This is a genomic window from Alteromonas sp. 4NS20-0143, from assembly GCF_057542855.1.
On record NZ_BAAJLR010000002.1, the window covers coordinates 403,701 to 461,371 of the forward strand.

General features: G+C 44.4%; 50 protein-coding genes and 1 tRNA gene (1 of these 51 only partly in view). 20 read left to right on the forward strand and 31 right to left on the reverse strand.

Going from position 1 to position 57,671, the window contains the following annotated elements:
- Window positions 1–19: 19 nt before the first annotated feature.
- Together AC27HD_RS05530 and smrA are read left to right on the forward strand one after the other, a co-directional pair.
- Window positions 20–95, forward strand: a tRNA-Arg gene (locus AC27HD_RS05530).
- A 356-nt stretch (window positions 96–451) separates the two neighbouring features.
- Window positions 452–1,039: a DNA endonuclease SmrA gene (gene smrA / locus AC27HD_RS05535; RefSeq protein ID WP_487104332.1), complete on the forward strand. Its 588-nt coding sequence runs from the start codon at window positions 452–454 to the stop codon at window positions 1,037–1,039.
- A 119-nt stretch (window positions 1,040–1,158) separates the two neighbouring features.
- On the opposite strand, the gene AC27HD_RS05540 is transcribed toward smrA, so the two are convergent.
- Window positions 1,159–1,299, reverse strand: coding sequence for a hypothetical protein (locus AC27HD_RS05540; RefSeq protein WP_200883139.1), 141 nt, complete (start codon window positions 1,297–1,299; stop codon window positions 1,159–1,161).
- 242 nt (window positions 1,300–1,541) lie between these two features.
- Window positions 1,542–5,429, reverse strand: coding sequence for a phosphoribosylformylglycinamidine synthase (purL, locus tag AC27HD_RS05545; protein WP_487104334.1), 3,888 nt, complete (start codon window positions 5,427–5,429; stop codon window positions 1,542–1,544).
- Window positions 5,430–5,603: 174 nt separating this feature from the next.
- Here purL and mltF point away from each other — a divergent pair, with 174 nt between their 5' ends.
- On the forward strand, window positions 5,604–6,986 hold the full coding sequence (mltF, locus tag AC27HD_RS05550) for a membrane-bound lytic murein transglycosylase MltF (protein WP_032094363.1): 1,383 nt from the start codon (window positions 5,604–5,606) through the stop codon (window positions 6,984–6,986).
- Window positions 6,987–7,398: 412 nt separating this feature from the next.
- Here mltF and tadA read toward each other — a convergent pair whose 3' ends face one another.
- Complete coding sequence (tadA, locus tag AC27HD_RS05555; RefSeq protein WP_487104336.1) at window positions 7,399–7,956, reverse strand: tRNA adenosine(34) deaminase TadA; 558 nt, start codon at window positions 7,954–7,956, stop codon at window positions 7,399–7,401.
- A gap of 288 nt (window positions 7,957–8,244) precedes the next feature.
- On the opposite strand from tadA, the gene AC27HD_RS05560 reads away from it, so the two are divergent.
- Window positions 8,245–8,478 (forward strand): hypothetical protein, encoded by a 234-nt coding sequence (locus tag AC27HD_RS05560; RefSeq protein ID WP_032094361.1) that lies wholly within the window; start codon window positions 8,245–8,247, stop codon window positions 8,476–8,478.
- Between the two features lie 22 nt (window positions 8,479–8,500).
- Here AC27HD_RS05560 and AC27HD_RS05565 read toward each other — a convergent pair whose 3' ends face one another.
- The gene (locus AC27HD_RS05565) at window positions 8,501–10,432 is read right to left on the reverse strand and encodes a monovalent cation:proton antiporter family protein (RefSeq protein WP_487104338.1); all 1,932 of its coding nucleotides are present in this window, start codon (window positions 10,430–10,432) and stop codon (window positions 8,501–8,503) included.
- A 410-nt stretch (window positions 10,433–10,842) separates the two neighbouring features.
- Between AC27HD_RS05565 and AC27HD_RS05570 the strand changes: the two genes are divergently transcribed.
- Window positions 10,843–11,742 (forward strand): GGDEF domain-containing protein, encoded by a 900-nt coding sequence (locus AC27HD_RS05570; protein WP_032094360.1) that lies wholly within the window; start codon window positions 10,843–10,845, stop codon window positions 11,740–11,742.
- A gap of 115 nt (window positions 11,743–11,857) precedes the next feature.
- Here AC27HD_RS05570 and tilS read toward each other — a convergent pair whose 3' ends face one another.
- The 17 genes from tilS to rpsB all read right to left on the reverse strand — a co-directional run bounded on the left by tilS (window position 11,858) and on the right by rpsB (window position 31,627).
- A complete protein-coding gene (tilS, locus tag AC27HD_RS05575) occupies window positions 11,858–13,192 on the reverse strand; it encodes a tRNA lysidine(34) synthetase TilS (RefSeq protein WP_032094359.1) in 1,335 nt (444 codons plus the stop codon).
- Window positions 13,193–13,210: 18 nt separating this feature from the next.
- The gene (gene accA, locus AC27HD_RS05580; RefSeq protein WP_032094358.1) at window positions 13,211–14,167 is read right to left on the reverse strand and encodes an acetyl-CoA carboxylase carboxyl transferase subunit alpha; all 957 of its coding nucleotides are present in this window, start codon (window positions 14,165–14,167) and stop codon (window positions 13,211–13,213) included.
- A gap of 68 nt (window positions 14,168–14,235) precedes the next feature.
- Window positions 14,236–17,700 carry a DNA polymerase III subunit alpha gene (gene dnaE / locus AC27HD_RS05585; RefSeq protein WP_081926581.1) on the reverse strand — a complete coding sequence of 1,155 codons (3,465 nt, stop codon included), beginning with the start codon at window positions 17,698–17,700 and terminating at the stop codon, window positions 14,236–14,238.
- Window positions 17,701–17,803: 103 nt separating this feature from the next.
- Window positions 17,804–18,379 carry a ribonuclease HII gene (gene rnhB / locus AC27HD_RS05590; RefSeq protein ID WP_032094357.1) on the reverse strand — a complete coding sequence of 192 codons (576 nt, stop codon included), beginning with the start codon at window positions 18,377–18,379 and terminating at the stop codon, window positions 17,804–17,806.
- Entirely contained in the window at window positions 18,372–19,520 is a 1,149-nt protein-coding gene (gene lpxB, locus AC27HD_RS05595) for a lipid-A-disaccharide synthase (RefSeq protein WP_487104342.1), read from the reverse strand. Before lpxB ends, rnhB begins: the two co-directional genes overlap by 8 nt.
- Window positions 19,521–19,522: 2 nt before the next feature.
- Entirely contained in the window at window positions 19,523–20,293 is a 771-nt protein-coding gene (gene lpxA, locus AC27HD_RS05600; protein ID WP_032094355.1) for an acyl-ACP--UDP-N-acetylglucosamine O-acyltransferase, read from the reverse strand.
- Window position 20,294: 1 nt separating this feature from the next.
- Window positions 20,295–20,744, reverse strand: a complete 450-nt coding sequence (gene fabZ, locus AC27HD_RS05605) for a 3-hydroxyacyl-ACP dehydratase FabZ (protein ID WP_032094354.1) — start codon at window positions 20,742–20,744, stop codon at window positions 20,295–20,297.
- A 172-nt stretch (window positions 20,745–20,916) separates the two neighbouring features.
- The gene (locus tag AC27HD_RS05610) at window positions 20,917–21,432 is read right to left on the reverse strand and encodes an OmpH family outer membrane protein (RefSeq protein WP_032094353.1); all 516 of its coding nucleotides are present in this window, start codon (window positions 21,430–21,432) and stop codon (window positions 20,917–20,919) included.
- A gap of 73 nt (window positions 21,433–21,505) precedes the next feature.
- Window positions 21,506–23,983 (reverse strand): outer membrane protein assembly factor BamA, encoded by a 2,478-nt coding sequence (gene bamA / locus AC27HD_RS05615; RefSeq protein WP_032094352.1) that lies wholly within the window; start codon window positions 23,981–23,983, stop codon window positions 21,506–21,508.
- 58 nt (window positions 23,984–24,041) lie between these two features.
- On the reverse strand, window positions 24,042–25,394 hold the full coding sequence (gene rseP, locus AC27HD_RS05620) for a sigma E protease regulator RseP (RefSeq protein ID WP_487104345.1): 1,353 nt from the start codon (window positions 25,392–25,394) through the stop codon (window positions 24,042–24,044).
- Window positions 25,388–26,575 carry a 1-deoxy-D-xylulose-5-phosphate reductoisomerase gene (ispC, locus tag AC27HD_RS05625; protein WP_487104347.1) on the reverse strand — a complete coding sequence of 396 codons (1,188 nt, stop codon included), beginning with the start codon at window positions 26,573–26,575 and terminating at the stop codon, window positions 25,388–25,390. The genes rseP and ispC overlap by 7 nt, the downstream gene beginning before the upstream one ends.
- Window positions 26,575–27,438 carry a phosphatidate cytidylyltransferase gene (locus AC27HD_RS05630; protein ID WP_487104349.1) on the reverse strand — a complete coding sequence of 288 codons (864 nt, stop codon included), beginning with the start codon at window positions 27,436–27,438 and terminating at the stop codon, window positions 26,575–26,577. The genes ispC and AC27HD_RS05630 overlap by 1 nt, the downstream gene beginning before the upstream one ends.
- 54 nt (window positions 27,439–27,492) lie before the next feature.
- Entirely contained in the window at window positions 27,493–28,275 is a 783-nt protein-coding gene (gene uppS / locus AC27HD_RS05635) for a polyprenyl diphosphate synthase (protein ID WP_487104351.1), read from the reverse strand.
- A 9-nt stretch (window positions 28,276–28,284) separates the two neighbouring features.
- Window positions 28,285–28,842: a ribosome recycling factor gene (gene frr / locus AC27HD_RS05640; RefSeq protein ID WP_032094348.1), complete on the reverse strand. Its 558-nt coding sequence runs from the start codon at window positions 28,840–28,842 to the stop codon at window positions 28,285–28,287.
- A 21-nt stretch (window positions 28,843–28,863) separates the two neighbouring features.
- Complete coding sequence (pyrH, locus tag AC27HD_RS05645; RefSeq protein WP_032094347.1) at window positions 28,864–29,604, reverse strand: UMP kinase; 741 nt, start codon at window positions 29,602–29,604, stop codon at window positions 28,864–28,866.
- Window positions 29,605–29,909: 305 nt separating this feature from the next.
- The gene (gene tsf / locus AC27HD_RS05650; RefSeq protein WP_269517598.1) at window positions 29,910–30,782 is read right to left on the reverse strand and encodes a translation elongation factor Ts; all 873 of its coding nucleotides are present in this window, start codon (window positions 30,780–30,782) and stop codon (window positions 29,910–29,912) included.
- A gap of 113 nt (window positions 30,783–30,895) precedes the next feature.
- The gene (rpsB, locus tag AC27HD_RS05655) at window positions 30,896–31,627 is read right to left on the reverse strand and encodes a 30S ribosomal protein S2 (protein WP_032094345.1); all 732 of its coding nucleotides are present in this window, start codon (window positions 31,625–31,627) and stop codon (window positions 30,896–30,898) included.
- A gap of 359 nt (window positions 31,628–31,986) precedes the next feature.
- On the opposite strand from rpsB, the gene map reads away from it, so the two are divergent.
- The 3 genes from map (at window position 31,987) to dapD (ending at window position 36,546) form a co-directional block, all read left to right on the forward strand.
- On the forward strand, window positions 31,987–32,781 hold the full coding sequence (gene map, locus AC27HD_RS05660; RefSeq protein WP_163105209.1) for a type I methionyl aminopeptidase: 795 nt from the start codon (window positions 31,987–31,989) through the stop codon (window positions 32,779–32,781).
- A gap of 292 nt (window positions 32,782–33,073) precedes the next feature.
- Entirely contained in the window at window positions 33,074–35,725 is a 2,652-nt protein-coding gene (gene glnD / locus AC27HD_RS05665) for a [protein-PII] uridylyltransferase (RefSeq protein WP_487104355.1), read from the forward strand.
- Window positions 35,722–36,546 (forward strand): 2,3,4,5-tetrahydropyridine-2,6-dicarboxylate N-succinyltransferase, encoded by an 825-nt coding sequence (gene dapD, locus AC27HD_RS05670; protein WP_032094342.1) that lies wholly within the window; start codon window positions 35,722–35,724, stop codon window positions 36,544–36,546. The genes glnD and dapD overlap by 4 nt, the downstream gene beginning before the upstream one ends.
- Before the next feature lie 155 nt (window positions 36,547–36,701).
- Here the strand turns inward: dapD and AC27HD_RS05675 are convergent, their stop codons facing one another.
- The 3 genes from AC27HD_RS05675 to AC27HD_RS05685 are packed head-to-tail and all read right to left on the reverse strand — an operon-like array spanning window position 36,702 to window position 38,359.
- Window positions 36,702–37,151, reverse strand: coding sequence for a flavodoxin domain-containing protein (locus AC27HD_RS05675; protein ID WP_032094341.1), 450 nt, complete (start codon window positions 37,149–37,151; stop codon window positions 36,702–36,704).
- A 40-nt stretch (window positions 37,152–37,191) separates the two neighbouring features.
- Window positions 37,192–37,989, reverse strand: coding sequence for a pseudouridine synthase (locus AC27HD_RS05680; protein WP_487104358.1), 798 nt, complete (start codon window positions 37,987–37,989; stop codon window positions 37,192–37,194).
- Between the two features lie 52 nt (window positions 37,990–38,041).
- The gene (locus AC27HD_RS05685; protein ID WP_487104360.1) at window positions 38,042–38,359 is read right to left on the reverse strand and encodes a YqcC family protein; all 318 of its coding nucleotides are present in this window, start codon (window positions 38,357–38,359) and stop codon (window positions 38,042–38,044) included.
- A gap of 350 nt (window positions 38,360–38,709) precedes the next feature.
- Here AC27HD_RS05685 and AC27HD_RS05690 point away from each other — a divergent pair, with 350 nt between their 5' ends.
- The 3 genes from AC27HD_RS05690 (at window position 38,710) to AC27HD_RS05700 (ending at window position 41,609) form a co-directional block, all read left to right on the forward strand.
- Window positions 38,710–39,768 carry a DUF3549 family protein gene (locus tag AC27HD_RS05690; RefSeq protein ID WP_487104362.1) on the forward strand — a complete coding sequence of 353 codons (1,059 nt, stop codon included), beginning with the start codon at window positions 38,710–38,712 and terminating at the stop codon, window positions 39,766–39,768.
- A gap of 1 nt (window position 39,769) precedes the next feature.
- Complete coding sequence (locus AC27HD_RS05695; RefSeq protein WP_487104364.1) at window positions 39,770–40,072, forward strand: DUF3301 domain-containing protein; 303 nt, start codon at window positions 39,770–39,772, stop codon at window positions 40,070–40,072.
- Between the two features lie 979 nt (window positions 40,073–41,051).
- The gene (locus AC27HD_RS05700; protein ID WP_487104366.1) at window positions 41,052–41,609 is read left to right on the forward strand and encodes a hypothetical protein; all 558 of its coding nucleotides are present in this window, start codon (window positions 41,052–41,054) and stop codon (window positions 41,607–41,609) included.
- 146 nt (window positions 41,610–41,755) lie between these two features.
- On the opposite strand, the gene AC27HD_RS05705 is transcribed toward AC27HD_RS05700, so the two are convergent.
- Together AC27HD_RS05705 and AC27HD_RS05710 are read right to left on the reverse strand one after the other, a co-directional pair.
- Window positions 41,756–42,403, reverse strand: a complete 648-nt coding sequence (locus tag AC27HD_RS05705; protein WP_487104368.1) for a GNAT family N-acetyltransferase — start codon at window positions 42,401–42,403, stop codon at window positions 41,756–41,758.
- Between the two features lie 165 nt (window positions 42,404–42,568).
- Complete coding sequence (locus AC27HD_RS05710) at window positions 42,569–42,934, reverse strand: DUF3192 domain-containing protein (protein WP_487104370.1); 366 nt, start codon at window positions 42,932–42,934, stop codon at window positions 42,569–42,571.
- Window positions 42,935–43,450: 516 nt separating this feature from the next.
- On the opposite strand from AC27HD_RS05710, the gene AC27HD_RS05715 reads away from it, so the two are divergent.
- Window positions 43,451–43,744, forward strand: a complete 294-nt coding sequence (locus AC27HD_RS05715) for a hypothetical protein (protein ID WP_487104371.1) — start codon at window positions 43,451–43,453, stop codon at window positions 43,742–43,744.
- A 54-nt stretch (window positions 43,745–43,798) separates the two neighbouring features.
- Here the strand turns inward: AC27HD_RS05715 and syd are convergent, their stop codons facing one another.
- Complete coding sequence (gene syd, locus AC27HD_RS05720; RefSeq protein ID WP_487104373.1) at window positions 43,799–44,377, reverse strand: SecY-interacting protein; 579 nt, start codon at window positions 44,375–44,377, stop codon at window positions 43,799–43,801.
- Window positions 44,378–44,473: 96 nt separating this feature from the next.
- On the opposite strand from syd, the gene queF reads away from it, so the two are divergent.
- The 7 genes from queF to AC27HD_RS05755 all read left to right on the forward strand — a co-directional run bounded on the left by queF (window position 44,474) and on the right by AC27HD_RS05755 (window position 52,610).
- Window positions 44,474–45,355, forward strand: a complete 882-nt coding sequence (gene queF, locus AC27HD_RS05725; RefSeq protein ID WP_487104375.1) for an NADPH-dependent 7-cyano-7-deazaguanine reductase QueF — start codon at window positions 44,474–44,476, stop codon at window positions 45,353–45,355.
- 55 nt (window positions 45,356–45,410) lie between these two features.
- On the forward strand, window positions 45,411–46,979 hold the full coding sequence (locus AC27HD_RS05730) for a diguanylate cyclase domain-containing protein (protein ID WP_487104377.1): 1,569 nt from the start codon (window positions 45,411–45,413) through the stop codon (window positions 46,977–46,979).
- An 11-nt stretch (window positions 46,980–46,990) separates the two neighbouring features.
- Window positions 46,991–48,346: a nucleotide 5'-monophosphate nucleosidase PpnN gene (gene ppnN / locus AC27HD_RS05735; RefSeq protein ID WP_487104696.1), complete on the forward strand. Its 1,356-nt coding sequence runs from the start codon at window positions 46,991–46,993 to the stop codon at window positions 48,344–48,346.
- Between the two features lie 356 nt (window positions 48,347–48,702).
- Window positions 48,703–49,077 (forward strand): DUF3192 domain-containing protein, encoded by a 375-nt coding sequence (locus AC27HD_RS05740; RefSeq protein WP_032094325.1) that lies wholly within the window; start codon window positions 48,703–48,705, stop codon window positions 49,075–49,077.
- A gap of 6 nt (window positions 49,078–49,083) precedes the next feature.
- Window positions 49,084–50,751: a histidine kinase gene (locus AC27HD_RS05745; RefSeq protein ID WP_487104379.1), complete on the forward strand. Its 1,668-nt coding sequence runs from the start codon at window positions 49,084–49,086 to the stop codon at window positions 50,749–50,751.
- A 347-nt stretch (window positions 50,752–51,098) separates the two neighbouring features.
- The gene (locus AC27HD_RS05750; protein WP_163105195.1) at window positions 51,099–52,106 is read left to right on the forward strand and encodes an isocitrate dehydrogenase; all 1,008 of its coding nucleotides are present in this window, start codon (window positions 51,099–51,101) and stop codon (window positions 52,104–52,106) included.
- Between the two features lie 189 nt (window positions 52,107–52,295).
- The gene (locus AC27HD_RS05755; protein ID WP_032094322.1) at window positions 52,296–52,610 is read left to right on the forward strand and encodes a ComEA family DNA-binding protein; all 315 of its coding nucleotides are present in this window, start codon (window positions 52,296–52,298) and stop codon (window positions 52,608–52,610) included.
- A 63-nt stretch (window positions 52,611–52,673) separates the two neighbouring features.
- Here the strand turns inward: AC27HD_RS05755 and galU are convergent, their stop codons facing one another.
- From galU to wecA, 4 genes are all read right to left on the reverse strand, one after another.
- Complete coding sequence (galU, locus tag AC27HD_RS05760; RefSeq protein WP_032094321.1) at window positions 52,674–53,567, reverse strand: UTP--glucose-1-phosphate uridylyltransferase GalU; 894 nt, start codon at window positions 53,565–53,567, stop codon at window positions 52,674–52,676.
- 277 nt (window positions 53,568–53,844) lie between these two features.
- On the reverse strand, window positions 53,845–54,699 hold the full coding sequence (locus tag AC27HD_RS05765) for a glycosyltransferase family 2 protein (protein ID WP_487104382.1): 855 nt from the start codon (window positions 54,697–54,699) through the stop codon (window positions 53,845–53,847).
- Complete coding sequence (locus tag AC27HD_RS05770) at window positions 54,696–55,583, reverse strand: glycosyltransferase (RefSeq protein WP_487104384.1); 888 nt, start codon at window positions 55,581–55,583, stop codon at window positions 54,696–54,698. The genes AC27HD_RS05765 and AC27HD_RS05770 overlap by 4 nt, the downstream gene beginning before the upstream one ends.
- Before the next feature lie 150 nt (window positions 55,584–55,733).
- Window positions 55,734–56,795: a UDP-N-acetylglucosamine--undecaprenyl-phosphate N-acetylglucosaminephosphotransferase gene (gene wecA, locus AC27HD_RS05775; protein WP_487104386.1), complete on the reverse strand. Its 1,062-nt coding sequence runs from the start codon at window positions 56,793–56,795 to the stop codon at window positions 55,734–55,736.
- Window positions 56,796–57,577: 782 nt separating this feature from the next.
- On the opposite strand from wecA, the gene AC27HD_RS05780 reads away from it, so the two are divergent.
- Window positions 57,578–57,671, forward strand: partial view of a hypothetical protein gene (locus tag AC27HD_RS05780; RefSeq protein ID WP_487104388.1) — the beginning only. 311 nt of this gene lie beyond the right edge of the window; only the first 94 of its 405 coding nucleotides appear in the window; it begins with the start codon at window positions 57,578–57,580; its stop codon lies beyond the right edge, outside the window.

The following is a 57,671-nucleotide window of genomic DNA, read 5'->3' on the forward strand; positions in this document are numbered from 1 at the left end:
GGGTATAATAATATGCTACGTCCCCATAGTTTAACTGGATAAAACAAGAGCCTCCTAAGCTTTAGATCTGCGTTCGAGTCGCGGTGGGGACGCCATAATCTGACAATTTCCTAACTTTATCTTGTAAATTTTCACATACAGACTGCGTTGTTTATGTTCTGTAGATTTTGCTTTTAAACATATCCACGCAATACTATGTAGAGACTAGTTGACGTATTTAGAGAAAATAGAATGGAAAATGACACAGAACGCGACTGTGCAAATGAGCAGAGCAGCCCAAAGGACATATGGGACGTGATCGAGATGTTAAACGAGCCCGGCGCTATTTTCTAACCCCAGTGAAATTTACAACTTAATCCCCATATCCTGTTTTAGTGTACAAAACACTTGTCGTTACTTAAGCCATTAAGTAACGTGCTATTGAAGCTAGTTATAACCTCGGGGAGCCGTAATGAGCCATTTCGAACACGATGAATTGGATTCTTTTTTTGCTGAGATGCAAGACGTAAAACCCATTATTTCTGACGATAAAGCACAGTTGCACGACCCAGCAGCAGCCTTAGCAGAAAAACAGAAACGCGCTTCCTTGCAAGCCTCCATTCGAGATAAATTAAAAAATCCATTGAGTATGGAAGGTGTGAAACCTGTGCCGCCCGATGACTTTATACAATTTCAGCAGCCAGGTATTCAAGATGGCGTATTTAAAAAGCTAAGGCTAGGAAAGTACCCGCTAGAGGTGGTGATATCTATGGCGGGAAAAACCCTCGATGAAAGCAGAGATTTACTGTATCAGAACGTGCTTTCGGGGCATGAAAAAGGCGTAAGAGCATTTTTGATCAAGCATGGAACTGGTGAAAACTCTAAGCCTTTTCCGGCTTTAAAAAAGAGTTACGTTAATCATTGGTTGCGCGAACTTGAGGAAGTCATTGCGTTTCATACCGCGCAGCCTATGCATGGCGGATTTGGCGCTACCTATGTGTTATTAAAGAAACATCCTCAACAAAAATTGATCAACAGAGAAAAAAATAGGAAAGGATAAGTACCGCTCAAACTTAGAGCAAGATGAGCGCAAGATGGATATAAAAAAATAGCATCGCCCAAAATGATTAAAGCCCGTAATAAACGTATTTATTACGGGCTTTATTATTTGCTTTCAGACTACTTAACTGAAGATTGCACACTTAGCGTTGTTGGAGCGTCTGCAGATTTTGCAGAAGTACTAAATACGGCGGTAATAAACATCAAAACCACGGCGATGGCGACTCCAGTCAAGCCAAACCCTTTTGAGGAACGATTCATTGTTCGTCTCTTATTATTTAAACTAGTATTGTTACCAATAACTAGTGCAACCCAATTCAACTCCTGTAACCAAATTGCAATCCGTGCAGCACTACAATAGATCAGCGATACGCCAATAACAAGGGGCAAAAGCAAAATATTGACGCTAAGCCAATGGTTTGACACAAAAAGTGCCCTTGTTTAATAAATCAGCAGCTATGTTGGCTGCAAACAGCCAACATAAATTGCGCTTATCATAGATTTTAACCGACAAACTTACGTGCGTTTCTGAAAATACGCATCCATGCCCCATCTTCTTCCCAGTCATCTGGGCGCCAAGAATTGGCGACAGCTCTAAATACCCGCTCAGGGTGCGGCATCATAATGGTACTGCGCCCATCGGCTGAAGTAAGGCCGGTGATCCCTTGTGGAGATCCATTAGGGTTAGCAGGGTACTGCATAGTTGGGTTGCCAAAATTATCCACATATCGCAACGCAACATGCTCGTTTGCTTTTGCTAACGCATCAGCATTGGCAAACTCTGCTTGCCCTTCACCGTGAGAGACCGCTATTGGCATACGCGAACCGGCCATGCCATCAAGTAGCACAGATTTTGATTTCATCACTTCTACCATAGCAACACGCGCTTCAAAGCGGGCCGATTGGTTTGTTACAAAGTGAGGCCAGTGGTCGGTGCCTGGAATCAGTGATTTCAAGTTAGACAGCATCTGACAACCGTTACACACACCTAAACTAAAGGTATCGTCACGAGTGAAGAACTGCTCAAATTGATCCCTTGCCATACTGTTAAAGAGTATCGACTTCGCCCAGCCTTCACCTGCTCCTAAAACGTCACCGTAAGAGAAGCCGCCACAAGCGGCAAGACCCACAAAGGTGTCTAGTGAACTTCGACCTGAAAGAATATCACTCATGTGAACATCTACCGCATCAAAGCCTGCACGCGTAAATGCCGCTGCCATTTCAAGGTGGGAGTTAACGCCCTGCTCTCTTAATATAGCCACTTTAGGCTTAGCGCCAGTCGCAATGTAAGGTGCCGCAATATCATCATTAACATCATAGGATAAGTTAGTGTGAAGTCCTGGATCTGTTGCGTCTTGCTTAGCGATATGTTCTTGCTCTGCACAAGTGGGGTTATCCCGCAGCTTTTGCATCTCAAACGTTGTCGTTGCCCACGTGGTTCTCATCGATACTCTGCTATCAGCCAGAACAGCAACGCCGTCGCGCTGAAACTCAATCATATCGGTAGTATTAACAGAACCAATATCATAAGTGATGTCGGCAACACCGTGCTCTTCAAGAATGCTATTTACCGCGTCACTATCGCGTTCTAGCACCTGCAGTACGCCACCTAGCTCTTCGTTAAATAACACTGATAAATCATTACCGGTGAGTTTATCTAGCGTCACTGTTACACCGGTTTTACCAGCAAAAGCCATTTCCGCAACGGTGGTAAATAAGCCGCCGTCAGAGCGGTCGTGGTACGCTTGTACAAGACCGTTTTCCAATAGCGCTTGAATAGCGTTGAAAAAGCCTTTCAGTCTGGTGGGTGAAACCACATCTGCTGGGCTGTCGCCGAGTTGTTCATACACTTGCGCTAGACAGCTAGCGCCAAGGCGATTGTTGCCCTCACCAAGGTCAATGAGTAATAACTTACTGTCGCCTTTGTCAGTTCTTAACTGGGGCGTTACGGTTTTACGAATATCTTTTACCGCACCAAATGCAGTAATAACCAAAGACAGCGGTGATGTGACTGATTTTTCTTCGCCATCGTCCTGCCATGCCGTTTTCATCGACATAGAATCCTTACCCACTGGAATAGTTAATCCCAACTCAGGGCAAAGCTCTTCCCCAACAGCTTTAACCGCTTCATACAAACCTGCATCTTCACCGGGGTGACCCGCGGCCGTCATCCAGTTTGCAGACAATTTGATGCGTTTAATATCACCAATGTAAGAGGCCGCGATATTTGTCAGCGCTTCCCCTACGGCAAGTCGTGCAGAAGCCCCATGAGATAGCAAGGCGACTGGAGTACGCTCTCCCATTGCCATTGATTCGCCGTGATAGGTGTCAAAGGCACTGGCCGTAACCGCTACGTCAGCAACGGGAACTTGCCACGGACCCACCATTTGGTCGCGATTGACTAGTCCTGTAACAGAGCGATCGCCAATGGTAATAAGGAAGGTTTTTTCAGCTACCGTAGGCAGTGACAAAATGCGCTCGGCTGCGTCACTTAAGCTGATTTTACTGTCGTCAAAGGCAGGTGAATGTGCAACCTTTGATGTAACATCCCGATGCATTTTGGGCGGCTTGCCCAGTAAAACGTCTAATGGCATATCGATAGGTTTATTATCGAATTGACTGTCATTGAGGTTTAAATGCTCTTCAACCGTCGCTTCACCGACTACCGCATAGGGTGCCCGCTCGCGGGCACAAATCGCTTCGAAAACTGGCATATTTTGCGGTGCTACTGACATGACATAACGTTCTTGCGATTCGTTACACCACAATTCTAACGGCGTCATGCCAGGTTCGTCTGACAATACTTTCCTAAGCTCAAAGTTTCCGCCGCGACCACCATCGCTGACTAACTCGGGTAGCGCATTAGACAAGCCACCCGCACCGACATCGTGGATAAACTGAATAGGGTTATTTTCACCAAGCTGCCAACATGCATCGATAACTTCCTGACAGCGACGCTCCATTTCTGGATTCTCTCGTTGCACAGAAGCAAAATCTAAATCTTCGTTTGACTGGCCTGATGCCATTGATGAGGCTGCACCGCCACCAAGACCAATATTCATCGCTGGCCCGCCAAGTACAATTAGCTTGGCACCTACCGTGATTTCACCTTTCTCAATTTGGTCACGGCGAATATTACCCAGCCCACCGGCGAGCATAATAGGCTTGTGATAGCCTCTTACTTCAACACCGTTAAAGCTGTTTACTTCTTGTTCGTAAGTACGGAAGTAACCCAACAGATTAGGACGACCAAATTCATTGTTAAACGCAGCGCCACCTAATGGGCCTTCTGTCATGATATCAAGTGCACTAACAATTCGCTGCGGCTTACCGTATTCACTTTCCCACGGCTGCTCTGAACCTGGAATGCGAAGGTTAGACACCGTAAAGCCAACAAGCCCAGCTTTTGGCTTAGAGCCTCGACCTGTAGCGCCTTCATCGCGAATTTCACCACCAGAGCCTGTAGCAGCACCAGGAAAAGGCGAAATAGCCGTTGGATGATTGTGTGTTTCAACCTTCATCAGAATATCGATATCTTCGTGATGATATTCGTACTGATGAGACTGAGGATTTGGGAAGAAACGTCCGGCTTGCCAACCCTCCATTACCGCTGCGTTATCTTTATAGGCAGAGAACACGCTGTCAGGCAGCAATTCGAAGGTATTTTTGATCATTTTGAAAAGTGACTTTTCCTGATCTTTTCCGTCGATGGTCCAGCTGGCATTGAAAATTTTATGACGGCAGTGTTCAGAGTTTGCTTGTGCAAACATATAAAGCTCTACGTCGGTCGGGTTTCTGCCTAACGTCGTAAAGCTGTCAAATAGGTAATCAATTTCATCATCAGCAAGCGCTAAGCCTAAAGACACGTTTGCGTTTACAAGTGCATCTTTTCCGTGTTCTAACATCTCTACAGAGGTAAAGCTTTTCGCCTCGGCCTGTGCAAAAAGCACCGCCGCATCATCAGTATTGGTAAACACCGACTCTGTCATTCTGTCGTGTAAGAAACTAGCAACTAGGGCAAAGTCGTCATCACTTAAGCGGGTATCGGTATCGATGTAGAATGCACAACCGCGTTCAATACGGTTAATAGTATCAAGACTACAGTTATGAGCGATATCGGTGGCTTTTGAGGACCAAGGTGAGATAGTACCTGGACGAGGGGTGATAAGAAAAAGTGTTCCAGAAGGCGACTGTGTTTGCCTAGCAGGCCCGTAAGTGAGCAGTTTTTCTAAGATTTCTATTTGCTGATTGGATAAGTCACCTTGAGAATCTACTAGGTGAATATATTCGCTATAAAGGTTTTTCACCTTAACGCCGGATTGACCCAGCTTTGCAATCAGTTTAGTTTGGTTAAACTCTGATAGTGCGGGAGCGCCTCGAAGGACCAACATAGTGCTTTACCTGGTTGTTTTGAAACAACGACCACCAATGCGACGCGTTGCCTCTTAAATTGATGAGTAATTCGGCGCGGATTATAGAGCAATTACGCTCATTTGGTAACCTCAATACGACCTTACATGAAATTTTTTTGAAATTTTTTAACTAACACAAATAAGAAAAGCGCTATGCAGTTACAACGCTATAAAAAGCAATTTCGACTTTACGCCCTACTGATACTTTCTGTTGTCACCATAGCGTGCACGGTGCCCTCTGTGCCGACTGCACTATCGCAGCTACTTGAAAGAAACTCTATCAAAGTTGGAACCGTATATGGCGCCGGCACGTTTTACAATGGCGCCGGCGGGCCCCAAGGGTTTGAATATGAGCTTTTGGCTGGCTTTGCGGATTATCTCGGGGTAACGCTCGATTTGTACCCGTTTTATAGTTATGAAGTTATGTTGCAGCAGCTAGAAGAAGGAAACCTCGACATTGTTGCAACCGGCGATGCCGTTACATCAAATTTGCAGCAGCGCTTTGACTACGGACCAGCGTATCAATTTGTGGATCAACAGCTAGTATTTAAGGCCGGTACAACCCGGCCTCGTGATATACAAGCGCTATCGTCACCTATTATTGCCGTGTCGGGCAGCAGTCAAGTACACGTACTGAACGCACTCTTGAATCAATCGTCTACTGACGTAACGTCATCAAAGGTTATCACCACCGAAGATTCTGATTCAGAGGAACTGCTCCAGCAGGTCGCATCAGGAGAAATTAGCTTTACAGTGGCCGACAGCAATCGGCTCGCGTTACAGCGCAGGCGTTATCCAAGCTTGGCTGTGGCAAAAACCCTAAATGCGAAAATGCCCATGGCTTGGGCTATGCCGGTAAACCAAGATGACTCAGTGAAAGCGGCGATTATTGAGTATTTTGGAACGGTACATCAGTCAGGGTGGTTTACCGTTTTAGAAGACAAATATTTTGGACACATTCGTCAGTTTGATTATGTTGACAGCAGAGCATTCAAGAACGCTGCAGAGTCTACCCTCAAACAATACCAACCCTTATTCAAAAAATATTCAGGCGACTTAGACTGGCGATTACTGGCAGCGATGAGCTATCAAGAGAGCCACTGGGAGCCGGACGCAGTTTCTCGCACTGGTGTTAGGGGGCTGATGATGCTCACCCTTGATACCGCCAGTGACTGGGATGTAAGCGATCGCGTTGACCCTGAACAAAGCATTCGCGGCGGCTCGCGATATTTTGCCAGCCTACTGAGCCGAATACCTGCGCGAATTGGTAACCCTGACAGAGTATGGATGGCCATGGCCGCGTACAATATAGGTATGGGGCACTTGGAAGATGCGAGAGTATTAACCGAGCGACAAGGCGGTAACCCTGACTTATGGGTGGATGTGAAACGCAGATTGCCGCAGCTTAGGCAGAAAAAATACTATCGCACTACCCGTTATGGCTATGCTCGCGGCGATGAAGCAATGCAGTATGTTGAAAATATCAGGCGCTACTACGACAGCCTAGTATGGCTAGATGAACAAAATAAAATATAATACCAGTATAAGTCTGCTGGCTATTGAAATATGTCATTTAAGTGTCATCTCTATGGCGTAAGTTTGGAAGCATAAGCCCAACCCAGAATGATACCGATAAGGTACATAGGTTTGGGAATTATTTGGCTTCCCAACATCGTTAAGATAGGGAGTGTATATGAGAAAAAATAGATTTATGAGAAAAGGGGTTACATTGAGAAATAACAATAGGCGCAGACTGTTGATAAAGAAAAGCCATCAGAAAGTACTGCACCGCAGAAGGCTTTATGTCACTAATGACATGTTCACCCAACTTACCAGAGGCTCAGAGCAATGATAAACGCGTGCCCTGTTTTTTAACTGCCCCATTTGTCATTAAGCTTATCTATAACTGCTCAGATTGATAACTAGGCTAATCAGTAACTACCCAGATTTATAACTGCTTTGGCTCCAGCTTCTCATTTTGCAGAGAGCGCTTCGCTTTTTTAGCTGCTTTAATCTCTTCTCTTCGCCTTTTAAAAAATGCGGAAATTTTGTTAGCGCATTCATCGGCTAATACCCCAGACACGATTTCAGACTGATGATTGAGTACAGGATGCTGTAGCAAATTCATTACCGAACCGGCAGCGCCTGTTTTTGCATCCCAAGCTCCAAACACCACGCGCTTAACTCTTGCATGTACCAGCATGCCTGCACACATTGAGCATGGCTCTAAGGTAACGTAAAGCGTTGCGTCTATAAGGCGATAGTTTTGCACATGTTTAGCAGCCTGAGTCACCGCATGTACCTCCGCGTGAGCGGTGGGGTTGTGATCTTGTATTGGCGTGTTCCAACCTTCACCGATTACTTCGCCGTTAGCTACCACGCATGCACCGACAGGAACTTCGCCAATTGCCTCGGCTTTATCAGCAAGCTTCAACGCGTGTTTCATCCACTCTATATCTTGTTCATTGGCCTCTGAGCAAGAAGAAATCGTATTGTCAGGCTTCATGTAACGGCATACCTCGTAATGACCATTTTAGTTATTCCTTCGTCAATATCACCAAAACAGTTAGTGATTTTCATCATCCAAAACACTAAAACATTCACCTTAATAATATAAACCATTGTTAATAATTGCTTTTTTATCGATGGCAACAATCTTGCTGTACATTTATCAACAAATAGGGTTTATTTAAATCATCGATATTAAGTAAACACGCTGTGTCAAACAGCCTAACAAGACAAACTAATTGTTATCGACTACACTTTTTTAACGATATTTGAGAGGGATGCCACCGTGAATTTAACTGCTATTGCTATTGTTGCTATCTGTGCTTGGGCGCTGGTCAGTATTATCGACAGCGCGAAAGATAAGAGCAAGAAAAAACTTAACAGCAAGGAATTCGATGCATACAAATCGGAAATTGCTGAATTAAAAGAGCGTATTTCGGTATTAGAGAAAATCGTTACCGACGAAAAATACGACCTCAAAAAGCAGTTTGCTGATTTAGAAAAAGACCGCGTGGCTTAATGAGTTTCAGTTCTTAAGAGGGCTAACTGCCCTCTAATAGTTTACGCTCTGCCCGCTCCACTCTTCGTGGTTTGCCCGCAATAACAAGCACATCATGGGCTTGTAATATCGCGTTTTCATCTGGCTCTTTCACTTCGTTACCGTCTCGACGCAGTCCTTTCACCTTTACCCGCATGCGGGCAAAGTCAATGTCTTTTAAAGGTTTACCCACAAATGCTGCGCCTTCGCTAAGCACAACGGCATGGATAAACTCCAACTTATCCTCTGTACCGTAGCTTATCTCCGTGGTTTCACCTGGGTAGAAACCATGCATGTGATCGTAACGGCCTTTTCGCTCTGCTCTTACCCGCTTTAATATTCTCGACATAGGTACACCAGCGTAATGCAACACCTGAGAGACTAGCATTAAGCTTCCCTCCTGCAGCTCAGGCACAACCTGGTTTGCTCCAGCAGAGTAAAGACTTTCTAATTGATAGTCTCGTTTCGTTCTCACCATTACGTCTGTAGAGGAAATGGTTCTGGCCTGGGTAATAACTTGTTTGGCTTTATCTACCTGATCGAAGGTCACTAACACCAAGGTGGCTTTTTCAATCGCAGTACTTATCAAGATATCTTTTTGACTAGCGTCTCCAAAAACCACTGGCTCTCCTGCATTGCGACTTTCCTGTACTCGTACAGGGTCCATATCTATGGCGACAAACTTTATTCCTTCCATTTTCAGCATACGTGCCACCGACTGCCCCACCCGACCGAAACCGCAAATAATGACATGATTAGTCAGGCTATCGTGGCGTACACTCGTTTCCTCATCGGTGAGGGTTAAATCACTTTTCACAATACGCTTTGCAATTAGCACACTGTTACTCATTAACCACGGGGTCAATGCCATGCTAATGACCCCCATACTGATAATCAGTGACGATTGTTGCGTTGAAAGTACACCATGGGTAGTGGCTAGTGCGGCAATAACAAAGCTAAACTCTCCTATTTGGCAAAGTTTCACGCCAGCCGACCATCCGTCAATGGGGTCGGTTTTAACCAGCATTGATGCAAGCCTTACCAGTATCACCTTCACCAGCATAAGGGCAAAGACACCGAAAACGATTTCAAATAGATTGCTCCACAACACGCTTAAATCTAGCTGCATGCCAACGGTAACAAAAAACAATCCCATCAAAATGTCTCTAAAGGGGCGAATATCTGCCTCTAGCTGATATTTATACTGGCTTTCTCCCAACATCATTCCAGCTAGAAAAGCCCCTAGCGCCATTGAAAGACCAAAATAGTAGGTTAATCCACCGGCCAATAAAGCGATTAATATAGTGGTAAGAACGAACAGTTCATCGGTTCTCGTTCTGGCGACCTCTCTAAATACCCATGGGAGTACCCACTTACCAACAGACATAAGAAAGGCGATAACGAACACACCTTTAAGTAATGCCTCACCTAATGCTAAGCCAATACTTACTTCACCTGTTTGTGCTAGCAAGGGAATGGCAATAAGAAAAGGAACAACGGCTAAGTCTTGGAAAAGCAGAATACTGATTGCTAGCTGAGTGCGGCGATTGTTTAAGATCCCCATTTCAGTGGCCTGCTTTATTACAATAGCTGTCGAGCTTAGTGCGAGGGTTCCGCCCACAATGATGGAAGCACTTAATGACAACCCTAAAAAGTATGGAACGCTTGTGAAGACTGCGGTGGTGATCAACATCTGCCCCAAGCCAACTCCAAAAACTAATGAACGCATTGCAAGCAATTTAGGTAATGAAAATTCAAGCCCTAGAGAGAACAGCAAAAATACAATGCCCACTTCGGCCAGCAGATGCATCTGCTCTGGATGAGCAAATACCGATAATATTTGTGGGCCAGCAAGAATGCCTGCAAAGAGGTAGGCAAGAATAGGTGGTAAGTGCGCTCGCTTAAATAAAGCAACCGCACACACCGATATAAACATTAAAACCACTATGTTTAAAAAACCAGCTCCCACTTTACCTCCGTTACTTCTTTTAAATATTCAGTGATGCTACGTCACAGCTTCCACTGAACTAGCAGAACCATTGAGTTAACAGGGCCGCCTAGTGAGAAAGCCCAATGCGTCAAAAAAGAATTGGCACTTAGTTTGCAACGCTCTTAATCAATAACGTGTTAGCGTGCACGTGTTACATCTGTCGATAGCATTCGCCGATGTATTCGACGATTCATTCGACGATTCATTCGCCGATTCATTCGCCGATATAACAGCCCCGATGCACGCCAGCATTTAAGATAAATATTGCCGCCTTGCCCATGCTTGGCGTCAGTATACGCACCAGTGTCAGTGATTTGACACACAACCGATGCAACATATTGCGAAAAGGGTACGCCGTGGAATTCTCAACGTCAGTATACGATAGCACACACCATAGCAGTTTTTATCCGAGAGAGTCACAGGCTCACGGGCTTTCTGTGAGTGAACTGACTGTATTCATCAATCGACTACTTTCTACACTTGAGCTTGAAGAGTTGGGTACACTCTATTTCCAACAGCTGAACGCTCTTTTGCCAGTGGCAGGTTTGAGCTTGACTGATTTTGACCCCCGCTGGGTGTACGGCAATGCAAAAATTTCGTCAACCCTGATTGATTTGCCTCTACAAGGCTCTGCATCGAAAGGTGGAGAACAAGCGCACGCCTACTATTACATTAGCTCACCTCTTTCGCTGTCGCAACGTGAGATACTTTTTCAACTTCATGATTTATTTGGTAAACAAGTAAAACATGCCGTATCGCATTCGCGCATGAAGAGTATGGCAACAAAAGATGGCTTAACGGAGCTAGGTAATCGTATTGCCTTTGAACAAGCTATGATCCGTCAGCGTAGCTGGGCACAGCGCCGAGATGAACCATTTTCACTTTTGGTGTTAGACTTAGATAACTTTAAGCAGGTGAATGACACGTTTGGACACAGTGAGGGAGACCGTGTGTTGGCACATGTGGCTTCGCGTTTAGTGAACGTGCTGCGCAATGAAGATGAGCCCTTTAGGTATGGTGGCGATGAGTTTTGCTGCATTTTAGACTGTCAAACCGAACAGCAGCTTTCATGTGCCGCTGAGCGAATAAAGGCCAGTATCAGTGGTTCCGATTACTTGGTGAATTTAGGCATTTCATGCAGCCTAGGCGGCGCACTCTATCGCGTAGGTGATACGACGCACAGTATGTTCGACCGAGCTGATAGTGCGCTGTACAAAGTAAAAAGTTCAGGAAAGGATGATTATCAAGCCGCATAATCACTGTTGCCTGCATACCTAATTAGGATTTTGATTAGGACTCTGTCTTATTTACAACTCTGAGCTAATGGCGAATCTGTTCTTTTTAAAACTAAAACGCGGCAAACTCTTGCCGCTAATCCTCTAAGCAGTGCTCGATACGTATATCTACCTTTACGCTGCTGTCTTCACGTCTTAAATAAAGGCACTCCCTATTGGCAATGACTGCTACCGGAGTATCGCCAATAAAAATTACCGGTACGCCCTGTCGCTCCCAACGAGGCACGCGCCATACCTTAAACCAGTTTTTTAACTCTTTTGACACCCCAGCTTGCTCAGGTTTAACCTTAAGCCCTCGCATATCAGTTTTAAGACAAATTGCCTCGTCACTGTTTTCAAGAGACACGGTGACGCTCATACTCAACCACGCTAGGCAAGTCGTCTCGTGATTGTTCAGTGCCAGCGTTGCCGGAATATCTTCTGTTGGCTTTACCACCCAGTAAATATCGCCATTAGAGCGCGCAACTTTACCCCACTTAAACGACATTTCCGGTGTAGCATCTTGTTTAGCACCTAGCATGGAAAGCAGTTCATCTAATTGTGCTTTTGACGGCGCTAGTTGCCCTTGCTGGGTAAACCACAATCGAATCACTGCTTTTTGCCAGGGTATCGACAGTGTTGACAGAGCATCGCCATTAATACGAATCGGTGATAGCTGGCAGTCGTTTAAAAATTGATTGGCAGTATCATTGATTAAATGAGACTGTTCTGCGCATAGCAACGCACTGCGACTTACCGTTTTGGCTAATTCAGGCCAGCGCGCAACTAAGTCAGGAATAATATCATTTCGCAAAAAGTTTCTATCGAAACTGGTTTCAAAATTCGACTCATCTTCAACCCAGCTCAATGCCTCACACTGAGCAAAACTGACGATATCCTCCTTTTTGAGGTTTAACATAGGTCGCAAAACCAAGGTGTTCCCTCGCCACTGAGACTCAGCCATACCGGCAAGTCCTTGGGGCCCGGCTCCACGTTTTAACTGCAGCAGTACTGTCTCTAATTGGTCTTCTGCATGCTGCCCAAGAAGCAGTACGCCTCCTATTTGCTTGCAAGCACTTAGTAGGGCGTGATAACGCGCCTTTCTTGCCTCAGCTTCAATACTTTTACGTGAACTTGTATCAACGACAACCCGCTGCTGGTGATATACAACATCATTTATTCTGCATTGTAAGTCGCAATGCTTTGACCACGCGTCGGCATTATCGCTTAGCCCGTGATGAATATGCACTGCATGTAGCTCGCAGTGATATTGGTCGCGATATAATAAGGCTAATTGTAAGAGTACTGATGAGTCCACTCCGCCGCTAAAAGCAACGACAAGGGGGGAATGTAAAGGAAGATTCGCTTCATTGAGACCAGCAGCAATTGAGTCAATTACCTGCTGGCCTATTTCAGTTGATATGGGGGGCACACACTGTCCGTTTGTTAATTAGCAGTAGCCAAACGACATGAGTCGCTGATAGCGCTCTTCAAGCAGTTTGTCTTTGTCTAACTCTTTCAGTTGACTCAACTGCTGTTTCAGTACCGCTTTTAAATTGGCAGCCATGCTGTTGTGATCTCGATGAGCACCGCCCAAAGGCTCCTCAACAATACTGTTAATCAGCCCAAGCTCTTTAATTTGCGGAGCACTAACACCCATTGCTTCTGCGGCTAGTGGCGCTTTCTCTGCGCTTTTCCACAAGATTGAAGCACACCCTTCTGGTGAGATAACAGAGTAGGTTGAATATTGAAGCATATTTACTCTATCGCCCACGCCAATGGCTAATGCACCACCAGAGCCGCCTTCACCAATAACGGTACAGATGATAGGCACAGTGAGCTCTGCCATTTCAAAAAGGTTCTTCGCAATAGCTTCGCTTTGCCCACGCTCTTCAGCTCCTACGCCAGGGTATGCACCTGGTGTATCGATAAAGGTAATGATAGGTAAATTAAAACGTTCCGCCATTTTCATTAAACGTAGCGCTTTGCGGTACCCTTCTGGCTTCGGCATACCAAAATTGCGTCTGACTTTTTCGTTGGTGTCTCGGCCTTTTTGATGCCCGATTACCATTATTGGCTGACCGTCTAGCATTGCCGGGCCGCCAATAATCGCTTTATCATCCGCAAACGCTCTATCCCCTGCTAATTCATCGAATTCACTAAAAATACGAGGTATATAGTCCAATGTGTATGGACGCATTGGATGGCGGGCTATCTGAGAAACCTGCCATGCTCCGAGATCTGAAAAGATTTTCTTCGTTAGATCGGCGCTTTTGCCACGTAACTTGTTGATCTCTTCTTCAATACCAACATCGAACTCACCGCCTTGATTAACCAGTCTTAGCTCTTCTATTTTTGCTTCTAATTCGGCTATGGGTTGCTCAAAGTCCAAAAACTGTATGCTCATTTTATGTCCTATTCTATCTACGCTCGTCAATACAAACGCGAGATGTCCAATCTATCGAACTCTACCTATTAATGGTAGAGAATTGAAACGGCTTTTTCTCCCAAACACTGTTTGAGATCGTGCAAGAGTTGATCCTCTGGGGTTACATACCACTTAACACCGCACGCTAAGGTTGCTTCGGCGTCGGGGTGCGTAACCTCTATTTGAACAGGACAACTACCGCCATTAAATGCCTGCAGAATAGATTGCATCTGACTCATTTTCTTCGTTTCAAGCGACTGGGTATCAACTTTTAACGCCAGCGCTTTCGCATTTTTCTCTCGTGCCTGAACAATGTCCATTACATCACGGGCGGTGATTGTATTGCCCCCAGAGAAATCATCAAAGCTGACCTGTCCCTTTATGAGCAATATTTTATCGGTTTCTAGCACACTTTCGAACTGTTCGTACGTATCGGGGAAAAAACGAACATCCATTCTGGCACTCTTATCATCCAGTGTCACTATTGCCCAACGACGTCCTCGTTTGTTCGTCATAACCCTTACGCCAAGGACAAGACCTACAGCACTCGACATTTGATCTTTGTTCGTTGGTTTTAAGTCCACAAGACGGCCATCGGTATAATAGCGAAGTTCATCGGCATATTGATTGATGGGGTGGCCGGTTAAATATAAACCTAAGGTGTCTTTTTCACCTTCTAACCACACTTTTTCAGGCCATTCGGGAACGTCGGCAAAGGCCTGCTCTACTTCATCGGGCTCAGTGGTCAGTAGTCCAAACATATCGGACTGTCCAAATGACTCGGCTTTCGCATGCTGACCTGCAGCGGCGAGTGCCTCAGGCAGCGTGGCCATTAGTGTAGCTCGGTGCGGCCCTAAATTATCCATGGCGCCAGATAGTACCAACTTCTCTAGTACCCGCTTATTAACTCGCTTGGTGTCGATTTTTGCGCAAAATTCGAAAAGATCTTTAAATTCACCGTGAGTATCTCGGGCTTCAATTATGGCCTCAATTGGGCCCTCACCAACCCCTTTTATAGAGCCAATGCCATAGACAATGCGCCCTTTACTATCAACGGTGAATTTATATTTACCGGCGTTTAAGTCTGGGGGCAGGATCTCAATACCCATGCGCTCGCATTCGTCTACCAGGGTAACAATTTTATCGGTGTTATCCATATCCGCAGACATTACCGCGGCCATAAATTCGGCAGGATAATGGACTTTTAGCCACAGCGTTTGGTATGACACCAATGCATACGCCGCAGAGTGTGATTTGTTAAAACCATAGCCTGCAAACTTTTCCACCAAGTCGAAGATTTTCATGGCCAGATCAGGGTCAATGTTATTGCCCTTGGCCCCTTCAGCAAACGCGCCGCGCTGCTTAGCCATCTCCTCTGGCTTTTTCTTACCCATTGCACGACGCAGTAAGTCGGCGCCCCCAAGTGAGTAGCCCGCCATCTCTTGGGCAATCTGCATAACCTGTTCTTGGTACAATATAATACCGTAGGTAGGTTCTAGAATAACTTCCAAGCATTCGTGCTGATAATCTTTATCCGGATAGGAAATCGCTTCCCTGCCATGCTTACGGTCGATAAAGTTATCTACCATGCCCGACTGCAGTGGGCCTGGGCGAAATAACGCCACCAATGCAATGATATCTTCGAAGCTGTCAGGTCTAAGGCGCTTGATAAGCTCTTTCATACCCCTGGATTCAAGCTGGAAAACCGCCGTAGTTTCAGCATTTTGAAGCGTGCGAAAGCTTTTGGCATCGGCAAGAGGAATAGCAGAAATGTCTATATCGATATTTTTGCCTTCTTTGACCATATCAATAGCCCACTGAATGATGGTCAGCGTTCTCAGCCCCAAGAAGTCAAACTTAACTAGCCCCGCAGTTTCAACATCATTTTTGTCAAACTGGGTGACCGGGTTGTTCCCCTCGTCATCACAGTACAATGGTGAAAAGTCGGTAATAGTGGTGGGCGCAATAACAACACCACCGGCGTGCTTTCCTGCGTTACGGGTAACACCTTCCAAAATACGCGCCATATCAATGAGGTCTTTTACCTCTTCGTCTTGCTCGTATACTTGAGGAAGCTGCGGTTCCGCTTTGAATGCTTTTTCTAGGGTCATACCCGGGTCTGGCGGGATAAGCTTTGAAATTCTATCTACGAAGCCGTATGGATGTCCTAGTACCCTTCCCACGTCACGTACAACGGCCTTTGCTGCCATCGTACCAAAGGTAATAATTTGCGATACCGCTTGGCGACCGTAGAGCTCGGCAACGTGATCGATAACCTCATCCCGTCTATCCATGCAGAAGTCCACGTCAAAATCGGGCATAGATACACGTTCAGGGTTCAAAAATCGCTCGAAAAGCAAATCGAATTCAAGGGGGTCAAGGTCGGTAATTTTTAACGCATAAGCCACTAATGAACCCGCACCTGAACCACGCCCAGGTCCAACGGGTATACCGTTATCTTTACTCCATTGGATAAATTCCATCACGATAAGGAAGTAACCGGGGAATCCCATTTGGTTGATAACTTCGAGCTCTATTCGAAGTCGGTCATCGTATTCAGGGCGTTTTTCCTTGCGTTCATTTTCATCTGGAAATAAAAACTCAAGCCTGTCTTCAAGGCCTTCCTCTGATACTTTGACCAGGAAATCTTCGGTGGTCATGCCACCCGTCGGAAACTGAGGTAAGAAGTACTCATTTAAACGAACGGTAACATTGCACCGCTTCGCTATTTCAACGGTGTTTTCTATGGCTTCTGGAATATCGCTGAACAAGTCCACCATTTCTTCGGCAGTTCGCAGGTACTGCTGCTCGCTATAGCGCTTTGGGCGACGGGTGTCGTCAAGGGTATACCCATCGTGAATACACACGCGAATTTCATGGGCTTCGAAGCCTTCTCTATCAATAAAGCAAACTTCGTTGGTCGCTACTACGGGCAAGTCTTGCTGATGAGCAAATTCTACTGCACGGTGAAGGTAGTCTTCTTCTCCCACCCGTCCAGTGCGAACAAGCTCTAAGTAAAAGCGGTCTTTAAAATAAGTTTTATAGAACTCGATTGAAGCATCGAGAATTTTTGTATTATTTTTGGTTAGCCCCACGCCAACATCGCCGTGTAAACCACCAGAAAGCACGATAAGCCCTTCACTGTGCTCAGCAAGCCAAGACTGGTCGATAACCGCGCGATGAGCTAGGTGACCTCTTAAATAGGCTTTGGATATAAGCACGGTCATGTTCTTATATCCCTCATTGTTCATCGCTAATAGCGTAAGCCTAAACGGTTCGTCGCCAAATACCTCATTCGTTACCCAAAAATCAGTGCCAATGATGGGCTTGATACCCTTCGAATGCGCTTCAGAATAGAACTTCACTAGGCCGCACATATTCATTTGGTCGGTGATGGCAACTGCCGGCATTTCAAGCTCAGCCACTTTGCTCAAAATGGGCTTAACCTTGTTAAGCCCATCCATCATTGAATAATCACTGTGGACCCGTAAATGAATAAATGGCGAAGACATGATGTTATTTCTCTTTTTTAATTTTTGCGAGGCATCTTGCGCTAGCAGCATTGTTAATAATTGTGCGTTAGCAGTTTTTTAACTACTGTGCGCTAGCAGCGTTTTAATTGTTATTTGTTAGCAACGCCTTTACCGGCTTAAAACTTTTTCGATAGCAATCTAACACACCAAACTCGGCCAGTGCCGCAAAATGTGCTTTAGTGGGATAACCTTTGTGACCTGCAAAGTTGTATTGAGGAAAAGCCTCGTGCAGAGCCAACATATCATTGTCACGCTCTACTTTTGCAATAATCGACGCCGCGGATATTTCTTGATGTAGGCTATCACCTTTCACAACCGCTTCAGATGAGTAATTCCATGCAGGCAACCGATTGCCATCAACGCGCACAAAATCAGGTGTAACGGGAAGTCCTTCCACAGCTCGCACCATCGCTAACATGGTTGCGTGCAGGATATTTAACTTGTCGATTTCAGCTGGATTAGCACGACCTATATTCCAATACAGTGCCTTCTCTCGAATTTCTTGAGCTAATACAATGCGTTTTTTTTCGCTGAGCTTTTTTGAATCGTTTAGCCCTTCAATAGGGTTTGACGGGTCTAAGATAACGGCAGCGGTTACCACATCACCAACGAGAGGTCCGCGACCTACTTCATCCACACCGGCTATTAATTTATCCAAGTAACTCCTCCACTACCGCTTTTGCAGCTGTTTTGTCAGCGTCACATTTTAGCGTATGGTGGAGTTCGGTGAAACGGGAAATAAGTGCAGAATTGTCACTTTCAAAGAAACCTAATAATTGATTGCTCATATTCTCAGCGTTTACGTCCTCTTGAAGTAATTCTGGAACAATTGCATCGTTAGCAAGTAAGTTAGGCAAGGCAAAATACGGCGCTTTGTAAATGCGCTGCATAATTTTGTAGGTAAGCGGAGCCAGTTTATACGCAACAACCATGGGCCGCTTACACAGCATGGCTTCTAAGGTTGCTGTGCCAGAGGCCAAGAGTATGACATCACTGGCAATCATGGCATCACGGGCAGTACCTGTCGTGATGTGGATAGGGAGTCGCGATTGAGCATCATCAGCCTGCGCTAAAAACGCTTCAATTTGTACTAAACGGTGTTCATTAGCAGCAGGAATGACAAATTGGATATCGGGACGCTTATTGTGGATAGCTTCCATAGTGTCCAAAAAAACGGGCAGTAAGGTATCAACTTCGCCTCGCCGTGAACCAGGCAACACCGCCAAAACAGGCTTGTCAGCTGCAATATTCAACGTAGCCCTAGAAAGAGACTGATCCGGCACTAAAGCGATGGTATCCGCCATAGTGTGACCAACGAACGTATAGGGAACCTGATATTTATCGTATACCTTTTGCTCAAAAGGAAACAAACCCAACACGCGGCTCGCTGCATTCGCAATTTTGTGAATACGTTTCTCTCGCCATGCCCACACAGTGGGACTGACATAGTGAAGGGTTTTTATACCCCGCTGTTTAAGCGTCTTTTCCACACGCAAATTAAAATCTGGTGCATCTATACCAATAAATATGTCTGGGGGGTTCTGCTCAAAGTGGGCGAGCAGCTGCTTTTTCACTTTTAGGATGGCAGGAAGATGGGACAATACTTCGACAAGGCCCATTACCGACAGCGTTTCCATGTCAAATAATGTGTTAAAACCTTGGGCCTGCATATTAGGGCCACCAATACCCTCTATAACTGCATCGGGGTATTGGCGCTTTAGTTCAGCGACCACTCCAGCGGCCAATACATCCCCGGAAGGCTCTCCGGCAACCATGCCAATTCGTAATGGCGTTTTCATGACTATCGAATTATGCCTCGCTCAGCATGGCGAAGAAACTCTACCATTCGCGCCACACCCTCGTGATCGTTAGCGGGTGCTTCTAACGCGTCGATGGCCTCTTCAATGGTATTGCCAGCACGATAAATTACCTTGTATGCGCGCTTTATCGCAAGCACTTCGTCCTTTTCAAAACCTCTGCGCTTAAGGCCTTCTGAATTAATGCCTTGAGGAATATTTTTGTGACCGCTCACCATAACAAACGGCGGAACGTCTCTTAAAATAATGCCGCCAGCACCTAAAAAGGCATGAGCGCCTATTTTACAAAATTGGTGAATACCCACTGCGCCACCAACAATAACAAAATCATCCATGTGAACATGGCCTGCAATTGCACAGTTATTAGCGACAATGATGTCGTCGCCGAGCACACAGTCGTGGGCAATATGGGCATTAACCATAAACAAGCCGCGAGAGCCGATAATGGTCACGCCTTCGTCCTGCACGGTACCGCGATGGACAGTAACACCTTCACGAAATTCGTTGTCGTCGCCAATAATGAGTTCGGTGGGCTCGCCTGCATACTTCTTATCTTGGCAGTCCTCACCAATAGACGAAAACTGAAAGAACTTGTTATTTTTGCCTATTCGCGTTGTACCGCGAACAACTACGTGCGACTTCAAGATGCAACCATCGCCAATAGTTACATTATCGTCGACCACACAAAATGGACCAATAGTGACATTTTCACCAATGGTAGCGCTCTCTGAAATTACCGCAGTAGGATGGATCACGTTATGCTATCTCTCTCATCGCACACATAAATTCTGCACTGCATACTAAATCGCCATTGACGGTTGCAGTACCTTTAAACTTCCAGATCCCTCTTCTTTCTTTCACTAACGCCACGTCAAAGTCTAGTTTATCACCAGGCACTACCGGGCGCTTGAAGCGGGCGTTATCAATTCCTGCATACAAGTATAGACTGTCATTTTTGCCCATGGTTTTAAAACCAAGTACACCTGCCGCTTGCGCCATCGCTTCAAGAATAAGCACGCCTGGAAAAATGGGCTGGCCTGGAAAATGACCGGTAAAACACGGTTCGTTAATCGTAATATTTTTATACGCCTTGATTGACTCGCCAAGGACGTAATCGGTGACGCGATCGACTAACAGAAAAGGATAACGATGTGGCAATAGTGCCATTATTTCCTGTATTTCGATGGTATTAAGTGAATTGGTCAAGAACTTTCTCCTGTAATCAAGCATGACCTAGCAACTGATTTATGGTCAAACTCGCCGTAAAACTAAATTCGGCGGCAACCATACGCTGTTAAACGCAAAAAACAAATCAGACCAACACCTTTCGGTTGTTGGTCTGATAAATTGTTGCACACTACCAGCCTTGGCAATGTTTTTAGTTAGCTTTGCTAACCTGTTCTAATACTTGCTCAGACAGGTCGTGGTCTTCTTTAGCAAAGGCTACCGCACCAGCGTTAAGTACAAGGTCATAACCTTGTTTCGCCGCTACTGTATCGATTGCTTGTTTGATAAGACCTAGCAGCTTGTTACGCTCTTCGTTGCTACGACGCTGAATGTTTTGCTGAAGTGGCTGACCTTTTTGAGACAACTCTTCACGAACAGATAAGATCTTTTGTTCTAGTTCTTTTTTCTCTGAGTCGCTCATAGTTGCTGCATCGCGCTGAAGGCGTTCTGCGTAGAACTGACCGTCACGTTGAAGCTGATTAACTTCTTCAATCTGATCTTTAAACTCTAATTGAATTGCGTTTTGCAACTCTGCAGCCTGAGGCATAGCTTGGAAAATACCTTGCACGTCTACCACGGCCATTTTCTGCTCTGCCATTACTGACGTACTGACTAGTGCACTGCTTAGCATTGCACCTGCAACGATATGTTTAACCAACTGTTTCAAAGGGAACTCCTTTTTGTATCTTCTTGTTTGGGACACACGAAGTGCGAGCCCGCTTTTCTAATTAAAAACGTATCTAAAAAGTTTGACCAATGTTGAAAGTGAAGAATCTCGCATCATCACCATCACGCTCTTGGATCATTCTAGAGAAGCTGAATACCATTGGCCCCATGGGAGAAACCCACTGAACCGATAAACCTGCCGAACTACGATACAGAGTCCAGTCTGAATAGTCCAATAGCTCACCCTGCTGATTCGGGCTAACGTTCAACTGTCTGAATCTTTCGTAATCGAATTCAGTATCCCATACGTTACCCACATCCACAAACAAACTTGTTCTTACCGAGTTGTCCATGTCAGCTTCAACAAACGGTGTTGGAACAATAAGCTCAATACCACCGAGTGCCATTGCGTTACCACCTAGACTTTGTCTAGACCACGATATAACCGCGTCAGCCGGATCCGTTGGGAACGCTTCGCCGTCTGGGCCTATTATATTACCAGGTGACGATACCAGTAAACCTCTTGGGCCAACGGTGTTGTTTTCAAACCCACGTAGTGAGTCTGCACCACCCGCGGTGAAGTTTTCTGTGAACGGAAGAATTTGTTCATTGCCGTTTATGTCGCCATAGCCGTTTCCGTACCCTAAGCGAACTCGAGCTAAGAAAGACCAACGATTATTACGCGACAGTGGAAAATACCACTTACCATCAAACACAGATTTAAAGTATGTTACATCAGAGTTAGGCGTTGTAGCACTAAATGAAGCGCGCTGCGATGAACCTGCAGTTGGGAACAAGCCACGGTTTAAGGTAACTCTGCTCCAACTCACACTTGCAAGGTAGCTGTCATATTTTACCGCTGCATCTGGATCGTTTCCATCTGGGAATTGATTGTAGAAGCGTTCGGTTTGCTCGTAGAAACCACGGTTAAATAGTTCAACATTGCTATAGGTTAGACCGAAGTTAATACGGTTTACTTCGTTTATCGGGTAACCAATATTTGCACCAATAGACCAGCGCTTCGAGTTGTACTGGATAACGTTAAAGTCTGAACCATCAAATTCGCTGTAACCAATACTTCCACCTAAACTGATACCGTCGATGGTGAAGTAAGGGTCGTTATAGGTTATTTGCGCTGACTTCTGATAAGAAACCGTGCTTAGGTTAAGGCCTACGCGTTTACCAGTACCTAGGAAGTTATCCTGCTGAATACCCGCTTGCAGACTCAATTTCGTTCTGTCGCCGTAACCGATACCCGCGTTAAATGAACCAGAAGGCTGCTCTTTAACGTTGAAGTTAACGTCTACTTTATCTTCTGAGCCAGGAATTCGTACTGTTTCAAACTCTACATTTTCCATGTAAGTAAGACGAGATAGCTGGCTTTTTGACACCTCAAGCTGGCTATTTGACAACCACGTGCCTTCCATCTGACTTACATTTTGGCGCAGTACGTCATCGGCGGTAACTACGTTTCCGTTAAATTTAATACGGTTAACGTAGATGCGCTTGCCCGGGTCGACAGACAATGTCAGTTTCACCGTTTTGTCTTCATCGTTAATATCAGGCACGGTAGTTACCGTTGGATAGGCATAGCCAAATCGCCCGAGGTACTTACTGATGAATTCTTCTGTGTAAGTCACTTCACCTTGGTTATAAAGCTCACCAGGTGTTAACGGCAGTACACGCTCAATATATTCTTCGTGTCCGAGAACATCACCCACAAGCTCTACTTCTGAAATGGTGTATTGCTCACCTTCAGACACGTTCATGGCTACGTAGATACCGCTTTTCTCTGGTGTCATAGACACCTGCGTTGAATCTACATTGAAGCGCAGGTAACCACGGTCGAGGTAGTGGTTGCGCAACGATTCCATATCACCTTGCAGTGTTTGCTGCTGATAACGGGTTTCAGATAAGAAATCCCACCAAGGGGTGTCGTATTGAAGTTCAAACGACTCCATCAACTCTTCATCTGAAAACAGCTCGTTTCCAACAATGTTAATTTGTTCTATTTCCGCTGCGTCCCCTTCTTCGAAAAGAAGCTTTAGATCCACACGATTACGCGGTAGAGGCGTAATAATGGCGGTAACGTCAGCGTTATATTTACCGATACTGTAGAAGAAATCCTTAAGGCCATTCTCAATAGAGGTTAATACGGTTTTGTCTAGGGGTTCACCAATCCTTATTCCATTTCCATCTAAGCTTTCTTGCAGCTGCTCATCTTTGATGTCGTCATTGTCTTCAAAAATGATATTACTGATGGTTGGACGTTCAGACACGCGCACAACGAGTGTGTTGCCATCCCTCAATATCTCAACGTTTTCAAAGTGAGTTGAAGAATATAACGAACGGATAAGCTGAGTTACACGGAATGTATTTAGCTCATCACCTACTTGCACAGGCAAGTAAGTTAACGCCGCACCAAGTGCTACACGTTGTAAACCTTCAACACGAATGTCTTGTACTACGAATTCACTGTTTTGCGCCGCAGCATTGGCAAAGCTAGCACTGGAAAGAATAACTCCGGCTGCTACTAACTGTTTTAACTTCATCTATTTTTCTTTTCCTGGCCGCGTTTCATATTTGCTGTTTTGTACTTCCTGATATTCATCAGGTTATGCGAGCAATATCGTTAAAAATAGCGATACCCATAATCATAAACAGAAGCACGCCACCTATTCGGTAACCCCATTCTTGCACCGCTTCGGGCACAGGCTTGCCAGTGATCCATTCAACGATAAAAAACATCAAATGACCACCATCAAGCATGGGCAGGGGTAATAAATTTATAATGCCTAAATTTACGCTTATTAAGGCTAGAAAACTCAAGAAGTATGCAAGCCCATAACCAGCGCTTGTACCTGCTCCTTGAGCAATTGAGATAGGCCCACTCAAATTTTTAACTGACACATCGCCAGTGAGTAATTTGCCTATCATTTCGACACTGAGTGTCATTAAGCGCCATGTTTTATCTAGCGCTGTCCCAATAGCCTCTATAATGCCATATTGATGCGTAAACACATACCCCTCTGGCCAAGACTCAAACGTTGGGCTCACGCCAAGATACCCACTTTGCCCTTGTGGTGTATCACGGCGCGCTATCGTGGCACGTAGCGTCTGTTGCTGTCCATCCCGTTCAATAGCAAGAGATATAACCTCTCCAGGACTTTCAACAACTTCATCAACTAACGCATTCCACGATGCAAGCTTATTACCATTAAGTGCAACGATTTTATCACCTGGCAAAAGCCCCGCTTCCTTCGCTGCACTATCATCGCCTACAAAACCAACGGTTAAAGTTGGATTTGGGCGAAATGGCGTCAATCCTAAGCTGCTTAAAGGAGACTCGATATCTGGGTCAAAGTTCCAAGTATCCAGTGTAAATGTGAGTTCTTTTTCAGTATTCGATGAATTTCTAACGGTAACTAGGGTATTGTCACCGCCAATATTTGACACTAGCTCTAAGTTAACAGCTTCCCAATCTGGCGTGTTTCGCCCGTCAATATTGATAATTTCATCACCAGGTTGCACACCTGCCAAGTGAGCAATACTGTCAGGCTCTACCGCTTTAACGATTGGTTTAACCGTCTCTAGACCTACTATGTACATTAGCCAGAGCGCAAAAAACGCAAATATAAAATTAACGCCTGGGCCCGCAGCAATTATGGCCATACGTTGCAATACGGTTTTGTTGTTAAAGGCTTTATTCTCAAGTTCAGGTGGGACATCGTCAATTCGCCCATCAAGCATTCGCACGTATCCGCCAAGTGGGATCATGGCAATCACATATTCTGTACCTGACTTACTCAACTTGCGCCAAATCGGCTTGCCAAAGCCTATGGAAAAACGCTCTACCTGCACTCCACATTTTCGCGCCACATAAAAGTGACCCCATTCGTGAACGGCAACAAGAATACCGAGAGCAAGAATGAATGCACCTAGACTCCAAAAAAATGCTAGCACTGAAATTTACCTCGAATTAATTCGTTCGCTTTGGTTCTAGCCAATGCGTCTTGCTCCAATATCTGCTGAATAGACGTCATCTCCACCATAGACAGCGCATTGAGTGTCGCCTCGTTGACTTTTGCAATATCACAAAAAGCAATTTGCCCCTCTAGGAAATGCGCTACTGCAACTTCATTGGCTGCATTTAAGCTGGTCGTTGCACACTGCCCTTCTTGACAAGCGTCTATTGCCAACTTCAAATTTGGATATCGTTCAAAGCACGGCGTGTGGAAGCTGAAGTCGGCTAAGCTTTTGAAATCTAGCGGCTTGACACCAGCATCGATTCGCTGGGGATGTGCTAAGCCATAAGCAATGGGCGTGCGCATATCCGGATTCCCCATTTGGGCAATCACCGAACCATCAACGTACTGCACCATTGAGTGAATAATGCTTTGCGGGTGAATAACAACATCAATATCGCTGGCATTGACACCGAATAGCCAACATACCTCAATAAACTCAAGCCCCTTATTCATCATGGTGGCTGAATCGATAGTAATCTTTCTGCCCATGGACCAATTAGGGTGAGTTGCAGCCTCATCGATAGTAATGCTACCAAAGGAGTCTAACGCTCGCTCTCTAAACGGTCCGCCAGAGCCAGTAAGCAATATTTTTGCAATACCGGAGCCCGCTAAATCGCCATAGGTATAATCATGGGGTAGGCATTGAAAAATAGCGTTGTGTTCACTATCAATAGGCAAAATTTGCGCGCCGCTTTTATTCGCCGCATCGATAAAGAGCGCACCGGACATAACCAATGCTTCTTTATTGGCAAGCAATACGCGCTTTCCCGCTTTTACTGCGGCCATGGTGGGCAACAAACCTGCAGCACCAACAATTGCCGCCATTACAGCATCTACTTCTGGCGCGCTTGAAACATCTTCTAAGGCCTGCTGGCCGCATAGAATTTCTGCTTCAACATTATGTTGCTTAGCTAGATGTAAAGCATCGTCGTAATATGCAGGGTCAGCAATGACCACGTAACGGGGCGAGCATTTATTCGCCTGCTCCATAAGCAAAGATAACTGCGTGTTGCCGGTGATAGCAAAAATGCGATATTTGTCTGGGTGGCGGTTAATAACATCAAGTGTATTGCAACCAATGGAGCCTGTGGCCCCTAATACCGTTACCGTCTCCATTACGCCATCCAAGTAACATAGCAAAACGCGAAAACAGGAAACGCAGCAGTTAAGCTGTCAATACGGTCTAAGACTCCACCATGCCCAGGTAAAATCTTGCCACTGTCTTTAATGCCCGCACAACGCTTTAGCATGCTCTCGTTAAGATCGCCTAACGCTGATACTGCCACCGTAACTCCGCCGATTGCAAGGTGAAGCCAGATACGCGACGGTTCAACTTGGTAATGCAGTGCGGCAAAGGCAATAATAGCAAACGACGCAGCAATACCACCTAATAAGCCTTCTAAGCTTTTACCCGGTGATACGTTAGGACGCAATTTATGACGACCGAACTTAACGCCCACAAAAAACGCGCCAATGTCAGCAGCCCACACAATACCCAATACATAAAAGATAAGTGAGGCGCCATAGAAAGGGTCTACATCGTGCAAGCTTGTGCGAAGCGCGATCACCGCAACCCATGTAGGAATGAGAGTAAGTAAACCGAATACCGTTCGTACCACCCTGCTATCGCGCCAAAATTTAGAATACTTTGGATAGGCAAGCACCATTGCCAATGACGCAATCCACCACACAGCAGCCACGCTGAGAATACCCGTATACAGGCTGTGCAATTGCCCTTGGTACCAGATAACACTGGCATCAACAATAAACGAAAGCACTATACAAATAGCAAATGCACCTGCCATAAAGAGCAGTTTTTTAGGTCTTTCACAGACACCCGCCATGGCTGCCCATTCGTAAGCACCGATACCTACAACGCCCGCTATAGCAATTTCAAACCAGAATATTGGTAAGAATAGAATGGCGTACAGTGCAAGTGGCGCAAGAATTAATGCGGTTATTATTCGTTGTTTTAGCATAATTTGCCCTTGGCTTTTCTATTCAGGACGAGTCCGATAATCGCCTGAGTAAACCTAATCATCGGAAACGATAACCTGCTCACCGGTGAGACCAAAACGACGTTGACGTACATTAAAATCGTCTACAGCGAGCTGAAATACATCTTCGTTGAAGTCTGGCCACAGTACATCGGTGAAATAAAGCTCAGCGTAAGCGCATTGCCATAACAGGAAATTACTTATGCGGTGCTCGCCACCAGTTCTGATAAGGAGGTCTAATTCGGGTAGGTTTGCAGTAGAGGTATGTGCAGTAAAAATCGCTTCGTCGATATCGCTTGCGTGTAATTTACCCCCTTTCACTTGATTAGCTAATTGCTGAGCAGCATTAACGATATCCCAACGCCCGCCGTAGTTTGCTGCAATATTAAGCACTAGGTCGGCATTGTCTTTGGTCATCTCTTCGGCTTTGCGAATTTTGTCTACCAACTTTGTGTCAAAGGCACTTAAATCGCCAATGACTTGAAGCCGAACGCCGTTTTTGTGCAGTCGCTTTGCCTCACTGTTAAGTACGAGGTTAAACAACTCCATCAACACGCTCACTTCCTCTTCTGGTCGCTTCCAGTTTTCGCTGGAAAAGGCAAACAGTGTGAGTGATTCAATGGCGTTTTGCCTAGCAAACCGCACTACAGAACGAACAGACTCAACACCTGCTTTGTGACCAAAAGTACGAATCTTCCCTTTCTTTTGCGCCCATCGACCGTTGCCATCCATAATGATAGCCACGTGTTTAGGGCCAGCAACTGGTGCTGGCCCTATTACGTTAGTCTTTTTGGCTGCGTTTAAACGCTTTCCAATCATGATACTAACTTATACTTCCATGAGTTCTTTTTCTTTGTCAGCAAGCATGCTGTCAACTTTCTTAATAATCTCATTAGTGATTGTCTGAATGTTCTCTTCAGCAGCGCGACTTTCGTCTTCACTAATTTCTTTTTCTTTAAGTAAATCTTTGATGTCGCCATTCGCATCACGACGAATGTTTCGAATAGCAACACGTCCGCCTTCCGCTTCGTTGCGCACAACGCGGATAAGATCTTTTCTTCGCTCTTCCGTTAATGGTGGAAGAGGAATACGAATAGAACCACCTGCACTCATTGGGTTTAATCCCAAGTCAGACTGCATGATTGCTTTTTCAACGGCTTGGATAGCTGATTTATCGAAAACCGTTAGCGCTAGCGTACGGCTATCTTCTGCAATAACGTTTGCAACCTGCTTCAGCGGTGTATCTACGCCATAGTATGGCACCATGATACCGTCAAGCAGACTTGGGTGTGCACGCCCAGTGCGTATCTTGCTAAACTGGCCTTTCAGGGCAACAACACTTTTTTCCATGCGCTCTTGCGCATCTAATTCAATTTCATCAATCACGATTATATGTCCTATGTTTCTTTATTTATCATTGCCAGCGTGGCTGATTATCGTGCCTTCTTTTTCGCCCATCACTACGCGTTTAAGACAACCAGGCTTATTCATATTGAAAACGCGAATTGGGAGGCTGTGGTCACGTGCTAGGGTAAATGCTGACAAATCCATTACTTTTAGTTCCTTGTCCAATACCTCATTATAACTGAGTTGGTCGTACAAGGTAGCGTCTGGATTCTTAACCGGGTCATCGCTGTAAACACCGTCAACCTTTGTTGCTTTCAACACGGCGTCAGCTTCAATCTCGATGCCACGTAAACACGCCGCAGAGTCTGTTGTGAAAAACGGATTGCCTGTACCAGCTGAGAAGATAACGACTCTCCCCGATTTTAGCAGACTAATAGCCTCGGCCCAGTTGTAAGCATCACATACGCCATTCAATGGAATAGCTGACATCATACGTGCGTTAACAAATGCTCTGTGCAACGCGTCACGCATCGCCAAGCCATTCATCACCGTAGCGAGCATACCCATGTGGTCGCCAACAACACGATTCATACCTGCTTTCGCTAAACCTTCGCCGCGAAATAAGTTACCGCCACCAATTACAAGACCCACTTGAACGCCTAGTTCAACCAACTCTTTAATTTCTTGTGCCATTCTATCAAGCACTTTAGGGTCTATACCAAACCCTTCTTCACCCATAAGGGCTTCACCGCTTAATTTTAATAGAATGCGTCGATATGCTGATTTTGGTGTGATACTCATTATTCGATATGTCCTCGTAAACCCGGTTTGTGCTATACATTTTAACGACATGCAACTGCATGAAAAAATATAGAACAAATCGCTTTAGCTCATTTTGATATGTTTATGCATTTGCATAAGTGGTTTTGTTGCATACTACTTACCATTACCCTACTAACCATTACCACTGCGCTTATCATTACAGCGACGACTCACACTATCGCGAAACCGCAGTAATAGAAAGAGATTCGGCTATAAAAAAGCACCTCCGAAGAGGTGCTTTTAGTTTATCTGACATTCACTGAATGCAAAAGAAAAACGCTCAATTATTTCTTGGCCGCTTCCATTTGCGCAGCTACTTCTGCCGCGAAATCTTCAGTTTTCTTCTCGATACCTTCACCTACTTCGAAACGTACGAAGTTGATAACATCAGCGTTGTTGTTCTTTAGAAGTTCAGCAACGGTGATAGACGGATCTTTAACGAAAGGTTGGCCAGTAAGACTCACTTCACCAGTGAACTTCTTCATGCGACCAGCAACCATTTTCTCAGCGATGTCAGCTGGCTTACCAGACTGCATTGCGATATCGATTTGAATTTCTTTCTCTTTCTCAACAACTTCAGCCGGAACGTTTTCAGGCTTAACGTACTGCGGGCTTGCAGCTGCAACGTGCATACACACGTCTTTAGCTAGCTCTTCGCTGCCGCTAGTAAGAATAGAGATAACACCGATACGACCACCGTGAACGTAACCACCAAGCGTGTCACCTTCAACGTTGATCACGCGGCGTGGAGAAATATTTTCACCAATTTTCGCTACAAGCGTGTCGCGAGCGTCGCTAACTTTAACGCCGTTCATTTCTGCGTCGTTAAGCGCTTCGATGTCGTTAATGTTGTTCGCAGATGCGACTTCTAGTAAGTCGTTACCGAACTTAAGGAAGCTTTCATCACGTGCTACGAAGTCAGTTTCGCAGTTAAGCTCAAGCATAGTCGCACGACCACCTTCAACTTTAGTAAGGATTACACCTTCAGCTGCGATACGGCCTGCTTTTTTAGCTGCCTTTGCTTGACCTGATTTACGCATGTTCTCGATGGCTAGTTCAATATCGCCATCCGTCTCAACCAGGGCTTTTTTACAATCCAGCATACCTGCGCCTGTACGTTCGCGCAGTTCTTTAACTAGTGCTGCAGTCACTGCCATTTTTCAATTCCTCAGCAATAAATATAAATTCGTTAGGTAAAAGGGGCGACTCGCCCCTCTCATTACGTTTCGCAATATGTCACCACCTTTTACAAGGCAGCGAGCAGTCAGAATTACTCTGCCGCTTCTACGAAATCGTCTTGCTCAGCTTGTACTTCAAGGTTGCTTTCGCGACCTGAGTTAATAGCGTCTGCAGCAGCGTCCAAGTAAAGTTGGATAGCACGGATAGCATCGTCGTTACCAGGAATGATGTAATCAACACCATCTGGGTTAGAGTTAGTATCTACAACACCAACAACAGGGATACCAAGGTTACGTGCTTCTGTAACTGCAATGTGCTCGTGGTCTGCATCTACAACAAAGATCGCGTCTGGAAGACCACCCATGTTTTTGATACCACCAAGGCTGTTTTCAAGCTTATCCATTTCACGCTGAAGCATAAGCGCTTCTTTTTTGGTTAGCTTTTCAAACGTACCGTCTTGGCTCTTTTGCTCAAGCTCTTTCAAACGCTTGATTGATTGACGCACTGTTTTCCAGTTAGTCAACATACCACCTAACCAACGCTTGTTTACGTAGAACTGGTCGCATTTTACTGCAGCATCTTTGATTGCATCGCCAGCGGCACGTTTTGTACCAACGAAAAGGATTTTACCTTTCTTCGACGAAACACCTGAGATGTAGTTCAACGCGTTGTTGAAAAGTGGAACTGTTTTTTCAAGGTTGATGATATGAACTTTATTACGAGCACCAAAGATGTAAGGTTTCATCTTTGGGTTCCAGTAACGAGTTTGGTGACCGAAATGCACACCGGCTTTCAGCATGTCACGCATAGAAACATTAGCCATTTTATTTTCCTCTTGGGGTTAGGCCTCCATATACCCCTTGTATCGATCCTTGCCAACGCTAGTTAGCTTGGACACCCCGATAACAAGTGTCGGTATATGTGTGTTTTAATAAAAGAATATACCCTCTAACGTGCGGCTTTTTTCGCAAAGAAAAATAGGCTTTCCGTCAGGGCGCGCGCTTTATACCATAACCACAGTTCACTCTCAAGTTTTGAGCCCATATTCAGGGGCATTTCCTCTCTTCAATTTTTCTTTCTTTAAACTGTCTCTTTGTGCTCTTGCTTATCCAAAAGCGGTCTTATTGGTGATATACTGCGTAGAATATTGTCATTAACTAAACACGACTATTGAGAGGCGTTGTGGCAGCAATTATCAAATCCCCTGATGAAATCGAAAAAATGCGCGTGGCTGGAAAACTAGCGGCAGACGTATTAACCATGATCACTCCCCATGTAAAAAAAGGAGTAACGACGGATGAACTCAATACGCTATGTCATGAGTACATCGTCAATGAGCAGCAGGCTATTCCTGCTCCGTTGAATTACGGTCAACCGCCTTTTCCAAAGTCTGTATGTACGTCGGTTAATCACTGTATTTGTCACGGCATACCTTCGGACAAAAAGCTGAAAGACGGCGATATTATTAATATCGACGTTACCGTTATTAAAGACGGCTATCACGGCGATACATCAAAAATGTTTGTCGTGGGTAAGCCTACTATTCTAGCGGAGCGTTTAATTCGCGTAACGCAAGAGTCGCTATATAAGGCAATTGAGCAGGTTAAGCCCGGCATGCGTTTAGGCGATATTGGTCATATATGCCAAACCCATGCAGAGGCGCATAACTATTCAATTGTGAGAGAATATTGTGGCCACGGTATTGGCTCGAGCTTCCATGAAGAACCGCAAATTGTACATTACGGCAAGCCGGGGACAGGTGAAGAACTTGTACCAGGCATGTGTTTTACCATTGAACCTATGGTGAATGCTGGTAAACGCTATTCAAAAGTTCTTCCAGACCAATGGACCGTAGTGACTAAAGACAGGAGCCTGAGTGCGCAGTGGGAACACACTTTATTGGTGACTGAAGACGGTGTCGAAGTGCTAACACTTCGCGATGAAGAAACCCTTCCGCGTACCATTTCTCACAGCTAATCAAGGTTGCCGTTCATTTTTAAGCGCTATCCCTTGCAGCCGCGCCACCCATTGCTATAAATTCTGTAGCAATGGCTAGCGCGGCTTTATACAAACTTCACGCATAACCTCTTTCACTCACTCGTCCTGTTAATGTCATGCCCTCCCTATCTCTACCTATCGCTAACGCTATAACATTTTTCCATAAATATTCACAATTTAACCTAAAATATGCATTTATTCACAGGTGCGAATTGATATTAATTCATGATAAAGTCAGGGGTGTTTGTTAGACGTCCGAAAAAGGTGCAATTTGACGCTCCAATCTCTTATTCAAGAAATCGATACCATAGGTGCTGTTGATGACGTTCCTACTATTAAGGCCTGTGTAGAAAAAAGCTACGAATGGATAACTCAATCTTTTGATAGCACTCCAGTAAATCAGCTGGTTACCGGAAGAGCGCACTTTGTTGACGCACTTCTTTGCCACCTTTGGAAATTATTCGGCTTAGATGCGGTTAACGACCTGTCACTTTGCGCTGTTGGTGGCTATGGCCGCGGTCATCTTCAACCTCACTCAGACATCGACTTGCTTATTGTAAGTAAAAAGAAGCTCAGTGCTGATGCTCAAGAGAAAGTAGGTCTCTTCATCACCTTACTGTGGGATATCAAGCTTGATGTAGGACAGTCGGTAAGAACCTTAAAAGAAACGGTGAAGCTAGCAAAAGACGATATCACCATTGCCACTAACCTTGTGGAAAGTCGCTTACTAATTGGAAGCGAAGAAACGTTTGAAAAACTCTGGGAAGAGGCTAACGGCAGAAACTCTTGGAGCAGCAAGGCCTTTTTCTCTGCAAAATACGATGAACAGAAAAGGCGTCACGCAAAGTTTAACGGCACTGCCTATAACCTTGAACCGAATATTAAAGAAAACCCCGGCTGTTTGCGTGATATTCAATCGATTGGTTGGGTGGCCAAAAAGCACTTTAAAGAATATGACGGCTGGAATTTAGTTGGTCACGGTTACTTTACGGAGCAAGAGCACAGCGAGTTAATAGCCTGTCGGATGCACCTTTGGAAAATGCGCTGCGCACTACATTTAGTTGCTCAACGAAGCGAAAACCGCCTTCTGTTTGACTATCAGCCCGATGTGGCAGAAATGATGGGATATGGCGAAGAAGGCAAGTCATCTGTAGAGAAGATGATGCGTGATTTTTTCCGCACAGTGGCAAGAGTGACCGAACTCAATCAAATGCTGCTTCAGCGTTTTAAGTACGATATGTTGAATCAAAGCGTTCAGCACAGCGCCATCATCAATGAAGACTTTGAATTACTCGACTATATGATATCGCCACGCCACGAGCGCGTGTTCTCTAATCCTGAGGCCATTCTCGACTTTCTAAATTTAGTGACGAATACCCCGGAAGTAAAAGGCCTCAGTACCATATGCATTCGACAGCTGCGCAATGCGCACAGAGAGTTTGAAAGTGATTACTACGTAGAGCGACCTGCATGTCGTGAAAAGTTCATGATGTTAATGAAGCAACCAGACTTCTTCAACTTCGGCTGGGACATCATGCATCAATACGGCATTATTCAAGCCTATTTGCCTGAATGGGATACCATTGTGGGTATGATGCAGTTCGATTTGTTTCATGCCTATACCGTTGACGAGCACACGCACAGACTCGTTAAACAGGTCAATTACTTCTTCTCGAAAGAAAATAAAGATTTTCCTCGATGCGGGCGCATTTGTCGCAACCTCGATAAACCAGAAGTACTGTATATTGCCGCAATCTTTCACGATATTGCTAAAGGTCGAAATGGCGATCATTCTAAACTTGGCGCAAAAGATGTCGCCACGTTTTGCGAGCTTCATAATGTGCCCTCAGATGATGCCGAAATGATAGCCTGGTTAGTAGAGAATCACCTGCTGATGTCGGTGGTGGCTCAACGACGAGACATTTACGATCCGGATGTGATCAGTGAGTTTGCAGGGGCTATTCGAAGCCACAATCATTTAAACTTACTATATACGCTAACCCTTGCTGATATTCGTGCTACCAATGACAATTTGTGGAACGACTGGAAAGCCTCATTGCTCAGAGAGCTATACTTGATGACGCAAAAAGCACTAGATAATGGCTTGCAGTGTCAGGTAACCCTTAATGAACGCGTTGCAACACATAAACACCAAGCACGACAGATATTGCAAGAGCGCGCCGTTGATCCGATATCCGTTGATGCGCTTTGGGCACGATTAGACGACGATTACTTTGTGCGCTTTAAACCCACTCAAGTTGCGTGGCATACAGAAGAAATTATTACGGCACAAGATGACTGGCTTACTCCAGACAACGAGGCCTTACTTGTTCGGGCGAACGACAACAGCGCTAAAGGTGGCACTGAGTTGTTCGTTTATGGTAAAGACAGAAAGGCCCTGTTTGCACAGGTTGCCTCGGTACTTGATAGCAGAAACTGCTCAATTCACGATGCCCACGTTACCGTTACTCGAGACGGTTACGTATTCGACAGTATGATAGTTCTTGAAAATGATGGCACTCGCCTTTCATCCGACTCTCGTATTTCGTCGCTAGAAAAGGCAGTATCAACACAACTTGAAAAACCAGGGCGTTCTCACGAAAACAAGCGCAAACTGCCTCGTCAAATGCGACAATTAGACGTACCAACTAAAGTGCGCTTTTTCAACTTACACGACGAAGCCACTCTGGTTGAGCTTGAAGCACTGGACGCGCCCGGCATTTTGGCTAAAATTGGCCACGCGTTTGTCGACACCAATATGACATTAAAACTTGCTAAAATAGCCACTATTGGCGAACGCGCCGAAGACATTTTCATCGTCAGCAACGAGGCTGGCACCGCATTAACCCAAGAACAACAAGTCAGCTTGAAGAAGCAGATTTTGTTTAAACTCGACCAACTTGAAGATATTACAATACCATGAATGAATTGAAATCCATTATTGAAGACGCCTTCGAAAATCGCGATGCCATCAGCCCAAATGAAGCACCTGATGAGGTAAGAAATGCCGTTGCAGAAGCTATCTCATTACTGAATAGCGGCAAAGCTCGAGTAGCAGAGAAAATTGCTGGGGAATGGGTAGTTCACCAGTGGTTGAAAAAAGCGGTATTGCTTTTCTTCCGTTTGCATAACAACGAAATGATTGACGGTGCCGAGAGCAAATACTTTGATAAAGTGCCTCTTAAGTATACCAACTACACCAACGAGCAATTCGTTGCTGACGGTGCGCGTATTGTGCCGCCAGCGGCAGTTCGTACTGGTACCTTTGTGGGTAAAAATGCGGTGGTAATGCCATCGTACGTCAACATTGGTGCATTTGTGGATGAAGGCACAATGGTTGATACATGGGCAACCGTTGGTTCATGTGCACAAATTGGTAAGAACGTTCACCTTTCTGGTGGCGTAGGCATCGGCGGCGTGTTGGAGCCATTGCAAGCAAACCCAACCATCATCGAAGACAACTGCTTCATCGGAGCCCGCTCTGAAATTGTTGAGGGCGTTATTGTTGAAGAAGGTGCGGTAATTTCTATGGGTGTGTATATTGGTCAAAGTACTCGTATATACGACCGTGAAACAGGGGAAATTCACTACGGCCGAGTTCCAGCAGGATCGGTAGTGGTTTCAGGAAACCTGCCAAGTGCTGACGGCAAATATAGCCTTTACGCTGCTATTATCGTGAAAAAAGTAGACGCGAAAACCCGTGCGAAAGTTGGCATTAATGCACTTTTACGCGGCGTTGAATAACACACCTAGTTATTGCGAAAGCAGAGCTGGTGCTAAAGCAGAGCTAGTACTAAAGCTAAGCTAAGAATATCGAACTACAAATAAAAATGGCGCTAACCAGTTAGCGCCATTTTTTTATTTTTACGACCTTGCATTTGTTAAAGGCCCATCTAATTTTATGCGATTAGCTTGTCTTTAATACTGTTCACCCAATCGATTACGTCTTTTTCTGGCTCCAACGTCTCCATTGCATCTACTTCGAGAAGTTCTGCCGCTGGCGTTCCCTGAAGCTCTACTAATAAAGCCTGAAACTGTTTGCCTGCGCCACAAAAACTCTCACCATAACTGCTGTCACCTAGTGCAGCTACTGCAAAGGGCTTATCTTTTAGCAGTGGTGAATCGTCTTTTAAGTCTGAAAATACAAACTCTAAATTAGGCGGGATATCCCCTTGCCCAGTGGTAGACGTAATAACTAATATTGCATCCGCATCAGTAAAATCTTCAACTGATGGATCGCTCTCTAGCTCGCAATCAACACCCTGCTCGGCCAAATTCTCTTCTACCTGCTCGGCCACATGCTGAGCATTTCCATATACTGTGCCCGCAATTATCTTCAAAGTACCCATTACTACCCCTGCTATTTATTTTCTGCGATGTCGTATGCTTTTACGAAGGAACAACGCGAAAGTTTTCTAAATGGCGTACAAATGTCGCCATTTCATGATGAAGTTCTGATGATATTGTCATCCATCTGCCTGATGAAGGATGATGAAATCCCATTGACGTACAGTTTAAGGCCAAATTATTAAAACTAAAGTGCGATTTAGCGAATTTATTCTGCTTTCCGTCGCCATGCGTGGTATCGCCAATAATTGGGTGACGAATATGAACCAAATGTCGACGAAGTTGATGCTTCCTCCCCGTGCTTGGCGTAAGTTTTACTAGCGAATAGCGAGCGCTCTGATATTTTCCTACCGGCTCGGGCACTTCATAGCTTGCCAAGGATTCGTAGGTGGTGGTTGCCATTTGCGCAGGTTGCTGCGGGCGCTTGTGTTTATCTGCAATTTTATCGTACTTGTACTTGAGCGCATAATCGATAAGCCCAGTGTTGTAAACGAACCCTCTTACAACGGCATGATAGGTTTTATGCACTTGTTTTTGCATCATTTGCTGACCAAGCTGCGCCGCCATGCGCCCATCGAAGGCAAATAACAGTACGCCGGATGTTGGCCGGTCTAATCGATGAGCAGGGAATACGTGCTTACCGAGCTGATCTCTTAAAGTTTGTACGGCAAAAACGGTTTCATGTTTGTCGATAGGACTTCGATGAACCAAAAGACCAGGAGGCTTTTCAATGGCAACAATATCCTCATCTTGATACAAAACCTTCAAAGGACCGGCCAGTGACCTTGGCTGCTCAACCATGTGCTTCGATGAGGGCTTATCGACTGCTTCATTGTTCATTGCAAGAACGCCATTTGAATTGTTCCGTGTGCTAGTTTGTGTAGTCGTCCCATTAGTTCGAATTCGCTTTGCTCGAGAGCCCATCAATCGTTTTAAGCTGGTCGAGAATAGCTGGAGGGGCTGAGGTAAAATACTGCTCAGCGGCCGGTGTGATGCTCATATTTGGTATAGGCATTTGAGCACTGAGGATATGTCTCATTTTAGGAATAAAGACGTAAGCCAACCAGCTTTCAAATCCCATGGTGTCTAAAGCAAATGGTACTTGGCTGCGCAACGCCGTTTCAGAAGGCATAGCTTCAGTAGGATTAGTAATCGGCCAAAGCCCTTCATTGTCCATCAACAAAACGAGTGTCTCTATTGCTGAGGCCATATTTTGATAGACCTGATTTACCATTAACTCACTACCAACGAATGCTCAAAAATATATCGCGAAATTATATCAGGCTAATCAGAACCCTGTCACTGCTGTATTCGTCACTGTGTGCATGTCTGAGTGCGTAATATCTGTGATAAACTAATAGCATTAGAAGCTTCTAGGCTCGTATTAGCGATACATGTTCGAGAAACACATATAGAAAAGCGACGCTGGCCATGCACGCTTGTGTGCAATCCTGTTCTTTTCAGCGTAATGAAAACGTGTATTTAGAAAAAGTCTATTCAGGCACACAATTATGAGCAAAAAGCTCACGTGGATAAATTTGTAGTATTTAGGATGTTTTGATGAGCGCAGACACAATTAATTCAATCAGTGAATTCTTATTACACGCTGGTACTGAATACAAGGTATTCGATATTGGTCGCAGATTGACAATCATTGATAATCAATCATTCTTAGATATTGAAAGTGGCAATGCCTACGCTCCCCTCCCGCGCCAACAGCACGCATGGTTTGGTATTGTTTTTTGGAACAAGCAAAGCTCGAGTGAACATTATATTTGGTTTGTAAAGCTACCTATTGATGAACAAGGCTTAGTAGTCACAGCCGCCCGTAATCATTTTCTTGATATTATTGTCGATGCGTTGGGTCAGTCCATAATAGAGGATACTGAAAAGGCACAGACACTGCCTGATAACCCCTACTCGTTTGTTCCCAATCAAGCGTTGCTGGCTCAGTTTAATGCGTTAGTTAAACACTCATTATCGCAGCCCCTTAGCGATGAAGCCAAACAAGTTGAGGCTTACATTCAAGCGCCACAGTTAGTGGATTGGCAGCAACTGTCTATGCAAAGTGTGGCGGATTTTGCATTTTCTCTACCTACCCACAGTCATCGGAATAGGTTGGAAGAAGCGTTTGTAAACAATGTAAGTTTGTATTCTGACGTATTTTTGAATACGTTTATGGAAATGCTCGAGTACGTACCTCTGTCAAAACCTGTCGAGACGTTCGTGTTACAACGCTTTTTTCAAAAAGCGCAGTACGATGATATTAACCTCGCTGCACTGCGTTCCCTTTCAAGCAATGAGTTTGATCAGCAGCTTCACTGTGAACTCAAGAGTATTTTAAATAAAGACATTTCAATGCGACTTGACGTGCTAAGCGTTATAGCCGCTCGTCACTATGAGCAAATGGACAATGAGTTGTTAGCCTTGTTTTTAACACAAGCAGCAAAGGCAGATGAAAGTGAAGGTCATGCAGGAGCTTTGTTTTCTGGGTTCTTCTCTGACTTAGTTCAAGTTCCGAAGTTGCGCCGTCAAGTACTTACCCTATTACGCTCACCCGACCGTCCGGCCGTATTAGCCAAAGCCTTTAATCAACTTTTTGCGCAAACGGGGAAGTAGTATGACACTTTTAGAGCTTTCCCTATGGTTGGCAATTGGCTTTATCAGTTATCAATTCTGGCGAATAAGAGGCATATCAGAAAGCACTAATACCTACTTAAAACAGTACTGTGATAAACACCAACTTCAATTATTGAGTGTTGCGCGAGCTAAAACACGTCTCTCGTTTAAACTCGGAAAGCCCGATTGGAATAGTGTGTTTATGTTTGAATTTTCAAGCAATGGTGAAGATAGATACAGCGGAGAGGTAGAGTTGGTAGGAAGCCGCGTCATACGCACCGAGGTTCCACCCCATCGCGTTTAATAAAAAAGGGGGAAGTCATCAGACTTCCCCCTTTTTCGTAATTTTGAGCATCCCTCTCTGCGATCCTTTGCGACTAAAATCTTCCCGATCAGAATCCGTCTTCGCCCCTTTCCATCTTGTCTCACAATACCCTTTGTGAGCTACCCGTCCGTGCGTAGGTCCCTTTCCATTGTTCCCTTCTTTACTGCAAATCCATTCTGCAGTATTCCTCATCCTGAGGCTGTCCGTGTCAGACTCCGCTGACGTTCCTTATCCATTGTTTTATAGTCCTTTTGACTACACATCCTGCTGTAGCCCGCTCATTCCCTAAGCGCTCCCTGCTTATAGCATCCTTGTTTACATCCTTGCTTTACAACCTTGTACAATCGTCCCTGACTCATCCTTTCTAGCAATGCAGAAGAAGCATCCTGTTCTCTGCCCACATCCAATTGTGAATCCTTTTTGCGAGATGTCCCTATCCTTCATCCCTTAAGCACGTCCTGTAATTAGCATCCTTGTCTTGTCCATTTCCTTTTTCTCACTTCATGTGAGAGTCTCATCCTTAAGTTGTCCTAGGTCATCCTTGCAAATCATCCTGACTCATCGTGTTTCCCTGTGACGTGCTAAATAATATAATCTTTAAATATTACCGCTATACGAAATTACAAAGTTTTAAGGAGTGATCTTCTACAACTTTTGGATAAAAACTAAAAAGCCTATAAAAATCAAACGCTTTATACTTTAGTCTAAAGATTTACCATATAAAAAAAGGCGGAAAACTCACAGATTTTGTAGGAGATATCTCACACTTGCCTGAGCAATTGGTGAGGTGGGTGGATGGCGTTCAGAAATTCGAAGTATATATTTCGTTCGAATATTTCAATATGGTTATTGATAGAGGCGCAACTCACCATCGACTATTTGCCACGTTCTACTTTGCTAATGCGAATTAACACTCTATTGTAGTCTTACTATAAGGTTCATTCCTGAGAAAGATCGTATGGCAACTCACTTCATTTTTACAAGAAAGCAGCGCTCTTCCGCGTTACTGCTTGTTTTTAATGCTGGCGTGGCGCTTGTTTTATACGAGGCAGCACATCGATATCTTCCAAATTTTACAAGCGATAGCACTGCACTCAATGAACTTTTTGATGTGCTGGATATCGCCATTTGGTTTATTGAAGCTACTTTGCTTGGGTTGGCATTATGGTTTTGGTGTAAAAATAAAGAGGTTAGAGTTTGTGTGTCATCCACTAAACTGTCCTACTTCGACCCTACCTTCAGTGATATCAGTTGGCAGGTAAACATTGATGACATTACACAGTTAAAGCAAATCAGTGACACAAGGCATCATATTTCTAATTTCATTGTGTTGAAAAGTGGAGAGAAGAAGCAGCTTATGTATCACAATTATCGCGGCTTTAACCGACACGCTTTTTTCGAAGCACTTGCAGTAGCTAACCCAAGTATCATTCTTCCGGATCACCCAAATCGTTACAAAATACAAAGGCCCTCATGGGCTAAACGAATTCGAAAAAAGTTTGGATTAAAAGACTAGGGCACACTAGTTTCGGGGACACATCAGAAAGCATAAAAGATGTCGCCGGTTCGTTCGCAACGAACTATCATCTCTGCATTTACGTAAGCGCATCGCTATACGAGTATTTGCTGCTGAGAAAGTTGCATGTCAGAGCGATCTGGCTATCACTTAGCTCTGAACATCACCGACCCATTAACATGAGATAAAGATAAATCACCAACAACACTGTATTTGTCATCGCCAAAAAAGGATTTATGCTTTTCAATGGTCACGAATACCGCAATACCTGCGCTTTTAGCGTCTTCTTCAACCACGCTGTCAATTGCGCCAAGTAGAATATGACCTAAACCGTGTTCTTGATAATCAGGATGCACAGCAATGAAGCTAAGCATGTGAAAATTCTCTGCTGGAACCAGGGTTCGTACTTTTTCTTCCTTTTCCAGCATTTGCTTCGTTCCGAAAAGCCCAGCGGTAAGCAACATACGAAGTCGCCAGTGCCAATATCGCCCTGCACCAAATGCCGCATCAGGAGCAGTAAGGCACGCTACTGCAATTAAACGTTCAGCATCAAACAGCCCTATCATGGGCTGCTCTGCAACCCAAAACGCATTAAGCTCTTCTCGGATAGCCGAGCGCAACCGACTCTCATAACCTTCTTTTTCTGCTTGGAAAATTTCCAAAAACAGAGGGTCATCCACATAAGCGTTATAAAGGATAGATGCCGCGATTTTTAAATCATCAACGCCAAGATAAATGGCTTTAACCGTATCGGCTGATGGAGCAAGAACAGCCTCATTTGATTCGATATCCATGAGTGGGCCTCCGTGTAGGCTTATATCTAAGTTCGCGTTTGAAAAAATGACCACTGAAGATACGGTTCACGCAAATTCAAATAGCGATAACTCATACGCTGTAGAACTGATTAATGATTAGACTACGCGAAAACCCAGCACCTGTTAACTTTTTATTAACAAATTTTAATGCATTAGGTTGTAGGCACTGTCTCCCCAACCCGCAAGGTTTCCGTTTCTAAATACCAGTGGTGTACATTCGTCCTTTGTTGTTACACCATCACCCATTGTTTTTTGAGTACGGTAATACAGTACGCGGTATGTGCCATCTGCTTTTTCAAAAAGTTCGTTGAAGTCGGCGACTCCCATCTTTCTCAATACCGTTTCATAGCCAACCCCAACCTCAAGATTAGCGATATGTTTACGATTATTGAACTCTCTGTCTTCCCAATCTGAACCGTAGTGACTATCAGAGCCCCCTCCAACAGAAACAACACAGCCAGAAAGTAGTAATGAAGACGCAACAGCGACAGAAAGAATGAGTGTTTTCATGTATATTCCTTAATTATTATTTGATTTATTTAGGGCGTCTTGACTATTGCTATTCAAACTTTGGTCAAAATGGTCAACACGCCTGCGCCGTTGCTGAGTTGTTACACCATTAGATGGCAAACTTTACAAGGCACAAACTTAGCGAGTAACAATCAAAAATAGCGCCAAAACGTAAGACTCTGTTTTTATTATATTTATTGAAAACGCCAAATACTAAATACCTTAACAATTAGTGGATAAGGCAAATTATTAGTCTTTTTAACATTTTACCTTTGCGCCGAAGGTAAGTTTGATATGCCTTGCAGTACTTTGAGTAATGAATATAAAGACTGATTATAAGTACGATGCTTAACGTTCAATTTAAACTCAAAAGGCTTTCCCCCCCCATTTCATTGAAGGCGGCACATTGAAGACGGCACATTGAAGACGGCACATTGAGGGCGGCACATTGAGGGAATACAGTGAGGGCGATACATTGACACTCGGCATAAACATTAGGGTAGTAACAAATAAACTATGAACAACACCATCAACCAATTAATCATTATCTGCCAAAAAATGCATGAAGAAGGCAAGACTCCAAGTGTGGGAATTCTTCGTTCGAAGGCGCCGTTTAAAGTGTCGGTTACTGAAGCAATAGATGCAATTAAGCGCTTTAATGCCAGTTCGCCAAGAGCACAAACTAATAATTCGCAGCACGATACACAGCCTGGCGATGACTCAGTTAGCCTGGCGACTCGAGTAGATGCCCTCGAACGAGAAGTAGAAACACTGAAAGCATCGCTGGCTGACCTGCTACGCCACCGATAGTAAGATGTGCGATCGGCACTGAGAAGCCTATTCGTCGGTATTGTAAAATAGGCGTTATCGACTTGCTGAGCTTGGTTTAAGGGTAGAAAGAAAAGTAGCGAGTGACGGCGCCAAAATTTCTTTTGGCTCCATGCCCACCTGCTCTAATGCAACCTCGCCTGTTTTGTTGATTACCGTTAATATGAAATCTTCTTCATCGGTTAACCCAAAGAATAGCGTTGGCGCCTGTTCTAACCGCTGCTTCATAAGCAGGTGGCCGATAAGGTTTTGCTGCAAGCGCTCGAAATCTTCTTCATTCCACACCTGTAGCAGCTCGCATTCACCCTGAGGGGCTGTTGCAATTAGATTATTGCTAAAATAACGCGTGAAATAGGTGCAGTAGTCACTGTCTAAGGTGAGTTCAAGGGCGGAACCTACATTATCAAAAGACAACGGCTGTGTTTGTCTCACAGGCTGCCAAGGTACTATTTGCCCCTGCAGCCCCTGTTGCCCCTGCCGTCCCTGCTCGCTTTCGCTTTTATAACACAACGAGGGCCACTCCTTGTCATAAGGAATGGACAGAACGCCCTCGTCGGCGTTCTCGACATAAGATGAAACAAAATTATCCAGTTGTTCGCAAATAGACAGAGCCATTATTTAATTACCTTCGTATTTTTGGGTTACACTATACGTAAAATATGCCAAGTCAACGTTTGGCGATGATATACCGATTAATGCATTAGGGTTCTTATGTCGACAGACAACAAACGAGAAAAAATTACTATTTCTGCACCAGACGATCTCTCGTTAGGTAAGCAAGTAGACTACGAGTATGAATACAACCCTGCGCTCCTTCAAGGGGTGCCTCGTAGTCTAAGTAGAGACACACTGTCTTTTAAATCAGGAGCTCCTTCCTCTGATGCGCTTCCCTTTGAAGGTATCGATACGTGGACAGGCTATGAATTATCCTGGCTTAATATGAGGGGTAAACCTCAGGTCGCAATTCTTGAATGCATGGTGCCAATCACCTCTGAAAACCTGATTGAGTCTAAGTCGTTTAAGCTTTATCTAAACAGCTTTAATCAAACACGTTTTAAAAGCAGCGACGATGTAAAAACAGTGCTCAAAAAAGATTTGTCTGCCTGCGCGGGTAAAGACGTTGAAGTTAACCTGATATTACCCAGTGAATTTGAAACTCTGCAATTTAAAGAGTTCCAAGGTACATTGCTCGATGAGCTTGATATTGAAATTGATAATTATGAGCCCGACACTCGGTATCTTGGTTTAGCAACATCAGATAAAGGCAAGGAAGTGAGTGAAACGCTTGTTTCTCATTTGCTAAAATCTAACTGCCTTATTACCAGCCAGCCAGATTGGGCCAGTATCCAAATTAAATATACGGGTTCGCCAATCGACCATGAAGGCTTGCTGCGATACTTGATTAGCTTTAGACAACACAATGAATTTCACGAGCAATGTGTAGAGCGCATTTACACCGATATCCTTAATCACTGTAAACCAACAAAACTGACGGTCTGCGCTCGATATACACGAAGAGGTGGACTCGATATCAATCCGTTTCGCACCAATTTTGAGGCACCTTACCCAAACCATCGTCAAGCTCGACAATAGACCCTTACTGAGCTTACAAGTGTGACGTGTCCATAAACAACAAAAGATGAGCAACATGGAAGATAAACAGCTGCAAGCGTACAAAAAAAACAATGCGCTATTGTGTCAATTCATCATAAAACTCTCATCTTTTTACGAGGGTTTTTCAGACAAGGTTGATGGTGAACTGAAAACCCTGCGCGGACACCTATCCGGCACGCCCAATTTCAGTTTAGCTACAGTCAGTATCAATAAACTGAATGCTGCGCTTCAGCATCAAGATATTAGCCTTCGCAAGTACAGCCTTGAGACGGTGTCATCTATTGAAGATGCTATGAAGCAGCTGCAGAAAATAATCTTTGAAGATGAAGAGCTTCGCGGTCTTGCTACTCAAGAGCTCATAAAACTTAATCAGCCTGTATCAGATATATTCAGCATTTACAGGCTCTACGCGAGAGCGGTTCAGCTTCACCGGGTTGCCCTTGGCAAGCACGTTAAAGGCTTGTTATCAGGCGATTCTGCAACGCCCGAAACCGCCACATCAAAACTGCGACAGTCAACTCAAGATGAAGGTACGGAGCGAGGGAGTGCTCATTTTTACCGCTCTATTTTTATAGAGCTAAATCAGCTGGTTACTTCATATACAGAGAAAAAACCCAACGATAGACAGCTTTTAGATATCAAAAAGCGGCTTGATCAAGGCATGGCTAACGAGCAACTACTAGAAAGCTGTGTCGTAGTACTTCGCATGATAGTACAAGACGCCATGACAGAAGCTAGTTTAACCGGAAAGGTCATTCAGGGATTGCATACGTCACTCGGTAAAATTGGCGAGGACGTGAGTAAAAGTATTGATGGAAGCAAAGCGCAGTTTGAGCAACGCACAGCCAGTAATGCAGAGCTGAAAACCTATATCGACAACATTGAAGAAGCCGTTTCTACAACAGATTCTTTTGACGCGCTTAAAACGCAAACACAGTCATGCATCAAAGTATTGTCAAAAACGCTGACGGATACCCAGGCAAGCGACAGCGAGAGCCAAACAGCACTCATTTCATTATTGTCGTCAATGCAGGACCGAATCAACAAGCTTCAACAGCAAACTGATTCTTATAAGCGGAAAATTGCCGAACAGGTTATGCAAAGTAAAACAGACGCACTTACCCGTTTACCTAACCGTCAAGCGTACAATGAACAGTTGGCTGTAGCGCATCAGCACTTCCAATCTTCAAAAAAGCCGCTTTCTATTGCCCTTATCGACATTGATTTCTTCAAATCAATTAACGACAAGTTCGGTCATTCCGCTGGTGATAAAACGCTGCAGCTTGTTAGCCGAGCGTTTAAGCGTCATATGGCTGGCGATCAGTTTCTTGCGCGCTGGGGCGGTGAAGAGTTTGTGGTGCTTCTGCCGGATACCAACGAGAAAAAACTACGAGAAAAACTAGAGGCTATTAGAAAAGATTTAGAAAGTATGCAGCTCAAGTTTAAGCAAGAAAAAGTGGTTATTACTGTATCGCTCGGAGGTACGACATTTACCTCAACAGATACCATTGATTCGGCTTTTGAGCGTGCAGACAAATACCTTTATCAAGCTAAACGAAATGGCCGAAATCAAGTCGTTACTGACACCGACGCCCAAAAATAGGAAGTAATGTGATTAAAAAAGTACAGCTAAACCCAATGGGTTGGATGAGCCAACTGTCACAAGCTGAAGTTGCGCGTCTGCAGGATGCTTCCGATAGCGAACTCTTTACCATGTTTCGAAATTGCTCTCTCGCCGTTTTAAACAGCGGTGTTGATGAAGATAATTTTGAAACCTTATTTGCCCCCTATGAAAGTTTCGATATAAGACTTGTTCGCCGTGAGCGCGGCGTGAAAATTGAGTTGATTAACCCTCCAGAAGTCGCCTTTGTAGACGACAACCTCGTAAGAGGCGTTCATGAGCACTTATTCGCAGTGTTGCGAGACTTACTGTACATGGGCGATAAGTATGATTTCTTACATCAACACTCACCAGCAGACGGCGCACAGATTACCGACATGGTGTTTGATATGCTTCGCCATGCTAAAGCGCTAGAGGGCAACGATGGCGTTAATACCATTGTATGCTGGGGCGGCCACTCCATTAATCAAATTGAGTATAAGTACACTAAAGAAGTGGGCTATCAGCTTGGTCTAAGAGACATGAATATTTGTACTGGCTGTGGGCCGGGTGCAATGAAAGGCCCAATGAAAGGTGCAGCAATAGGTCATGCTAAGCAAAGACACAAATCCGGTCGGTACGTAGGTATTTCAGAGCCTAGTATTATTGCCGCTGAGCCACCTAATGCGATTGTTAATGAGCTCATCATAATGCCTGACATTGAAAAGCGTTTAGAGGCGTTTGTGCGTTTGGCACACGGTATTGTCATATTCCCAGGAGGTGTAGGCACGGCTGAGGAGCTGCTGTATCTTCTTGGTATTCTAATGAATGAAAGAAATGACCAACAGCCTTTCCCTGTCATTTTAACCGGCCCTGCTGGCAGTGAAGAATATTTTGAGGCAGTAGATAATTTTATTGCAGAGACCTTGGGTAAACAAGCACAGAAGAAATACCAAATTATAGTGAACGACCCAGAAGAAGTAGCACGTTCATTATGCAAAGGGCTCGAAAAAGTGAAAAAATATCGCGGTGCGATGGGAGATGCTTTTAGTTTTAACTGGTCGTTAAAAATAGAGCGAGACTTTCAACAGCCATTTATTCCAACGCACGAGAGTATGGCTGGGCTTCAACTTGACCATCATCAAAGTGGAAGCGATTTAGCGTCGAATTTAAGAAAAGCGTTCTCAGGTATCGTTGCCGGTAATGTAAAAGCAGAAGGGATTAAGCAGATAAAAGAAAACGGCCCTTTTGAGATCACAGGCGATAAGGCGTTAATGAAGCATGTTGATGTACTGCTGGAATCATTTGTAAAACAGCACCGAATGAAGCTTCCTGGCAGCGCTTACGAGCCCTGCTATTTGGTGAAATAGTTTATCCAATTCATGTGGCCAGTTCATTTAGTCAAGAAAGGTATTGCTCCGCCAGCGCTTTGAAAATAAGCGCTGCTCGTTCGCCCTCTACTCTTTAGCGTTTATACTTTTGCTGGTAATGATGGCCTGACATAAACACTTACCATAATCGCTTATTATTCTCATACAATTTACGGTAAACTTAAAATATTATAAAAGCTGGGAATGAGCGAATAGGTTTAGCGGGTTTTGTATCTGCACGCCTATGCGTTACACACTCAAGGTATTCGGCCACGTTATTCGGCCGCGTTGTGCATCTGCAATAGGCACCCATGCTTGTCACTATTACATTAATTTAGACACGAGAAGTAACGGTTATGAACACCAAAGTTATTCGACTCATCCTAGCTGGCGTAGGACTTTACGCGTTATTTGTTTTTATGATTATCGCGTTCTATCCAGATAAGCCTGAGAACATGGATTGGAAGGATCGAGAAGAGTATAACCGCGTTCAAATTACCAAGCTTAAATTAGGCAGTACGCGAGAGGAGGTGCTTGCACTACTCGGCTCACCCGATTTGACTGAAGCGAAACGCCAAGGGGTGAACGCTATTCAAGTTATGTTCTTTCGAACGCAGCATGTCCGCGCCGATGGGTTAACAACCCAAGATGAATGTACGCCTCTACTGTTTGAAAATGACAAGCTCATTGCCTGGGGAGAAGGTGCCTACTCTAGCTATCAAGAAAGCTAGCCCCATATGGCATTAGCCGATATTCAGTCGACGTTTTCTCAGATACTTGCTGCACCGACTCTCTCGCAAAGCGTTGATAACAAAGTTAACCTATGGCTTAGAAATGCCAAGTTAGCCATCGCGCTTGTTAATGAAGAGCCCGCCGCGGCACTAGCGGCTCATGGGACTAAAAACTCACTCCCCCCGCAGTTAACCCACATACTTTTATTGACGGTATTTGGTAAGCTCAATCACTTTAACGATCACTATCTTCAGCATCTTATTGCGGCAACCTTGGCCCTCTATCACCTTACTGGTCATGATAAAAGCGACGAAGCAGATGCCGGACTTGCAGGCGACGCGAGCCAAGAAAGAAAACCGAATGACAGTAAAGCAATTTCTGAATTTTTACGCGCGAAAGGCTTATCGTCTTGGCTGGATATTTTGCGGTTAAAACGGGTAGTATTTTCAGCCAAAAATGCACAAGCCCACTCTCTTGCCAGTGCTAAACTCAACCGCGCACAACGACTTTGTTTACTGTCTAAAATTATCAGCAGCGCACCGGCGGAAAAAAAGCATAGTCTCTTTTCTCAATGCACTCGCTTAATACCTGTGCACCATCACGGCTTGTTGCCCTCACTGTCTCCGCTTTTTGAGCGTGCTATGCCAGGCGAGAAAGTGTATGCCAGTGGTATTCCGGCAACCATTGTAGATATACAGCAAAACCACAGTTTTGCAGCGGTTGCTCGTAATGCCGACCGCGATAGTGACTGGGTGCCTGCTTCATCAATACGCTCGCCAATACACCAACACATTGAATTTGATGCGTTCATTGCGCTTTTTAATGAAACTAGAGCCCCTAGACTAGTAAAGGGAGGGCAGCCTTTTTTTCCAACAACATTTGCTATTCAACGCCCCCCTTCAGCACTTTTGCACATTATTGACGAGTTGCAAAAACGCGACATCGATATTCCAGCGCTTTGTGAGAAAATAGAACGTGCTCCTACGTTCAATCATTTTTTGATAAGCACAGCGAGCCAAGATAACCGCTTGCAACTACCGGTGAAAACCATAAAACAGGCAGTACTCACTTACGGTACTGAGCGCGTTGGCGATATGCTTGTTCAATTTGCTTTAATGGAGCGATTAACACAGCATGAGTTTCCTCTTGTAGATACCTGCAAGCAATTCACACTGGTTGCCAGCGCGTTTGCCAGTCATATCGCATCGCTTACCAAGACCAAGTTTACGGCCCAATCCGCGGCACTGACTATGACCTTTGCTTGCTCACCGCTTTTCACGCTGCCAGGCTTGAAAGTAATTACCAAACTCCCTGTTCGACCAAACCCGAATTTCTCTATCAATAATACGTTTAAAATAACGACACCATCGCCCTGGCTCTCTATTGCCAGTGAGCTAGCTGAGAACTGGCATCAAAGCGCTACGTGGCGTGCTGTTCTCCATCAGTGTAATAAGACAAACGACGCTGTGCCAACATCACTAAGAAAAGAGCACGCGGTTATATCGCTGGGTTTTTATTTAGCCAAAGCGTACCTATTAACAACGCCTGATAAAGACTTGAGTACCACTGAAGAAGTAAAGCTGTGGATGTCTGTACTGTCCTTGTCTTCTAGTGACCTAGCGCACATTGTGAATGAACAAAAACCTCACTTGATATGCCCACTGCCTCGCTAATTAGCTTTTTCCTTGGGTAGCTTATCTCTAAATGTAGCTCTCTCTACAGGCCGTTTTTTAGTGCTCTGGATTGTTTATTCAGGCTTAAGGCAGTAAAGCAGTTCTTTTTGACTGGTATTTCATATAGAGGGTTCTGCTCATTTCCAATTTATATTTACGAATGGCTATAACTTATGCCTTCTATCGTATAAAATACGCAAACTTTTGCACTGCGACATTTTAATATCCCCTACTTTTTCAAGTTTATAATAAGCAGGCAAGCAATGGCGTGTTGTGCTCGCTACAATAAAGCGGTGCATATAGAACCTAACGACTAAGACAACAGAATTACTAGAGGATCTCCCATCATGACTCAGCAACATATTACAGTCATTCGCGGTGACGGCATTGGCCCGGATATCATCGATGCAACCACAAAAATTTTAGACAAGGTTGGCTGTAACTTCGCCTACGATTATGCCGACGCAGGACTCGTTGCTCTAGAAGAACATGGCGAATTGCTACCACAAGAGACACTCGACCTCATTGCAAAAAACAAAGTAGCACTTAAAGGCCCTCTTACTACTCCAGTAGGAGAAGGGTTCACGTCTATTAACGTGAGCCTACGCAAGCAGTTTAAACTGTACGCAAACCTTCGCCCAGTAATCTCCTTTAAAGGCACAAAAGCGCGCTACGAAGACATCGATATCATCACTGTGCGCGAAAATACCCAAGGTATGTATTCTGGTCTTGGTCAAGTAGTGTCTGAAGATGGCAACGAAGCTGAAGCCATGAGTAAGATTACACGTGACGGCGCAGAAAAGATTGTGACCTTTGCTTATGAGCTTGCTCGCCGCGAAGGCAGAAAGAAAGTTACAGCGGTTCACAAAGCCAATATCTTAAAATCAACCTCTGGTCTATTTCTTAAAGTGGCCCGTGAAGTTGGTGAACGTTACCCAGACATCGAATCAGCAGAAATGATTGTCGATAACTGCTGTATGCAGTTAGTTATGAACCCACACCAGTTCGATGTCATTGTTACGACGAACCTATTCGGTGACATTCTTTCTGACTTATGTGCAGGACTTGTTGGCGGTCTAGGTATGGCACCTGGTGCGAACATCGGTGAAGACTGTGCTATTTTTGAAGCAGTGCACGGCTCTGCTCCTGATATTGCAGGTAAAAACCTTGCTAACCCAACGTCAGTAATTTTAGCTGCAGCGCAAATGCTAGAATATTTGAACATGAGCGACAAAGCAGAAAAAATTCGCTCAGCGCTAAAAGACGTTATTGAGAGCGGCGACCGTACTACTCGAGACCTCGGCGGCGAAGCGGGCACCCTTGAGTTTACCGACGCACTGATTGAACGTCTGTAAGCACTACAGTAAAAAATCAAAAATAGCGGGCAATGCCCGCTATTTTTTTATCTACTCATTCTTCACTTATACCAGTTAGCATAGGTAATTACTTTAAAACCTGTACTAAAACTGGACTAGCCTAATCCCCTCAATCTCATACAATTCTTGTTGTACAAATGGTGTACACCGTTAAAACAAGGAACGATGATGAAAAAAACACTACCAGGACTAATGCTACTCACCGCACTGTCACTCCACATACCTGTGGCTTACTCACAAAGCATGGATACTGACGAAGCACGACACAATGCTAGCCAGTCAGTTGCCAACAAGCTTGATTTAAACGTGGCCTCACTAGCCGAATTGCAAACGCTTCCGGGTGTTGGTGTATCAAAAGCCAAAGCGATTATTGATTACCGAGAGCAGGTTGGTCCCTTTTTAGAAGTCGCGCAACTAACCGAGGTGAAGGGAATTGGTAACAAAATGCTATCGAAGATTCAAAGCTTGGTAAAAGTTAATTGAATTAACAATTTAAAAAAAATGCGCCTTAGAAAGGCGCATTTTTTCATTCTTTGAGTTCTATTATTAGGCTTTGATGGTAGCTAAAAACTCTTTAAACTCTTCACCTAAAGTTGGATGGCGTAGTGCGTACTCAACATTCGCTTTCATATAACCAAGCTTACTACCACAATCATGGCTCTTTCCTTTCATGTAGTAGGCATCTACTTGCTCTAGCTTCATTAGCGCATCGATTGCATCAGTAAGCTGAACTTCTCCACCAGCTCCTGGAGGCGTGAACTCAAGTAGATCCCAGATTTTCTCTGAAAGTACATAACGGCCCACAACGGCTAAATCAGATGGTGCTTCGTCAAGTGGCGGCTTCTCTACCATTTTGTGTATTTTCGCTGACTCACCTTGAGTAATAGACGCGCCATCTAGGTCTGCGATACCAAATTTAGAGATATCTTCCTGCGCAACCTGCTCAACCATAACTTGGCTAACTCGGCTTGTATTAAACTTAGCAACCATATCGGCAAGATTGTCTTTCTTAGGATTGCTCGCAGCATCGTCAATGATGACGTCAGGTAACACAACTGCAAACGGTGCATCGCCTATAAGTGGACGAGCGCAAAGTACCGCGTGACCTAGGCCATTCGCAACTCCTTGACGGATTTGCATGATAGTAACGTCTTTAGGACAGATAGACTGTACTTCTTCAAGCAGCTGACGCTTTACACGCGCTTCTAACGTAGCCTCTAGTTCAAAAGAGGTGTCGAAGTGGTTTTCAATGCTGTTTTTACTTGCATGGGTAACGAGAATAATCTCTTTAATACCGGCTGCAACACACTCGCTCACTACATACTGAATTAGAGGCTTATCAACAACTGGAAGCATTTCCTTCGGTATTGCTTTCGTGGCAGGTAGCATCCGTGTTCCTAACCCTGCTACTGGAATTACTGCCTTTTTTACCTGACTCATAGTCTATATCCTTTTGATTCAAATTCTTCGACGGTCTCTTTACACAACCCTTATTAGGAGTTTGTACTTTGGGTAAGCACGTCAGCTTGTGTAATGAGATGCAATCGATGTTCCAACTAACACATTTTGAGCATAAAGAATGATTCAATGCACAAATTATAAATTTTTTCGGGTTTTCAGCACCAAAGTTGTGACAGTATGATATCTCACGCACCAATATGGTGAAAGAAAAGATCTTTTTTTCATCACAGGTTTTCAGTTTTACTGAGCGTTATTCTTACTTCAAGGGGCCGTAAGTCTTTTTGATGCCGTCTCTAAGCCCTTTACGCATGAACTGACCTCGCTCTTGTCCATTTTCAAAAACGAAACGATTCACAACGTAACGCAATGGTATTGCGAAAAGATGACGACATTTCCAATAAATGGGGACATAGCGCCGGCGACTTAAAATAAGTACATTTCTCAACTGGTAGTACAGCCTTACAGGCGTTCCTTGTTTAAAGGTTATGCCAAATACTTTAATTCTATCGTCGCCTTGCCTGTGTGGCATGCTGACTAATTGAGATTGATAAACCTTTAGGCCTTTAAGCTTTGCACGCCAACACCACTCATGATCGACTCCGTCTATGAACAATGCAGACTCTTTCTCACCCACCTTCTCAAATGCCTGTTGAGAAATGAGCATACCGGAGGCTATTATCTGCTTAACTTCTTTTAGTCCTAACGATATCTGCTTACCTTTTTGAATCACTCCTTCCTGCACTGTGTTACTGAATTGGCAGTGAATAGCTGGGCCTATAGCAGCAACAGGACTTACTTTTTCAAGCGCTATAAACTGCTGATACAGCGAAGCAGCAATAGTAGGTGAGAAACTACTGTCTTGGTCTAAAAGAAAACAATAGCCGATTGAGTGAGAAAACAGCGCACGTAAACCAATGTTTTGCGCCTCTGCAATGCCCAGGTTTGACGGATAGTGGGAATAGATGCAGTTGCTAGCTAAGTCTAACTGAGTGGGATGAGGAGAGTTATCGACAATGGCTATCTGCCAATCATCACTAGCAAACTCATTAATCAGATGATTTACATGCTCCACGTCGGGGTTGTAAAGAATTACGACAATACCAATACTCAATGCTTACCAAACCTTTCAAGTAAATGCCTATCTAACTTATAGGCCAACTTCACTAATTTGCCGGGCATTAGTCGCAATGCCAGCACACCAAAGGCATAGGCCACATTATACAGTGAATACTGCTTTAATTTTATGATGGCGTATATTCGTGCTTTGAATTCGTTTAAGGATTTACTGAGACCTCGGCGTTTATAAAAATTATTCACACGGCGAAATTTTAACAATCGATCTTTTAAGTTTCTGAAGACGTAACCTTCAGACGCAAGCTTTATCCAGAAAAAATAGTCTTGAGTATTCATCAAACTGCTGTCGTATCGGTACCCGTCTCTAAATACGTTATATCGAATCACCACCGTTGGGTGATTAAGCGCGCAACGGCGGGGCAGTATTCTTGCAATTTGCTTATGAGAGGCAGGCATTACTCGCGCTCCCACTTTAACACCGTGTTCGTTAACCTCAGTTAACCCTGTACCTAACACCGCAATATAGCTGTGTCTTCTCATATAAGACACTTGACGGGAAAGACGATTAGGCTCAGATATATCATCTGCATCCATTCTCACGAAAAATTGAGGTTCGAAGGTGAGGCCGAATTCTGCAGCTGAATTCATGCTGCTCGCAAGACCTACATTACCTGAATTTTGTGCAACAACAATTCTGCTATCCTGCTTTGACGCATCTAACACCGTATCCAAAATTACCTTAGGAACCGAACCGTCAACAACAATGACAAACAAAAAGTCGCGATAATCCTGCGTGGTAATACTGCTCATGGCTTCTTTCAACCACACTACATTGTCCGCATGATAAACGGCCATAGCGACAATAGTTTCTACACGATTTTTTTGATTGTTATTAGAAAGAATAGAAAATTGATTATTCAAATAGATTACCGATTGTGACGTGTGCAAACAAAGAGAGGCGTAATTAGTGCGCTTCTTTACAACATCTTACAGAGAAATGCTGCTGGCATCTACGCATTTCAGTTCTGCATATTCTTCATCATTGCGAGTAAGTTAAGGACTTCTTGAGAGCTAGGCTGTCACACGCTTTATAAATCGCAGGACGTTCCAAATATTTTGAATAACGAAACTGTAAACCACAAGCAGTGCCATGAAACCCCAGAACATAATAGCTTCCGAGACTTGATAGACTTCACCCAGTATTCCGACCGCACAGAAACACGCGCCCAATGCTAAAATAGCAATAAGGGATTTTCTGCTGCTAAGCCCCGCTCGCATAAAAATATTGTGAAGGTGTTGTCTGTCTGGCCGCAACATGGATTGCCCTTTTCTAGCACGACGATACATGATGGCTGCCATATCCATTAAAGGGAGGCCTATAAGCCAAACCGCGGTAATAGGTCTAAACGCGGCTCCTTCTCCTTGTGTATGATCAACCAATAACCAGACAATGGTGAGACCCACAAACATACTGCCAGAGTCGCCCATGAAAATTTTGTTGCCCTTGAAGCCTTTCCAGCTAAGGTTAAACGCTAAAAACGGAACAATTGCAGCGACAATGATAAGCGGTTCCATGATAGCAACGCCATTACCCGTTGCGATTAGAAAGCCAACCAACGTTAATAGAATGACTAAACTCATTCCAGCGGCTAGTCCATCGATACCATCAATCATATTAAACGCATTGATAACGCCCACCACACACACAATAGTGAAGAAATAACCTCCAATACCGAGAAATACTTCCTCAGCCCCTAGAATGCTGCCTAAAGAGGTAATGTAGTTTTGCGCACTCCACGCCATGATAGACGCGACTCCAAACTGACACATAAGTCGGCCTTTGGCACTTAAGTCAAACCTATCGTCTAACATGCCAAGCAAAACAACAAAAGCAGAAGCGGTAAAGAACAGTGGATTGTTTTTCATCCACACATCGGTTGCAACACTTGCAACCAACACAGCCATAAAAATAGCAACGCCGCCCGTTAAAGGCACTATTCCGGCATGACGCTTTCTTGCTGTAGGTTGATCAACCAAGCCAAACTGATGCGCAAGCGGAGTCATCACCACTAACAAAATAAGCGCAACAAAAAATGCAGTGAAAAGCGGCACAAACTGCAGGTAAGCTAGCATAAAAAGCACAATTCCTCGTTACCTCTGCCGGTTTGCGAAAACCCAACACAAGTCGTATTTGTTATTGGTAAATATTTCAACATTAGTTCCATGTAAAACAACAATCTTTTCCCTAATTACAGCAGGACTGAACGGACTCTTTTGCTCCGCCATTGCGCAGTTCATCACTTCCAATGATATAAAACATTTGCCTAAGTAACCACCCTAGCTAGCAAAAAAGTATCTGTAACTTGCCACTCTATCGCTACTTTTATTTCATAAAACGCAATATGCGAACGCTTTCTTCTTCAATTCAATGATAGCGGCGGCATTAACCACTAATACATGCATTAATTTAAGTCGCCAAAATGACACAAGCTGCATCTTTTACTCTTTCTTCACTTACAGTTACTCATTTAAGAATCGTTTCTTTATTTGCGCTGCTAAACATGCTTGAAAAGTTACTGGCGCAGATACGAGCGTGAGTTAGTAATTAATCAATGACTAGTAGACAGTAATCATGGCACCTTCGTGCGATCATCCAATAATTAAGCAATAATTATGCAAATGAGGCAACAATTAGGCAAATGTGCAAATTTAAAGCAGCTTTACTACTTTTTAATGAAGCTTCAGGTATCGAAAATAGTCACTTTATTTAGGGCAAAACAGCGAGTCGCAGTATATAGCATCAAGTATCCAAACACTTTTATTTGTTGAGCAGTGTATTACACAAATCCACGATCACGCTTTTAATAAATCTTGTGTTATCCTATCGCCAAATTGCTACACGGATATGAAAGCGAATGTTAAAACACATCACCTATTTTTTCTCTGCTGTCACCGTAATGATGGGCGTAACAGGTTGTACCAATACCCCCACCGTTACAAAAGCTGACA

What these genes read in the sequence shown, in the direction of transcription:
- smrA (WP_487104332.1), top strand. Translation starts at nt 452, where the DNA reads ATGAGCCATTTCGAACACGATGAATTGGATTCTTTTTTTGCTGAGATG.
- AC27HD_RS05540 (WP_200883139.1), bottom strand. Translation starts at nt 1,299, where the DNA reads ATGAATCGTTCCTCAAAAGGGTTTGGCTTGACTGGAGTCGCCATCGCC.
- purL (WP_487104334.1), bottom strand. Translation starts at nt 5,429, where the DNA reads ATGTTGGTCCTTCGAGGCGCTCCCGCACTATCAGAGTTTAACCAAACT.
- mltF (WP_032094363.1), top strand. Translation starts at nt 5,604, where the DNA reads ATGCAGTTACAACGCTATAAAAAGCAATTTCGACTTTACGCCCTACTG.
- tadA (WP_487104336.1), bottom strand. Translation starts at nt 7,956, where the DNA reads ATGAAGCCTGACAATACGATTTCTTCTTGCTCAGAGGCCAATGAACAA.
- AC27HD_RS05565 (WP_487104338.1), bottom strand. Translation starts at nt 10,432, where the DNA reads ATGTTTATATCGGTGTGTGCGGTTGCTTTATTTAAGCGAGCGCACTTA.
- accA (WP_032094358.1), bottom strand. Translation starts at nt 14,167, where the DNA reads ATGAGCATACAGTTTTTGGACTTTGAGCAACCCATAGCCGAATTAGAA.
- dnaE (WP_081926581.1), bottom strand. Translation starts at nt 17,700, where the DNA reads ATGTCTTCGCCATTTATTCATTTACGGGTCCACAGTGATTATTCAATG.
- lpxB (WP_487104342.1), bottom strand. Translation starts at nt 19,520, where the DNA reads ATGAAAACGCCATTACGAATTGGCATGGTTGCCGGAGAGCCTTCCGGG.
- bamA (WP_032094352.1), bottom strand. Translation starts at nt 23,983, where the DNA reads ATGAAGTTAAAACAGTTAGTAGCAGCCGGAGTTATTCTTTCCAGTGCT.
- ispC (WP_487104347.1), bottom strand. Translation starts at nt 26,575, where the DNA reads ATGGAGACGGTAACGGTATTAGGGGCCACAGGCTCCATTGGTTGCAAT.
- AC27HD_RS05630 (WP_487104349.1), bottom strand. Translation starts at nt 27,438, where the DNA reads ATGCTAAAACAACGAATAATAACCGCATTAATTCTTGCGCCACTTGCA.
- uppS (WP_487104351.1), bottom strand. Translation starts at nt 28,275, where the DNA reads ATGATTGGAAAGCGTTTAAACGCAGCCAAAAAGACTAACGTAATAGGG.
- pyrH (WP_032094347.1), bottom strand. Translation starts at nt 29,604, where the DNA reads ATGAGTATCACACCAAAATCAGCATATCGACGCATTCTATTAAAATTA.
- tsf (WP_269517598.1), bottom strand. Translation starts at nt 30,782, where the DNA reads ATGGCAGTGACTGCAGCACTAGTTAAAGAACTGCGCGAACGTACAGGC.
- rpsB (WP_032094345.1), bottom strand. Translation starts at nt 31,627, where the DNA reads ATGGCTAATGTTTCTATGCGTGACATGCTGAAAGCCGGTGTGCATTTC.
- dapD (WP_032094342.1), top strand. Translation starts at nt 35,722, where the DNA reads ATGAATGAATTGAAATCCATTATTGAAGACGCCTTCGAAAATCGCGAT.
- AC27HD_RS05675 (WP_032094341.1), bottom strand. Translation starts at nt 37,151, where the DNA reads ATGGGTACTTTGAAGATAATTGCGGGCACAGTATATGGAAATGCTCAG.
- AC27HD_RS05680 (WP_487104358.1), bottom strand. Translation starts at nt 37,989, where the DNA reads ATGAACAATGAAGCAGTCGATAAGCCCTCATCGAAGCACATGGTTGAG.
- AC27HD_RS05685 (WP_487104360.1), bottom strand. Translation starts at nt 38,359, where the DNA reads ATGGCCTCAGCAATAGAGACACTCGTTTTGTTGATGGACAATGAAGGG.
- AC27HD_RS05690 (WP_487104362.1), top strand. Translation starts at nt 38,710, where the DNA reads ATGAGCGCAGACACAATTAATTCAATCAGTGAATTCTTATTACACGCT.
- AC27HD_RS05695 (WP_487104364.1), top strand. Translation starts at nt 39,770, where the DNA reads ATGACACTTTTAGAGCTTTCCCTATGGTTGGCAATTGGCTTTATCAGT.
- AC27HD_RS05700 (WP_487104366.1), top strand. Translation starts at nt 41,052, where the DNA reads ATGGCAACTCACTTCATTTTTACAAGAAAGCAGCGCTCTTCCGCGTTA.
- AC27HD_RS05705 (WP_487104368.1), bottom strand. Translation starts at nt 42,403, where the DNA reads ATGGATATCGAATCAAATGAGGCTGTTCTTGCTCCATCAGCCGATACG.
- AC27HD_RS05710 (WP_487104370.1), bottom strand. Translation starts at nt 42,934, where the DNA reads ATGAAAACACTCATTCTTTCTGTCGCTGTTGCGTCTTCATTACTACTT.
- AC27HD_RS05715 (WP_487104371.1), top strand. Translation starts at nt 43,451, where the DNA reads ATGAACAACACCATCAACCAATTAATCATTATCTGCCAAAAAATGCAT.
- syd (WP_487104373.1), bottom strand. Translation starts at nt 44,377, where the DNA reads ATGGCTCTGTCTATTTGCGAACAACTGGATAATTTTGTTTCATCTTAT.
- queF (WP_487104375.1), top strand. Translation starts at nt 44,474, where the DNA reads ATGTCGACAGACAACAAACGAGAAAAAATTACTATTTCTGCACCAGAC.
- AC27HD_RS05730 (WP_487104377.1), top strand. Translation starts at nt 45,411, where the DNA reads ATGGAAGATAAACAGCTGCAAGCGTACAAAAAAAACAATGCGCTATTG.
- AC27HD_RS05740 (WP_032094325.1), top strand. Translation starts at nt 48,703, where the DNA reads ATGAACACCAAAGTTATTCGACTCATCCTAGCTGGCGTAGGACTTTAC.
- AC27HD_RS05745 (WP_487104379.1), top strand. Translation starts at nt 49,084, where the DNA reads ATGGCATTAGCCGATATTCAGTCGACGTTTTCTCAGATACTTGCTGCA.
- AC27HD_RS05750 (WP_163105195.1), top strand. Translation starts at nt 51,099, where the DNA reads ATGACTCAGCAACATATTACAGTCATTCGCGGTGACGGCATTGGCCCG.
- AC27HD_RS05755 (WP_032094322.1), top strand. Translation starts at nt 52,296, where the DNA reads ATGAAAAAAACACTACCAGGACTAATGCTACTCACCGCACTGTCACTC.
- galU (WP_032094321.1), bottom strand. Translation starts at nt 53,567, where the DNA reads ATGAGTCAGGTAAAAAAGGCAGTAATTCCAGTAGCAGGGTTAGGAACA.
- wecA (WP_487104386.1), bottom strand. Translation starts at nt 56,795, where the DNA reads ATGCTAGCTTACCTGCAGTTTGTGCCGCTTTTCACTGCATTTTTTGTT.